The sequence below is a fragment of the Haladaptatus sp. HS23 genome, assembly GCF_056892285.1.
In genome coordinates this window covers 1-57,450 of the sequence record NZ_JBXGLH010000018.1, presented here as the reverse complement: position 1 = coordinate 57,450, position 57,450 = coordinate 1, and the positions used below count along the sequence as shown (strand labels likewise).

The window sequence follows — 57,450 nt, the reverse complement described above, 5'->3', positions numbered from 1 at the left end:
GGAGCGCCGTTTACGGAGCGAATCGGTCTCGCCGCGGCGGCCGGTGCGGACGCGGTGGAGTTCTGGGGATGGCGCGACAAGGACCTCGATGCGGTCGCCAACGCGTGTGACGAACACGACCTGAACGTCGCAGCCATGCTCGGCAGCGACGTCCCGCTGACGGACCCAAATCGAACCACCGAGGCCCGCCGGTCCATGCGCGAGTCCATCGAAACGGCCGCACGCCTCGGCTGTTCGACCCTCATCATCACTGTGGGACAGGAACAGGCGGATATCGACCACTCGACCCAACGGGGTGCTATCGTGGCCGCTCTCGAGGATGTCGCCCCCGACGCCGCCGACGCGGACGTTACGCTCGCCGTCGAACCGTTGAACACGGCTGTGGATCACCCCGGTTACTTCCTCGAATCGTCGACGGAAGGATACGACATCGTCGATGCGGTCGGCGATTCGAACGTCAAACTGCTCTTCGACGTGTACCACCAGCAGATCACGGAAGGAAACGTCATCGCCAACATGACGAGTCACCTCGACCGTATCGGTTACGTCCACATCGCGGACGTTCCCGGTCGGCACGAACCCGGAACGGGGGAACTCGACTACGGGAACATCCTCCCCGCGCTCGCCTCTGCAGGGTACGACGGGTACGTCGGGTGCGAATTCTCCCCCGAAGGTGACGACGCCGCGGCCGTGAGCGACTGTCGTGCTATCCTGAACGGCTAGTACTTCTCCGTTTCCTTCGAAGGGCTATTCGACGAAGATCGAATCATCTCAAGGGAAAAGGTTATTGTCTCCCATAGTAATGATGATCCGTGTCATTATGCCGAAAGCAACCGATTCATCGGTCGGCGACGCTACTGACGAGACGTTAACCAGTACCTCCGACGAGGGCGACTACTCCCGGCGCGGTTTCATGGAGACAGCTGCATCCATGGGTGCAGCCGGTGCCGCAGCCGGATTGGCTGGATGTACTGAACAGTTCGGTGGCGGCAGTGGTAGCAAAACGAAGGGTGAAAAGGACTTCATCTTCTGGACGATGCGCGGATACATCCCGGAAGTGACGAAGAACATCAAGCAGGCCGCCAAGGGCTTCGAAAAGCACTCGGATTCTCCGGTCAACGTCTCGACGAACGTCATCGTGTGGAATCAGGTGTTCCCGAAGTGGAACGCATCCATTCAGGGACAGACGACGCCGAACGTCTCGGAGATGGCGAACGAACACGCCGTGAACTTCGGAAGTCTCGGTGCGACCGCACCCATCACGGACATCTATGATTCGTACGACGACTGGTACGGACCGATGGAATCATGGGCCAGTTGGGACGACAAGAAGTGGGGCGTCCCGTGGTTCGTCGAGACGCGACCGATGTACTATCGGAAGGACCTCCTCGAAAAGGCGGGTCACAGCAAGCCGCCGAAGGACTGGAAAGAACTCGTCAAAATCGGGAAAGACGTGGTCAAGGAAACCGGGAATCCGGGCTACATCGAACCCGGCGCTCGCGACTTCACGACCGGTCAACACACGTTCGCGTATACCGCGAACGCGGGCGGGAAGTTCTACAGCAAGAAGGACGGGAAGTGGCAGGTCGAACTCGATTCGGCCGGATCCCTGTTCGGTCACCTGTTCTACGCCAGCCTGAAGAAGGCGTGGAATCTCACGGCCGATGGTTGGACGAGCCAGGATTCGAGCGCGACGGACAAGTTCTTTCGCGAGCGGGACGCCGGGATGGCGCACCTCGGCGCGGAGGACGCGCGTCTAGCCCGGACGAAGGAACACGCCGGCCTTCGGGACAACGTGGGTATTCAGCCGATGCCCGAGGGACCACTGGGCAAACGGTGGTCGTTCCGCGGCGGGTCCTGTCTCAGCCCGTTCACCGACGACGTCTCCAAACATGATGTCGGGGACCTCTCGAACGAGTTCGTGAAGTACATGATGCAACCGGACAACCAGTCCGACTACTTCGCGGCGTCCGCACCCGTCTTCATGCCGGTGCGGAAGAGTCAGGAACAGATGGACCTCTTCACGAAGAATCCGACGAAGCTCCCCGACGACTGGCTCGATGCGTTCGTCACCCAAGCACAGGAGACTCGGCGCTACGGCGTCTACGGCGGCGGACAGGACACGCCGTTCCTCGGATCGGTCGAAGGTTCGACAACCGGATACAGCCAAGCGATTTCGGCCATCCTGGGCTCGAACAAGGACCCGAAGAAAGCGTTGGTCGGCATGGCCAACAATGTTCGAAACGAGGCGAACAAGAAGCTCGACTACTCGCTCAAAAGCAAGTCCGAAAAACCGAGCCTCGACGACGCCCCGAAGGAGGTACAGGATTGGATTACCGGTTCCAACAACACGCCGAAGATCTGGAATCCCTACGAATGACGCCGAGGTGGGTACACCCGCCGTTCCCGACACCATATCCATGAGTTTCGTAAGGTCCGATCCGGGTCGATAACCTCCGTCATCCGATCCACTGAAACGACGATTGCTCGGTTCGGACAGCCGTATCTGATGGGAAATTACCGTCAATAGCGACGGAATATTTTTATAGACAACTGTTCCCTATTAACATGGAATATGGGACGAATAGTTTTCGATTCCGTTCAAAAGGTCTACGGCAGCAAAACGGTTGCCGTCGATAATTTCGAACTCGAGGTCGCCGACGGAGAGTTCCTGACGCTAGTCGGGCCGAGCGGTTCGGGCAAATCGACGACGCTCCGGATGCTCGCCGGGCTTGAAGAGATAACGGCTGGGGAGATATCCATCGACGACGAAGTCGTGAACTTTCTCCCACCCCGTGACCGGGATATCGCGATGGTGTTCCAGAACTACGCACTGTATCCGCACCTCAGCGTGCGTGAAAACCTCGCGTTCGGGCTCAAGCGCTCGACGACGCTCGACAGGGGGGACATCAACCGACGCGTCGAGGAGACGGCCGACCTGCTTGGCATCCCGGAACTCCTCGACAACAAACCTCGCCAGCTGTCCGGCGGACAGAAACAACGGGTTGCCACAGGACGCGCCATCGTCCGCGAACCGGAGGTGTTCCTCTTCGACGAACCGCTGTCTAATTTAGACGCCAAGCTCCGCAAACACATGCGGACAGAACTCAACCGCATCCAGCAGGAACTCGGGACGACCACCATCTACGTTACGCACGACCAGGAGGAGGCGATGACGATGTCAGACCGAATCGCCATCCTGAATCACGGCGAACTCCAACAGGTGGGTACCCCACGGGAGGTGTACAACGACCCCACGAACCTGTTCGTGGCCCAGTTCATCGGGAGTCCGAGCATGAACATCTTCAACGGAATCGTCGAGGACCGACAGGGTGTCTCCCAGTTCACGGGACAGATCGGCCACGTCTTCTCGGACGATATCGCCGAGAAGGCCGAACGCACCGCCTCGGACCGATTCGTCCTCGGCATTCGACCAGAGGACCTCGAACTGTGCGAATCGTCCCACCGGAACGCGAGCGCGGTCACCGTCGAGCTGGTCGAACCGCTCGGCCGGGACAACCTTCTGTATTTTGAGCCGTCGGCGATGGGGACGGACATGGACGAAGAACGGGAATACGTGATGTTCGTCCCGCCGGACGTGAATCCCGACGTCGACGATGAGGTGTACATCACCTTCGACGATGACGACATTCACCTGTTCGACGAGGAGACGGGCGACAACCTCCTCGTCGCGGAGCGGACGCAGCGGGAAGACCCACCGGTTCGATAGCCGTTTGTGGAAAACGAACAACGCTCACTGCCGACCAGACGGGGACCCTACCACTCGACGGCTACACTCGTATTCGTAATCAACTCCGCTCTCGCACCATCGACCCCTCCTTCGAGTCACGACGACGATGCCCCGTCGATCGGACTGCCGGGGGTCGCGTTGTAGAGGATGCCGTCGATGCGGAGGTAGCTGTTCGCGAACTCGACGCCGCGAACGAATCCGCTGGTCCGAACGAGTTGCGGGTCGAATGCGCCGTGGTCGAGCACGTCGTCGACGACGGCTCCGTTCGCGGTGATCCCCGCCCGTCCATTCCCGCTGGCGTGACGGCTCCGGAGGTCGAGCACGGTACCGAGCGCATCGCGACCGGCGTTCCGCGCTAGCGTGAGCGGAATCGTCTCTATCGCGTCCGCGAACGCTTCGACCGCGAGCTGTGCCCGTCCGGCGACGCCCGGTGCAAAGTCGCGGAGCGCCACCGCCGCGGCGATTTCCGCCGCCCCGCCGCCGGGAAGCGCTTCCGGGCGCATCACCGCCGCGCGAACGGCGTTCAGTCCGTCCTTGACCCGCCGCTCGGCTTCGCGGGCGACGGAGTCGCTGCCGCCGCGGACGATGAACGACAACGCTTCGGGGACATCCTGTCCGGTCGCCGTCACTGCCAACCAGCTCTCGTCCTGCTGGTCGAACCGTTGGTCGACGCGCACGGGTGCCGTCGATTCGGCGTCCACCACGTCAGCCGAAACGAGCGGCGTCGATATCGACGCGCCGATCGCGCGAGCGAGGAACTCGACGCGCGACCCCTTCACGTTCTGTATCGTGAGCACGCCACGGCTACCCAGCTCTTGGGCGATATCGCGGTGAATATCCCCGCTCGCGAGGACGGCGACCGCGCCCGTCGCGCGAATCGCGGTCGCGATGTCGTCGAACCGGCGGGTGTCCATGGTCCGCACACCATCGAATCCGTCCGTATCTGCCGTCATGTTGCCCTGAAACGCCGGGTCCCGGGGTGCCACGTCGCCGCCGACCAGCAGTGCCGGTCCCTCGACCGGCAGTTCGCCGGTTCCCCAGTACGGTTCCTTGGGGAGGAACGCACCGGGCACGAGAGACGAATCGGCGACGCCCCCGCCCGGCATCGCCTCCGTTCGGATGAACGAGAGGTCCACCGAACCGGTTTGCGGGTTCGACACACGGAGGACGGCCTCTACGACGGGGTCGGCGAGGCCGTGCAGCGACCAGGATTTCGTACTCCCGTTTGTCATCCCGGTTATCGCCACGTTCCGAAGGAGATCGCGGTCGAGCGAGGCACCGTCCGACGTCGCCAGTGAGACGCTGGATTCGTCCCAGACTTCGAGCGTCCGCTGTGCGGCGATGGAGAACCCCTCGATGACGGTCGTCGGGGCGACACCCTCGGCGACGAGGTCGAGTCCGGCGATGAGCAGTTCGCTCGTCAGCAGTACCGTCGTCGTCGTCCCGTCCCCGAAGTCATCCTCCTGTGCCTCCGCCGTTTCGATGAAGTGTTGTGCAACCGGATGGTTCGTCTCCCCCTCGAACTCCTCGATGATGGAAATCCCATCGTTGCTCGCGAGCCCGCGAATCTCGTCGTCCTGCTGTCGGCGAACGACGAGTTTGTCGAGGCCGAACGGTCCCAGCGTGCTCTGGACGAGGCTCCCCATCTCATCGGCCGCGGTTTTGATGATTTCGCTCGTTTCGGACCGGTCGAAGCGGGTGTATCCGGAGATCCGACCGGACGGGGAAGTAGGTGGCTGCTCCATAGAAAAGAGAACGGACCCCACCGAACTTTACTTTTGTGAAAATTCGTGTCGTTTTACCCGCAGACGTCCGTTACGACTTGACGGCACCTTCCGCCAGTCCCTCGACGAGGTAGCGTTGCAGGAAGACGAACAGCAGAAGGAGCGGCAAACTGACGGCCGTCGAACCGGCCATGATGAGCCCCCAGTTGACCGTGTTCTGTCCGATCCACGAACCGATTCCCGGCGGCAGTGTCTTCTTGGTCGGGTCGTTGATGAGCACGAGCGCGAAGAGGAACTCGTTCCACGCCAGAATCCACCCAAAGATGAACGTCGTCGCGATGGCGGGCGCGGACAGCGGGAGAATGACACTGATGACCGCCCCGATGCGGGTGCTGCCGTCGACCATCGCCGCCTCTTCTAATTGGGCGGGGAGGTTCTCGTAGAACCCCCGCAACATCCACGTGGTAAACGGTAGCGTGAAGGCGATATACGCGATGACGAGGCCGGTGAGAGTGTTGAACAGCCCGAGGTCACGAAAGACGAGGAACAGCGGGATGACAATAACCACGTACGGGAACATCTGCGTGATGAGGAGGAACGTCGCGACCAACTTTCGACCGCGGAATTGCAACCGTCCGATGCTGTACGCCCCGAAGATACAGACGACGATGCTGATGAGCGTGGACGCCAGCGAGACGATGGCGCTGTTGATGAACCACGTGAGGAACGTCGTCTGGTTCAGCATCGTCATGTAGTTGTTCAGGGTCACCCCATTTAGCCACCCCGTGATACCGATTTGCGTTAGCTCCTCGACGGTCGTCACGTTCAACGACGTGACGACCATCCAGATGATGGGGAACAGGACGATGAGCGTGAGGGTCCACACGAACGCGTGGAATCCAATCGTTTTGAGCCTCGGGTCGTTCAGGAACGACGAGTTCGATTGCGGTGATTTGGTTGCCATATCGTGTTCACCTCACACCTGACCGATGTCCTGCCGGTAGAGCTGTAGGTACACCAGCCCGTACCCGAGCATGATGACCATCATGACCATTCCGATGGCGCTTGCCAACCCGACGGAGTTCGACAGGAACGCGTTGTTGTACACGTACACCGGGAGCACCATCGACGACATCCCCGGACCACCGCTCGTCAGCACGAATATCATGGTGAAGTTGTTGAACGTCCATAGGCTCATCAGCAGCGTCGTCACGATGATAACCGGCTGTAGGTACGGAAGCGTAATGTGGCGGAACAGCTCCCATCGGGTGGAGCCGTCGACGAGCGCAGCCTCGTACAGCGAATCGGGGATCGCCTTCATCGCTGCGAGGAAGCTGATCATGAAGAACGGGAAGTTTCGCCACACCCAGCCGAGCATGGCCGAAAATAGTGCGTACTTCGAACTCCCGATCCACGGAATCGCGCCGAGACCGACCAACCGCAGGAGGCCGTTGAACACCCCGAGATTGTAGTTATACATCCACTGGAAGTTCAGCGCCACGGCGATGTACGGCATCGCCCACGGCAGCAGGAGTAACCCCTGAACCACATTTCGCCCTCGAAATTCGCGGTTGAGAAGGACGGCGAACCCCATCCCGACGACGAGCATAATGATGATCGAGCCGAACGCCCACGAGACGGTGTTGAGCAACACCTGCCAGAACTCCGGCCACCCTGACAGTATCTTCACGTAGTGTGCCGGGCCGACCCACGTCGGCGGGGTGATTCCGTTGTACTCGTTCATGCTCAGGTACGCCGCACGGAAGACGGGATAGACGCTTACCAAACCGAGCGAGACCAGAGTCGGAACGAGAAACAACCAACCCCAGACGCTCTCCTTCGACATGAGGTGGCGATACTTCCGCGGTAACGAAACCCGGTTGAGAAACTGATTCCGTAACTGATAGTATTTCACCATGCTACTTCGTCTCACTACATTCCCCGGATGGTAATAACATTTTGGTCCTGAACGTCTCGATGCTCGGTGCCTAGTCGAAACATCCTTGGCAGTCCGGTGAAATTGAACGTTGCATGGCGTTCGAAACTGCACACAGGAACTGGCGCGCTAGGGTCGATTCGACCACCGACGCGTGGCGGGCCTTCCTCGACGCGAATGACTTCGGCGAGGCGGCCGAATCCGTCGAATATTACGGCTGGACGGCGCCCGCGATCGGCGTGTTCGCCCACGTCCTCTTTCGGAGCGGTTTCACGTACCTCATCGAACCGGGAGTGATGAAAGGTGGGGAACCGTTCCCGTCGCTGTTGTCGGCGTTCGTCCTCAACTTCATCTACACGAGTTTCCAGACCCTGTTGCTGCTGTTCCTTTTCTTCGGAACGATCGGTGCGATCGCCGGGTTGATCGCCTCCAATCGAAGTCTCGACGTAACCACGTTCAAAGTCGGTGGGTACCTTTCCGTTGTGTTCGTCCCAATCTTCGTGGTCGCATCCGTTCTCGCGCTCACGATTTCCGGCACGGACGTCGGCGTTGCCGCCGTTTCCGGCGGTAGTGTCTCACAAGTGGCACCGAAGATCATGGAAGTACGGATGAACATTCGGAGCACACAGCAGATGCAAATCGTGCGCCTGCTCCGGATCAGCGGATGGCTTCTCTGCGCGCTGCTTCTTCGGCCGGTGCTCGCCCGGCGCTATGGTCTCAGTCGGATTCGAAGCACGCTGGCACTGCTTCCGACGACCATCGCCTTCGTCGTATTCACCTCGATGACGTGAGCAGCGAGAATCCTGAGTCGAGAACGAGCGCCGTTCGATGCCACCGATAGTTTGATAATCGTTTCCACGCCACACGAAGGTATGTCGATAGGCGTGTGTTATTTTCCGGAACATTGGCCCCGCGAACGGTGGACCACTGACGTCAAGCAGATGGCCGAAGCGGGAATCGAATACGTCCGCATGGGCGAGTTCTCCTGGTCGAGACTCGAACCCCGACCCGGCGAACTCGACTTCGAATGGCTCGAAACCGCTGTCGGTCTCGTGCACGAGCAGGGAATGAAGGCGGTACTGTGTACGCCCACGGCGACGCCACCTAAATGGTTGGTCGACGAGCATCCGGACATCCTTCAGGAGGAACCGGACGGAGGTGTCCGCCACTTCGGCAGTCGGCGACACTACTGCTTCAACTCGGAGACCTACCGAGAGCACACCGACCGCATCGTCACCGCCCTCGCCGGACACTTCGCCGATCATCCGGCGGTCGTCGGCTGGCAGACCGACAACGAATACGGCTGCCACGACACCATCCGGTGTTACTGCGATGACTGCGCGACGGCGTTCCGGACGTGGCTGCGTGAGAAGTACGGCGGTATCGATACGCTGAACGAGTCATGGGGGACGACGTTCTGGAGCCAGCATCACACCGATTTCGAGGAGATCGACCCGCCGCGTCACACGGTCACCGATCACCATCCGGGACGGTTGCTCGACTACCACCGCTTCGCGAGCGACAGCGTCGTCTCCTACAACCGATTGCAAGCGGATCGACTGCGAGAGGCGGACGACGACTGGTTCGTCACCCACAACTTCATGTTCGATTTCGGCCAGCTAGACCCCTACGACGTCGGCGACGATCTCGATTTCGCCGCTTGGGATTCGTATCCGACAGGATTCCCCCAAGTCGCCGGCGACGGCCCGGCCGATGCGGACGAACTTCGGGTCGGAAATCTGGACCAGATCGGGTTCAATCACGACCGCTATCGCTGCGCCGCGCCCGGGAACTTCTGGGTGATGGAGCAGCAGCCAGGGTCGATCAACTGGCCGCCCGAGACTACCCAACCGGCAGAGGGTGCGATGCGTCTCTGGGCACACCACGCGGTCGCTCACGGCGCCGACGTCGTCTCCTACTTCAGGTGGCGACGGTGTCTGGAGGGACAGGAGCAGTACCACGCCGGGCTTCTGAAGCGGGACGGGACCGCCGACCGCGGATATCACGACGCGACGACGGCGGCGGCGGAACTCGCCGACCTTGACCGGGGTTCGGTCACCGCTCCCGTCGCGCTCGTCCTCGACTACGAAAGCCTCTGGGCGCTCGACGAACAGGCGATGTCGCCCGATTTCGACTACTGGAACCACCTCCACACTTACTACCACGCGCTTCGCGGTCGCGGCGTACAAGTCGACATACTTCCGACTGTTGCCGATTTCGAAGACTACGATGCGGTCCTCGCCCCATCGCTGCACCTCGTCGGCGACGACATCGCATCGACCTTCCGACGATACGTCAAGAGCGGCGGTCACCTTCTGTTCACGATTCGTTCGGGAGAGAAGGACCCGCATAACAAGCTTCACCCCGCGCGACCACCGGGACCGCTCGCCGACCTCGTGGGTGTTCGCGTCGATCAACACGAGAGCGTCCCGGCGGACTCGCCCGACGCCCGCCTCTCGTATCGGGGCGAACAGTACAGATATCGAACGTGGGCGGAGTGGATCGACGCCGACGACGCGAGTATCGTGGGGCAGTACGCGGCCGGGACCGGCGAAGGCCGTACGGCCATCACCGTGCGTGAAACCGAACCCGGGTCGGTCGCCTACGTCGGGATCTGGCCGGACGCCGACCTCGCTGACGCCCTCGTCTCCGATGTGCTCGCGCGGGCCGACGTCACACACGCGGCCGACCCGCTCCCGGACCGCGTTCGGGTTGCCCACCGTGGCGACCTGACGTGGCTGTTCAATTACAGCAGCGAACCGATAGACGTCGATGTCGGTGATGCAGACGTTCGGTTAGGTGAGAGGACCATTCCCGGCTACGACCTGCTCGTGGTCGAGGGGACTCCCGCCGACGTAGCGGTGGAAAAGTAGGACGCCGGTCAGGCGTTCACCCATCGGACAGCGTTTCGAAGGAGGCGTCGGTACTGTGGGTTTTCAAATGCTTCGGCGGTGTGTCCGAGCGAGACGTAGCAAACGTTTCCGTCGCCGACCGTCCGTACCCACGTGACCGGATAGTCGTCGAGGTCGGGGTGGTCCATCCGGGCGAGCACGCGTATCGCGTCCTCGTCGTAATCGACCGTGTACGGTTCGTCGAACACTTCGAAGTCCTCGACCCCCGCGGTAACCGGGTGATCGACGTCGACGATATCGACGCTAAACGTCGATTGGTCCGGATGCCCGATGAAGTGCCCGCCAAGCAACTCCCGGAGTTCCGGGAATGGTTCGTCCCGGTGGTCGATACCGCCGGACCCGTCGTGGGTACTGGTGATGTCCGCGGCGCAGTGAATCCCAAGATAACCGCCACCATCCGCGACGAACGAGGTGAGACCGTCCTGCTGAGCGCTGGCAAGGGTACTGTCGGTGAGGTAGTCAGCGAGGACGTCATAGTCGTCGAGGCTGCGCAGGGCATCTCGGTCCGTCGTTCGAGTCACGGCGACGTGGTCCCCGAGAGCGTTCTCGATGCGTGGTGCCATCTCGTCGAATTCGTGGAAGGGAAACGTGTTCTCCCCGATGAGAAGCACGCTGGTCTGGTCGGCCATGACTCCCCCTACGGAGGGGGGAGCGTAAGGTTCGGTCGATTGCGGCAATCTTCTCGACTGTCCATCGTTGACCGTGGCGTTCTGGATTGTGGAACATGGGGGAACGACACTGAGATGCCAGTTTCCTTCACGTTACGGGACGGATGGCGCTCGTCGACGTGCTCTCCGTTCCGCTTCCGTTCCTTTTACTTATGTGCTTGACGGTACCCTCTAAAATTCTACCGAACGGTCAGTGTATACATTGAATCACGTTTTCCGTTTTGTAATAGAAAACGATTCGATTCCGTCATCGGTGAAATCAAGTCCAGGGACGGAAATCCAGCGACGATGCGCGGTTTCTCGCCCGGATTCCACCAGGGAAACGGTAATTACCGAACCGCACCTTCGACGGCAAACGATAGCCGACATCGGGTGGCGAACGTTTTTCTTTCAGTCCCTAATACAGAACAAACTACGCCGGTCTCGAGCACCAGTCATCTTCCGGAACCGATTCGATGGTCGTTCAGACGGTGACCGTCTTGTTCACGAGTCGGCCGATGCGGTCGATATCGATGGCGACTTCGTCGCCCTCGGAGAGGGTGAATGACTCGGGCGGCACGAGTGCGGTTCCCGTGAGCAGAACCAACGTCTCGGGCAGACGGTTGTGTCGTCCGAGATACGAGACGAGTTCCTCGCAAGTGGTCGCCATCTCGCTCGTCGACGTCGAGTCCTCGTACATAATCTCGCCATCGCGCTCGATAGTCAACGATATTTCGAGGTCGTGGGGGTTCCCGACCGTTTCCTCGGTCGCGACACATGGTCCGATGGAACAACAGCGGTCGTACACCTTCGCCTGCGGGAGAAACAGCGGATTTTCCCCCTCGATGTCGCGGCTGGAGACGTCGTTGCCGATGGTGTATCCGACGATGTCGCCGCGGTGCACGACGACCCCGAGTTCGGGTTCCGGGACGTTCCACTCCGAATCGCCGCGCACGCCGATATCCTCCCACGGGCCAACGGTTCGCGAGGGTGTCGCTTTCAGGAACAGTTCCGGGCGTTCGCTGTCGTACACGTCAATGTATACCTCGGGTTTCCCGCTCTCGGCTTTGCGCGCCTCTTCGCTGATCTGATACGTGACGCCCGCAGCCCACACTTCGTCGGCGATGACCGGTTGGAGGACATTGTCACTGAGGGTGTGAGGGTCGATGTGGTCGGCGTCGTCGAGGCGTTTTCGGGCGATAGCGTCGATGGTTTCGTCACTCGCATTCGCCGTCCGGGCGAGCGCCGTGAACGAACCGAGATCGGGTGAGGCTGAACTCAAGTCGTATGCGGTTCCGTCGGTATCTAGAGCGACGAGCGAACCCGTTGCTGAACGCTCTCCACCGTGGAGTCGGTAATAGCGCATACTGAAAGATTGCCGGATAGTGTTAAAAGCCTACCGCCGCGAAAAATAAGCCGACCGATGGTTCCCTCCCTTTCGATCGGGATACGTCGCGGCAAATGTATCCGATATAATCGGATTGAAAACTCATCGACGTCGCCTGACCATTACAGTATTAGAACTGTAACGACTTCGGCTGGTGCGTGTCCGCCTCCCGCTTCTTTTATTCATCAGTGATGAATTTGTAGACATCCGATATTGTCGAAATCCAACTGTCGATGGTTGCTACGAGGGGCGTGTGAAACGTGGAAATTCATCTCTTCTCATCGTGTGAGCGTGTATCCTCATCGCACATCCACGTTTATCAATATATTCGACGTAGTCACTCCGACTACGTCGGAATAACGTATTCTCTCTACTCGGTTCGCGGATCGTCAGCGTCCGGCCGTTTGCTGTGACAGAGATGGCTGGTAGATCGGGCACCGTTGGTGTTCTTGTGTGAAACAAATAGTTAGTCCCGTATATGAAAACAGGTATTGTATCGGCCAGTTACCGGTTCATTTATGTCCGGGGCGGGAAATATCATCGAAATGTATGACAGACGCTCGCGTCACAGTTCACACTGCAGCGGTTATCGACTGTATCGCACCCGAGTTACACGGGCACTTCTCGGAACATCTCGGACGCTGTATCTACGACGGAATCTGGCACGGCGAAGACGACGAGGAGGTCGGTTTCCGAGATGATGTCGTCTCCCTGCTTTCCAACCTCGAAATACCCGTCCTTCGATGGCCGGGGGGCTGTTTTGCCGACGACTACCACTGGGAGGACGGTATCGGTCCGCGGGAGGACCGTCCCCGCCGTCGAAACCTCTTCTGGGCGCAGGACACGAGCGAGCGCCCCGAGGAGTCCAACGCATTCGGCACCGACGAATTCCTCGAACTCTGTGAACACATCGGGACGGAACCGTATCTCGCCGCGAACGTAGGGTCGGGGGATCCGCAGGAGGCAGCAGATTGGGTCGAATACTGTAACTACGACGGCGATACCGAACTCGCCGACCGGAGACGCGAGAACGGGCACGAAGAACCGTACGGCGTTCGGTACTGGGGACTCGGAAACGAGAACTGGGGCTGTGGCGGGCAGATGACGCCTGAACAGTACGCTCGGGAGTACCGTCGATATGCCACCTACGTCGGCAGCATGGACAAACTGATGCTCGACCACGACCTCGAACTCATCGCGTGTGGGTTCGAGAACCACGACTGGAACCGCCGATTCATGGAGGAGATCGGCAGCAGCAGTTGGGGTGTTGAGTTCCCTCTCGACCATCTCACGCTCCATCATTACTACGGGCGCTCGTTCTCCGTCTCCGAGGCCGACGAGGACCAGTACGACCGGTTCCTCGCCGAAGCCCTCGAAGTAGAGGACCACATCGAGCGCATCGCGGCGGCCATCAACGCGGTTGCGACCACCCGCGACATCGGGGTCATTATCGACGAATGGGGCTCGTGGCATCCCGAATCTGTTCCCGAAAGTGGACTCGAACAGCCCGGGACCGTCCTCGATGCGTTGTCGGCCGCCGCGGTTCTCGACGTGTTCAACGAGCACAGCGACGTCATGACTATGGCGAATATTGCCCAGACGGTCAACGTCCTCCAATGTCTCATCGAAACGGACGGCGACGACGCGTGGGCGCGGCCGACGTACCGTGTCTTCGACCTTTATGCCTCCCACAAGGAGAACGACGCTGTCCGTACGTCCGTCGATGCGCCGTCCCGTGACCTCGATGGAACCGACCTCCCATTGGTCAAAGCGTCCGCGTCGACGGACGACGCCGGAGTCTTCGTCACCGTCACGAACCTCGACTGTCGGGAGGCACGCTCCGTCGAAATCGCCCTCGAAGGGGTCCAAGACCCGGACCGAGTTGACGCCGAAGTCTTGTTCGCGGAACACGACCCGAAAGCGGAGGTCACCGTGGACAACGCCGACGAGTTCGCGGCGACGGACCTCGATGTCTCGGTCGAAGACGGCGTCCTGACTGCGGAACTGGCGGCGTCCACGGTCGCCGGGTTCTCCGTTCGGTAATCCGCTCTCGGCGGGAACGTTCGCTGTCCTGCTCATCATTCGTAGCCTGCTGTTTTCACAGGCCTCGAGCGTATATCTTAGCGAAGAGATCGGTTATTGCTCAGATGATTGATTAAATTGATAGCTTAGGAAAGATATATACATCATAGACGATGATGTTGATAACTATGAGCGGGATACGTCTCGAAGGCGTGAGGAAACAGTACGATGGCGGTATCGTCGCGGTGGACGGATTCGACCTCGATATCCGAGATGGGGAGTTTGTCACCATCGTCGGTCCGTCGGGGTCCGGAAAATCGACCGTCCTCCGAATGATTGCCGGATTGGAAACCATCACGGACGGTTCGATTTCCATCGATGACCGACAGATCAACGACGTGGAACCGCAGGACCGCAACATCGCGATGGTGTTCCAGAACTACGCGCTCTATCCGCACATGAGCGTCGAGAAGAACATGTCCTACGGGTTGAAACTCAACTCCGACAAGGCGGACGAAGCGATAGAAGAACGCGTACGGGAAGCCGCGGAGATGATGGGGATAGAGGACCAGTTGGACAAGAGACCCAGCGAGCTCTCCGGCGGGCAACAACAACGCGTGGCGACCGGTCGTGCTATCGTCCGTGACCCAGCAGCGTTCCTGATGGACGAACCGCTGTCGAACCTCGATGCCAAACTCCGCTCACACATGCGAACCGAACTGCAACGGATACAGGAGGAACTCGACACGACCACCGTCTACGTCACGCACGACCAAGAGGAGGCAATGACGATGAGTGATAGGGTCGTCATCCTGAACCACGGTGAGGTACAACAGGTCGGGACGCCACGGGAAGTGTTCACCGAGCCGAAAAACACGTTTGTCGCCGAGTTTATCGGCAGTCCGTCGATGAACTTCTTCGACGTCCGACTGGAGGATTCGACCCTCGTCGGCCGCGACGTCACTTACTCCGTCTCCCGTCCCTTTGCCGAACGAATTCTCGAACGAAGCACGAGCGACGACCTCATCCTCGGCATCCGTCCCGAACACATGACGTTCGCCGAGACGACCCACGACAACGGAATCGACGCAGTCCTCGAAGTACGCGAACCCGTCGGCGACGACAACTACCTCTACCTGCGAAGCGGTGACACCGAGTTCACGATGCGCGTTTTGGGCCAAGTGGAATACGAGGAGGGCGACAGGTTACAGGTTTCCTTCGACGAATCGGACGTACACGTCTTCGACAGAGCGACGGGCGAGAACGTATTCGTCTATCAGGATGTCGTCAGCACCGCCCCCACTAGCGATACGAAACAGGATGCATAGGTTCAACGGCGATTGCAGGACGGGCCGATTCCCAACCCCATCTCCGAACTGGCCGGTGGAGTCCGTCGCGTCCGATTCGACAGTTGCTTTAGGACATCTATATAATATATAATCAAACAAAATTTTTAAATCAGTTCCCATCGCTACTTGTTATCATGGCATCAACGGAGGGACCGAATAGTGTACTAACGAGACGGCGACTTCTCGGTGGTGTCGGCGCTGCAAGCTCACTGGGACTGGCCGGTTGTAGTTCACGGAACATGGTTCTGGGGAACACGGACAGCACCGCCGAGACGACGATTCAGTTCTGGACGCTCTTCAGCGGCGGCGATGGGGCAACGATGAAATCCATCGTGAACCGGTTCAACGACGAACGACCCTTAGGAGACGTCCGAATAGACCGACAACGGATTCCGTGGGATGATTACTACACGAAGTTGTACACCGCGCTCGTCGCCGACAAAGGGCCGGACATCGCGATAATGCATCAGGCGTTGATGGGTCGATTTCAGCGGATGCTCGTCCCGTACAACCGATACCTGAGTGACTCCGCCGCGGACAAGTACGTACCGACGCTGTGGGAACGCATGCGTTTCGACGGCGACCAGTTATCCCTCCCGCTTGATGCGCATCCGGTCGGAATCTACTGCAACCGCTCACTGTTCGAGAAGGCGGGCTTGAATCCCGACTCGCCACCCTCAAACTTTCGAGAGTTCAAACGCGCCTGCGACACGATAACGAAGAAGACCGACGCACACGCGTTCGCGCCGACTCCCTATCTGGACCCCATCGGTATGCTTCGAACGTTCATCGCCTTCGACAAACAGCGCGGCGGTGAACTGTTCAACAACGCCATGACGAAAGTGACGTTCGACGACGAGGCCGGGATGGGAACCGCACGACTGCTCTACGACATCACCGGAAAGTACGGGTGGGACATTCCGAACGCCTCGGAAAACAGGGCCGATATCGCGTTTCAGGACGATAAACTGGCGATGACGATGAACGGGACGTGGTACGCGTCCGTTTTGGAATCCATCGACGGATTCGACTGGAGCATGTTCAAACCGTTCGTCGCACCGGAAAAGCAACGGAACTTCACACAATCGGGGAGCCACACGGTCGTTCTTCCTCGAAACCCCCGTCGAGACGAGAAGAAGACGCGCGTCTCGGTTAAGGCCGCCGAGTGGATAACGCAGAAGAACCCGATATGGGGAACACGGGCCGGGCACTTACCGGCCGCGACCGACGCTTTGAACTCGGACGCGCTTCGAAACTCGCCGTTGTGGCCGAAATCGCTGTCCACGTTCTTCGAGATGGCCAGCGATAATCAGTTTGCCTACCTGCCCCGAACGCCGTTCAACGTCAACAACTCGTCGACGTGGAACTTCTTCCCGGACATTTACGCGCACAACTCCTCGCCAAAGCGAGGGATGCAACGGGGCGTGAACTCCATCCAACGACTGATCAACGATGTCAATTAAAGACAAATTCGGACGCGAACGGCGGAACAGATTGCGAGAAAATCTCGGACGGCGGGAGACAGTCGACGGTATCCTGTTTTCCCTCCCGTACCTCGCCTTCTTCTGTCTGTTCCTTCTGTACCCGTTATTGGAAGGGTTGTACATGAGCCTCTTCGCGTGGGACCCGCTCTTTCCATCCCAGTCGCGCTTCATCGGCCTCGGGAACTACGTCTCGATGTTTCAGGACCCCGCGTTCTGGAATGCCCTGTGGAACACGGTGTACTTCGTCGTCCTCACCGTTCCGACCATGGTACTCCTGAGTCTGGCGCTGGCACTCGGCGTGAACAGGAAGGTGTTCGGACGGCGATACCTACGGACGATTTACTTCAGTCCGTACATCCTCACCGTCTCCATCGTCGGAATCGTGTGGTCGCTGTTCCTCGCGACCGGATTCGGTCCCGTCAACTACTACCTCGGTTTCGTCATGGACAGCCCCCCGGATTGGCTCGGTTCCCCGACGTTGGCGATGCCGATACTCGCCCTCGTCACCGACTGGTGGCTCCTCGGGTTCAACTTCGTCATTCTGCTGGCCGCGCGGCAGAACGTCCCGGAGCGACTGTACGAGGCGGCCAAACTCGACGGAGCGGGAACGTGGCGCGCTTTTCGGGACATCACACTCCCCCAGATGCGTAACGCCATCGCGTTCGTCGTTATCATCCAATTCATCCAGCAATTCCAGGTATTCGGTCAACCTTACGTAATGACCAACGGCGGACCCAATAACGTGACGACGACGCTGGTGTTCTACCTCTACAACGCGGCCTTCAGCCAACAGCGGTTCGGGTACGCCGCGGCGATCGGTTACCTCCTCTTCGCCATCCTCGTCGGCGTCTCGTACATCAACTATCGGTACATCGGGAGTGATTCAGCATGAGCAACTCGAACGTCGGTCTGACGAGTCGTATCGGTTCCAACAGCACGTTGCGTACGGTCGCGGTACATGCCGGGCTGTACGGTGTCGCGTTCCTGTTCCTGTTGCCGTACATCTACATGATCTCGCTGTCTATTCAGCCCGAGCGATTTGCCCTCAGTTCGACGCCTCATCTTATCCCGCCGGAAATCACGTTCGCGAACTACACCGAACTGCTCGATAGTTCGTTGATAGTCCCGTGGGTTATCAACACCTTCATCGTCGCCACCGTCGCGACGATACTTGTCCTCATCGTCGATTCGATGATTGCATTCTCGCTCACGCGGTTGGACTGGCCGGGCCAATCGATACTATTGAGCGTCATCGTCGCCAGCTTCCTCGTCCCGTTCTACGTGAATCTGGTTCCCCTGTTCACCATCGTGGCGGATTTGGGACTGGTCAGTAGCCTCCTCGGCGTGATTCTTCCCGCGGTGGCGAACCCGCTCGGGGTCTTTCTCCTCTATCAGTTCTTCCGGGACATCCCCGACGAGTACGACGAGGCCGCTCGGCTGGATGGGTTCTCGAACTTCCAGATTTACACCCGCATCATCCTCCCAATTTCGAAGCCGATTCTGTCCGCGCTGGCCATCTTCGTCTTCGTGTTTAACTGGAACCAGTTCGTCTGGCCGGTGGTCGTGCTTCAGAGCCAGCGTTCGTTCACCCTCCCGCTCGGGTTGGTCGTACTCAGGGACACCTTCACGTTCCAACCGGGGCTCACCATGGCCTCGGGGGTCATCGCTGCATTTCCCCTGTTCATCCTGTTCCTGCTGTTGCAGGACCGAATCATCGAGGCGGTACAGTTCCAAGGGACGACCGGATGACTGCACCGCGAGAAAGCGCCGGGCGATATCGACGCTCCCTCCGGCGGACGGCCGGGTTCGTCTACCGACACAGCACGTGGCTCGTCGTGATCAGCGTTTGTTGGGTCATCGCCTCGCTCCCCGTCGTCACATCTGGGATCGCCACGCTCGGTGCGTTCTCGGCGATACGGTCACTACAAAACGACGACAGACCGCAGTGGGATCCCGTCAACGAATCGCTCCGTCGTTACGGATTCAACGTGACGGTGATGAGCTTTGTCCCGATGCTCCTCGCCGTGATGACGGTGCTATATGGCGTGCAGTACGTCGAAACAGGAGGGATTCAGTACCTCCTCCTGTCGATTTCGGGTGTGTATCTGGTCACCTTCCTCCTGCTCGTATCGTTGACGACCGTCGCCCGCCTCTCCGACGGCGACGGGTTCGTTGAGGCGGTCAGTGCAGGCTACGGGTGGGTCGTCCGCAACCCGATGCTCTCGGCGGCGAGTGCGTTGACGATGGCCGGTATCGTCCTCGTCGGTGTCGTCTCCGTCGTTGGACTCGTCATCATCGTCCCAGCCGTGGTGTTCAGCTTGCATCTCGAAGTCACCGACGGTCCCACACCGTCCGTTCGTGATGACAGCCGCACAGCCGACGTAACGTTCACCGCCGGGAACAAGGATTAAATCCCGAAACTGCGTGTATAGATATTGATGACCGATTCAACACCACGTCCGAAGTATCCGCGCCCACAACTGCGACGCGATTCGTGGCACAACCTGAACGGCGAATGGGAATTCGAAATCGACCACGGAGCCAGCGGTCGTGCTCGAGGCCTTCCGGATGCCGAATCGCTAGCCGAAACGATTACAGTCCCGTTCGCACCCGAAAGCGAGCTCTCGGGCGTCGAACACACCGACTTCATGGATGCCGTGTGGTACCGACGGGAACTCGACGTCCCCCAGAGATTCCTCGACGGACGATTGTACCTGCGGTTCGGTGCGGTCGATTATGAGACGGAGGTTTGGGTCAACGGAACGTCCGTCGGGACACACCGTGGCGGCTACACTCCCTTCGCGTTCGACGTCACCGATGCCATCGAACCGGGGACGAACGCCGTGACGGTCTGTGCCGAGGACGACGTTCGGTCGACACTCCAACCGGCCGGCAAACAAAGCCAAGAGTACGATTCACACGGGCCGAAGTACACGCGCGTAACGGGAATCTGGCAGACGGTGTGGCTGGAACCCGTCCCCGAGACGTACGTAGAGACCCTGCGATTTCAACCTGATCCGGAGAACGGTACGCTTCACGCGGAAGTCGAACTGGGGGGTGTGGCTCGAAGGGGAACACTCACCGCCACCGCGACGCTCGACGACGACCCCGTCGGCGAGACGACGGTGGTGACTGACGGCACCTACGCTGCGTTCTCGCTCCCGGTCGACGAGACGCACCTCTGGACCCCCGAGAATCCGAACCTCTACGACTTGGATGTCGAACTCGCGGTGGGCGGTGAACCCATCGATGCTGTCGAGAGCTACTTCGGCCTTCGGTCGGTGACGCTTGGAGATAACTGCGTCTACCTCAACGGGAAACCGGTGTTCCAACGACTGGTACTCGACCAGGGATACTACCCCGACGGGGTCTACACCGCGCCCTCGGACGATGCACTTCGGGAGGATATCGAGCGTTCACTGGAACTCGGGTTCAACGGTGCTCGGCTTCACGAGAAGGTGTTCGAACCCCGCTACCTCTACCACGCCGACCGGTTGGGATATCTGGTCTGGGACGAACACGCGAACTGGGGGATGGACCACGGCCGCACCGAAACGCTGGGACCGTTCCTCCAAGAGTGGCTGGAGGTGATCCAACGCGATTACAACCACCCGGCGCTCGTCGGCTGGACACCCTTCAACGAAACCCAACCGCACCAAGACAGCGACCTCATTCGGACGGTGTACCGAACGACGAAGCGATTGGACCCGACGCGGCCGGTTATCGACACGAGCGGATGGTATCACGTCGAAACCGACCTCGTGGACGCTCACGACTACGAACAGGACCCCGAAACCTTCCGTAAAACCTACGGGAAAATCGAGGGTCCGGTCGAGCCAACCGGCCACAGTCACACCGAGTGGAGCAAGGAGTTGAGTTATGTGAGCGAGTACGGCGGTATCTGGTGGAACCCCGACGCCGAGGACGGGTGGGGATACGGCGACCGTCCCGAGGACGAGGCGGAGTTCTTCGACCGCTATCGGGGAATGACGGAGACGTTGCTTGAAAACGAGGCCATGTGGGCGTTCTGTTACACGCAGCTCTATGACGTGGAACAGGAGACGAACGGGCTGTACACCTACGACCGAGAAACGAAGTTCGACCCCGAACGACTTCGTGAAATTAACGAGCAGGTCGCGGCGTTCGAACGTAAACCGTAGCTCCACCTGACTTTCATCCGCGGTCGGAGCGTCGCTCTCCCCCGATTTGACGGGAGTGTGCCCGAGACCTGGTTGGACGTTCGTCAATCACATATGCCGCATGTTCACCTCGATAACGTTCGCCGTTCCGAGAATCTTTCTCGGAATCATCTCCCTGAACAGTTCGCCCTCCATTCTGTTTTTCGGTGCCGAAACGCTGACCGCCCCGGCGACGGTCCCCGAATCTGTCGTCACCGGCGCGGCGACACATCGGATGCCGTTGAGGCGCTCCTCGTCATCGGTCGCGTATCCCCGCTCACGAATCCGTTCCAACTCTCGCTCCAAGGCCTCCCGACTGCTGACGGAGTTCTCGGTTATCTGTGGCAACCCGTGTTGTGCGAGTATCTTTTCGACCATCGGTTCGTCCATGAAGGCTAATATCGCCTTTCCCATCGCGGTCGTGTGGAGATACACGCGCATTCCCTCGTACGTGTCTATCTTGATGGCCTCGTTCCCCTTCTGTTTCATCAGAAAGACGCCCATTCCTTTCTCTTCGACCATCAGGTTAGCGTGTTCGCCCGTTTCCACGGCTAAGTTCTGCAGCTCCGATTCTGACACCTGAAATATACGGGAGTTGATTCGCGCGTATCCACCGAGTTCGAGAAATCGGGTTCCGATTCTGTATGTCCCGTCCTCGTTCAGAACGTACCCGAGTTTCGACATCGTCTGAAGATGGTCGTGTACCGTACTCGTCGGCATTTCGAAATGATCGACCGTCTCTCCCAGCGTCGCTCCTCCCGACTCTTTGAGGTACTCGACGATTCCGAAAGCTATCGCCGTCGATTTGATTTTTGCCTCTGATTCGATTCCCATATTCTATACTCCTTGCGAGATATTAAATAATTTTCCGACAATGACGGATGTATGCCGGAAGTGGTTCCAAGCGACAGGGGCTGCCAGAGACGTCGGTAGAGTCAGGAAAAGTCAAGGACGGCGTCCGCCCGCTCGACCGAACATAGCGAGTAGAGAGGTCCATCTGGGGTAGCGTGTACCATTAGTCTTGAAAACGTTAGAATACTACTCGAAAATCGACTTTCCTGATCGCTTGTGAAGAAGTTAGAGATCGGCGAACCAGTCAAAATCGTGCATTACGACGCTCTGTTGCTCTTGTGGTCTCGGCGTCACGCACCATAATTTGAGACATCGCATATGATATATAATTGTCCGATTGGCTGCTATCTGCCGATACGGGGTCTAATGTGCGTGATTATAACCACACTATCGCACGATATCGGCACTTTGGAAAAGTGTAAACTATATATCGCTACATCAAATCACTAGGGCCGGGAAGATCACAGCTTCGGAGGATGGGATTGATGCTTGCCTTTCTTTCAACATGAATCGATGTGATTCATCTGCTACAGACAGAGCATTTCTCCTGCAGATGAGGTACACTGTTGGTAAGAACCCGCTTAGCTAATTTTGCATATCGTTTGAGGGATTCTGCATGAAAAATGAAATTCAGTTATTCTCGTTCATATTGCTCTAAGGACCTCTGAAACCGGTTTCTAAGATTTGAATCGAAACGCCGATAAGAAGCATTACAGATCCACCTCTATGCCGACCGGCTCGACCGGTTCGTAGGGTTCTTCGAGATATTCGATATCACTTTCGGGGAGATCGAGTTCGACTGCTTCAACGGCATCTTCCAGATGTTCAACACTTGTAGTGCCATAGATCGGTGCGGTCACGCCCTCCCTCGAAAGCTGCCACATGAGACCAATCTGTGCCATCGACACACCGTGGTCGTCGGCGAGTTCCTGCACTCGTTCGTTGATTTCGCGGCTCGTGTCGGAGTTGTGCAGGGCTGCAGCAGGCCCTTCGTCGCGCACTTGATCTTGTTCCTCGTGAAGTCGGGCAAGATAGCCACCACCGAGCGGACTCCACGAGAGGCGTCCGATATTCTTGCTCTCACACAAGGGGTTCATTTCACGCTCTTCCTCCCAGTAGATGAGACTATATGGGTTTTGCATCGTAACGAAGCGTTCGAGGCCCAGTTGATCGCTGGTATAAAGCGCCTCAGCGAACTGGTGAGCCCACATCGAACTCGCACCAACATATCAGGTTTTGCCACGTCGCACTGGGTCGTCGAGCGCTCGAAGGGTTTGCTCGATGGACGTGTTCTGATCCCAGCGCGCGATCTGGAACAGATCGACAGTTTCCATTCCGAGTCTGTCGAGGCTGTGATCGAGCTCCTGCTCGATGGTTTTGCGCGAGAGACCACCCGAATTGGGATCGTCGTTCATCGGGATGAAAGTCTCCGTGGCGACAACCTGCTCATCACGGTCGTACTCGGAGAGAGCATTGCCGAGGATCTCCTCGGATCCGCCCACCGAGTAGAAGTTCGCGGTGTCGAAGAAGTTGATGCCGAGTTCGATCGCACGGGAGAGGACAAACCTCATCTAGTGTTATGCTGGAATATGAGACTACAGTAGGTATAGAGACCCCAGAATGCACGATTTTAGCCAATCTATTTTCTACAAGTGTCTCCAATTAAACTTCCAATACGTTTCTAGTTACTAATCTATCCCGTTCGCGAATTAACGATGGTTCGAACCAGATCTACCGCTGGCCACTAAGAGCTCACTGCCTCAAAACACGGGTTTAACCGTTTCCAGTCTGCTTTTTACCGGTAATGAACTATGCGCATTTGTCGCAACTTCTATCCTAACACGACAGCATAAATGGGTCAGCGATTCCAAGGGGCATATTCTCGGTCAATAATGCGTCGTTCGCGATCGATTCCTTCTATTTGAGTGAGGTCATCTTCGTCCAAGTCGACATTTTGAGCAGCAAGATTAGCACGGAGATGTGCAAGACTTGATGCTTTCGGAATGGCAGCGACGTTGTCCTTCGAGTGGAGCCATGCGAGACTCACCTGCGCTGGCGACACCCCATGGCGTTCTGCAACGTCCCGGACTTCAGGTACATCGAATACCGCTCCCTGTGCAAGCGGGCAGAACGCGACAAGCCAGTGATCGTGTTTCTGTGCATATGCGACGAGATCCTCCTGCTGGAGGAGGGGATGCATTTCGACCTGGTTGGCGAACAGCGGCGCATTGAGGACCTCGCGTGCGCGCTCAAGCTGATCGGGCTCGAAGTTACATACCCCAACGTGGTGAACCTTTCCCGTTTCGTGGAGTTCGTTGAAGGCGCCAAGAGTCGTCTCCGGATCGTAAAGATCGGCTGGCCAATGGACGTACAATAGATCGACGTAGCTAGTTCCGAGTCGATCAAAACTCCCCTCGACACCCGCCAGAATATCTTCGCGTTCTGGACCGGGTTTTACCTCATGAACCGTCTTTGTAGCGAGAAAAACGTCCTCACGGGAGACATCAGACTGGTCGATTCCTCTCCCCACGTATGTCTCGTTTTCGTACACCTGTGCTGTATCGATGTGCCGATAACCGACATCGAGAGCCTCAGAAACATTCTCTGTCCATTGCTCTCGGTTCTCATCAGAGTATGTGCCAAGCCCAATCCGCTGGAAGTCTGCAGGCATAGCTGGAATTCCTTCGGATCACTTATTAGAGTACTGAATGGCTCAGACGATACATTTAATACACCGATTGATTGAATGAACGGAGAAGATACGTGAGTAACAGACGCAATGATGTTATGGATTATACACTATCCAGCAATAAACGCTGCAGCATCTCATTGAACGGATCGGCAATGACGACGATACTTCCGCGCTCATACACTACTGTCGGCGAATCCGATGACGACGAGTGGCCTGAGCGGTCGTGACCGCTCTTTATTCTAGGGTTCTCCGGTGCGGGTGCGCTACTCGCTCGATTCGACTTCGCCGGCCTCGATCAGAGCCTCGACCGCCTCGCGGGTCGCTTCGAGCGAGGTATATCGCGGTTCATATCCGAGTTTTTTGCGCGCCTTCTCGATACTCGCGTTTGGGCTGTAGCGGATGTGTTCCTCGGTCATCTCGACGTCCTCTTCGTCGTATTCGGGTCGATCGGTCCACTCGTCGAACGGCAGGTATGTGAGGTCGGCGTCTCGTCCGAACCACCCGGCGACGGCCTCGGCGTAGCCGCGGAGGGTGAGCGCCCGCGGTGAGACGACGTGAAAGCTCTCGCCAACGGCCGCTGACCAGTTCTCTAGCGCACGCTGGAAGCCCTGTGCTACGTCGTCGGCGTGGACGTGATGGACGGTTTCAAGCCCGAAGTTGGGGAGCGCGACTTCTTCACCTCGTGCAAGTCGTGAGAACACGTCGGTGTCAAAGTTGCCCGCCGGATTGACGGGTTCCCAGCCGGGACCCACGATGTGTCCGGGATGGAGGACGGTCGCCGGGAAGTCGTTCCGTCGCGCCTCGTCAAGCAGGTACGCCTCAATCTCGGCTTTCTTTCGTCCATACTTGTCGAGCGGCCGACGCGTGCGCGGGGCGTCCTCGGTCGTGGGGACGACGTCGCTGGGACCGTGGACCCAAATCGTTCCACAGTGCAGTAGGTGTTGGACCTCCCCGCGTAGCGACGCGATGAGCGCTTCGGCACTCTCCGGCTCAAAGCAGATCAGGTCGACAACGGCGTCCGGATCGGTGGCCACGATCGCCTCGCCGAACTCGCCACGTTCCTCGGCGGTGTCGCGGTCAAGCTCGACTGACTCGACGTCAGTCCATACGCTATCGTCTTGGTAGGGATCACGCTCTCCCCGGCTGACTGCGACGACCTCGTGGCCTGCCCGCACCAATCGCGGCACCAGGTAGGTGCCAATGTGTCCGGTGGCTCCGATGACGGTGACTCGCATGGGTAGCGCTATGACTAGTCTTCACGAAAAGGGTATGGATACCGGACTGATTCGACTCTTGTCCGGGCGACCCGCATATCGCACAGGGTGGTCGACAGCGCAGTCGGTGCGCTCATTGCCATGACTTGCACGAGTTCACCGTGGATGCCATCAGCCGGATCCTCGACATCGTGGGCGAGCGTGAACACCGGCTGGTCCAGATGAGTCATATTGTCCGGCTTGAGGGGTCTGCTGGCACATCTCCTTGGACGATAAACCCACAGTGATTCCATTCAAATGGACGATGCGCATCGAAGACCACGGCGAAACCACCCAAACCCCCAATTGTTGTTCTCACCAATGCACACCCCCAACCAAGATTACACTGTCGTAATTAACGTCCGAACGTGAAGCGTAATCCCGCCAGACCTGTTCTCCCGAATTTTTCCACCTCGCAAGCGCGGTGGGAAAAGTGAGAGCAATTACACCCCACAGTAGCCGACCGTTCGTTCCGCATCGAAGGAGGGCGCAATTTGCGCCCTCCTTGTCATCTGTGGAGGAATACTCCGGAACCGCTTCGGGGCAAGATTACGCCCCGCGTTTGAGGGATAATTACGACAGTGTAATCTTCGCTACTCGTCACCTCCCTGTTCGAGCACGGCCCGTGACTGTTCGGCAGCGAACTCATGGAACTCTTCCGCGTCAGCAACCAAGCGGGCAGCCTGTCCGCCGCGCTCGCCGGGTTCGAAGCGAACGAGGTTGTCTTCGTCGTCCCATTCACCCGACTCACTCACGCCACCATCGTGCCGTGTGTGACGCGCCAGCATTTTCATCGACCGCTGCACGGTGTTCGTATTCGGATTGTGAATCCCTGCGCGGTGTTCCAACCGACGACGGCACGCCGACGAATCAAGTTCCAGCTTCCCGCCTTTCGTCTTCTGTGCTGATTCGATGAACTCGCGCCAGAGGAACGTCATGCGATGCTTGTTCCCCGACAGAGGCGAGTCGGTGTCCTCCCGTTCAGCGGCTAGTCGTGCGGCCGTCTTCCGTTGTATTTCGAGGTCGTGAGTCGTGTCCGAGTTGATGAGGTCGCTTACGTCCACTCGGTCGTGTTCGATGTCCTGGAGCCGTTGTTCGTGATTCTCGAATACGCGCGTCGTCACGTTGTCGACCCGTGTTTCGAGCAGGTCCGTGGAATACGTCCATTGTTGGCGGATATGCGCAATCGCGGCGTCGGCCACAGCCTCGGCGCGGTTGGCCCGGTCGTGTGCGTCGGCCAGGTCTTCCTTGACTTTCTTATGATCTTGCTCGAGCGTCTCGATGTGTTGCTGAAGCGATTTGGTCTGCTCGGCCTGCTGCTGGAGTACCGCCCACATCGTTTCTCGGCTTGGGGGCTCCTGCTCTGCCGTGACCGCGTTTGATGTGCTCAGCTCTGGTACGTCTATCCCCATCGAAGCGGCAAAGTCGTCGTCTGATACCGCATTCTCATCAACTTCGTCGGGCGACAGTCCGATCGACATCAGTACTCGCCCCCGAAATTCGGTGTCTTCATCGACGCTCACCCAGTGGGGGAAGTCCGAGATCCTCGGGCGATAGCTCTTCCAGCCGGTCAGCAACGTTGGAAAGCCCCTCAGTCTCAGGATCATATATCTCGTGGTAAATCAACCACATACGGGCTGCCGTTTCTGAGACGTCGAAGTAGGCGGCCGTGCCAGCGATTGTTCCAGCTTGCTCGTAGGCCGTTTGCAATCGATCTGGATCCCGGTACGGATGCCGCTTGAGTTCGTCAGCTGTCGTCAGCGACGAGAATGCAGTTGAAAAGCCAATGCTGCAATAGCATTCCCTGGCCGGGTGAGTTCTAAGAGTCCTTGAACGCGTTCGGCATGGGACACACCTGCGATTTGCTGTGACCTTCCAATAAAGAGTACGAATTATGTATCGTCAAAATCGGAATAGAACGGTGTTTTAGCACGATTCGGTCGATGTGTGAGAAAGGCCTATTAGCAATCACTAGTCCTCTCACGTATGAAGACAGAAGACAATGAGTTAGCAGAGGAGAGAGTACTCCTAAATGAACGTGTAGCGAGATTCGAGCAACTACTAGATGAAAAATCCGAGTTGGAACTCACAGAGACGATGGCCACAGTCTGTGGAGTGTATATAGCAGCATTCCGTGTATATCTCACTGTTCTCGATTATCCCCACAACACCATCGGTGAAATCGCCGAAATTCTCAACCGTGATTCGAGCACAGTTGGGAAGCAGATGCAATCGCTGTATGAACAGGAGTTGGTCACTCGGGATCCACGCATCGTCTCCAGTGGTGGCGTCAAATATCTCCACGTCGCGCAATCACTCCCAGAAACTACGGAGTGGCTACGCCAGGAACTTAACACCTGGACAGAGACAGTGATGACCCAATTTCTCATCTTTCCTCCGAGTGAGCAATTGTATACAATATTCAGATACAGCATACAAATATCGTATTTGGACACAGAGTAAGTATTCCAGCATTAGAATTGTACGGTAAGAATCCCCAGTGAACCAGCACTAACAAATAGCACACGTATTCTGAATATATATTCGGCATTCGTATGCGGCATACATATCCAGTATACACATTCAATATACGGATGTAGAATGTGCACTCAGAAAGCAGAAACAGACAACGTGCTCAGAATTCGTCCTCTTTAGACAGGAGATACTCTTTCTTCGCCTTCATTGCCTGGTCAACCGTCTCAGGTGCCACCTCTTGCAACCCAACTCGAATGAGATCCCCAATAGTCTGGCTCCGATTTACATTGGAATTGTCTTCGCGGTCTATTGCTGAGCGGGCAGTGACTGCAACGTGTGCAAGATCACCAGATTCCTCGAGCCCGTGAAACAGCGCTGCGAGATTCGTATCTCGAACAGTGATATTCGAACTGGCATCACCGTTATCAATTGCTTCATAGGCTTGTTGAATCGTCTGCGTGAGCTCAACTGTCTCGTCACTTGGTGACGGTTCAGACGTTGAGCGTTTCTGGTTCTTACTGTTTTGGAGGAGTTTTTCGGCTTTGTCTTGGCTCATTGGTCTCTGTGAGTCGGTTAAGGAGTTCAGTGGTGTTCTCTCGATACGCGTTTAGCACTCGCTGCCCTGTATTGTACAGCTCATCTTCAGGGACAGCAAAGAGTGTGCATCCTTTGTTTTGCTTCTTCGAAATGTCCTGTGAATTCGGGACAGGAACTGGAGCCGCCTGATCAGGATATGCCTCTTGGAGCTCAGCAACAAATTCCTTTGATAGGTTCGTCGAGCTCTTCACCATCGTCGGAATGACCATCACAAGCTGTGGATCAATTGGATGTTCTTTGCGAAGGTCATCGAGATCGTCGCGAAGATTATCTAGCTGGTTTCGTTCGAACGCACCAGGTTTGAGTGGCGCAATGACGTTTCTGGCGGCGAACAACCCGTTCAATGCAATGTTGTCCTCTTTGCCCGGCAGATCGAGCAAAACGAAATCGTAACGATCGTTCAGGTCTTCGGTGATGAACTCATCTAGCTTCGAAAAACGCTCCTCGACAGGAACGTTTGCGAGATTATTATCTGCACCACCGAGTCCAGGATCTGCGGGAATAAGGTCAATGCCTTCTCCCGTATCATAGACCATGCGATCGACGACCTCTGGAATATTGTCTCGGATGAATTCCCAATCTTCGCCAAAAATAGCGGAGATAGGAGCATCGAGATCCTCAACCTTATCGTTCATCCCAAAGTGAGTGGACAAGTCGTTTTGCTTCCCGGCTAAGTCTATGAGGAGCACGTCAAGATCATGCTCCCGTGCAGCTGCAACAGCCACGTGTGCGGACGTAGTCGTTTTTCCGACCCCGCCTTTTTCAACGTAGGTTGCAGCACGTAGTATCCGGTTGCTCGATACAGTGACCATATGCATTTGCTGTATACATATACAACATACAAAAAGGTGCGTCAGACAATAGGAAAGAGAAATCCAAACTCATGCATCGACTTGGATGGGAGCGATCTGTGTGGCTTCAGAAGATGGTCAATAGGTGACGATCACAGGCCCGTATCTCTACAGAGTATACAGATACAATATACATATTCTGAATGCAGATATTGTTTGAGAATATCCGAGGGTAGAAGAGTTTCAATCGAATACTTAGGCAATACTGATGACTGTCGAACTTAATCAGTTTTAGGGATATCTGACTCACCCGGTCTGTAGAGTTGGTTGAAGCGCCCAAACCGGAGTTAGTATTGGATACCAACAGTCAGACACACGGGAAAAAGATCTGCCCCTACTGTTGATCTACTACATGATAGAAGACAACCCCATCAAGCTCAATCTTCCTTCACACCCCATTATGTCCAGTGTCTTCTTTAGCAAACACCCCATTATGTCCAGTGTCTTCTTTAGCAAACACCCCACTACGTCCAGTGTCTGACGAACGCAAGACAGTGGACAGAGTGGGGTGACTATATCAGACTTGATCACCGAACCGTTGTTGAATTGATTCGGTTTTACCTACGATGTCCACTGTCTCTTCGAGTGCTTCTAAAAGAAGCTCTGGGCTAGTATCGAGGCTATACTCGTAGTACCGTCCGCCTGCTTCTCCTTTGTTCCGCTCCGTACGGCTCGCGATTCCAAGCATAGCTAACTCACCAAGATGGTCACGCATTCGACGCGGGACAAGCGGATCAACAGCGGCGCGCTCGCAAACCAGCTCATATTGTGGTTGAACATCTCGAGCGCGCGTAGGAGTTTTCCCTTCCTCATTTAGGATCAAAAGTGCGTAGAGAACAAGTTGGCCTTGATGAGTAAGTCCGTTAACTCCCTCAACAACGCGGCTCTTCTCAAGTGAGTCACGTGCCTCATCAACGTGCGCTTCAGTGAGTTGTTCAGCCTGGTGTTCAACGGCGATATCACCCGTTTCCATCAGAAGGTCTAGGCTCTGCCGAGCGTCACCTGCGTCCTTTGCACCATATGCTGCGCATTTCGCGATGACAGCATCAGGAACAACGTCTTCATGAAACGCAATATCAGCCCGCTGTCGAAGGATGTCACGGAGTTCAGCTGCCTCATACGCTGGAAATTGAAGTTCCTTTTCACAGAGACTTGATTGAACCTTTGACGAGAGTCCTTCGCGGAATTTGAAATCGTTTGAAATCCCGATGATACCGACCTTTGCTTCTGTAAGGTTCTTGTTGGCTCTTGCGCGAGGAATTTGATAGAGGATAGAATCGTCATCAATGTGGTCAACCTCATCAAGAACGATGATCACGGTATTGCCTACATTGTCGAGCTCCGCCCAGAGCATTTCGTATATCTGGCGCTTTGAGTACCCAGTCGTGACATGTTCTTCCGGGGGACGGATTTCGTTAATCAGTTGAATCGCCACTTGGTAGCTCGTGGAAAGGTCTTCGCAGTTTGTTCGAATCGTTCTGATATCGACATCGTACTCTTCTGCGTCCGACTGAAGTTCTGAAAGAAGATATCCAGTACAGGCCGTCTTACCCACGCCTGCTTTTCCGTAGAGAAAGATGTTCGATGGCTGGTCACCATTAATCACGGGCTGGAGAGCAGAAATATACTGTTGCAGTTCCTCATCACGACCCACGATTTTCTCGGGTTGATAATCCTCACGGAGGATATCCCGGTCACGATAGATGTTCGTATCTGGCTCGAACAGCCCCATTGAACCAAGTCTCGTTAGATAGGGTAATAAAACCACCGCGTCTACTGTGTCTCGTGTGTCCGGTGTCCTATTTTTCGTGGGACCCACACACCCCACCGCGTCCAGTGTCTCGGTAGAAAAGATACTCGGGGGTTTCACACGGGAACTCTAAACAACGGGGAAGTTTATATCCCTCTGTATTCAATTACTCCGAATGATAGCCAGAGCTAGAGAGAAAAAGGGTGTCTCTAGAAATAATCTAGCGAATTGCTGTATTTGGCCGTTCTATGTTCGCGAAGACACTGGACAAAGTGGGGTGTGGGGGCTATGATCAATCTTCTGTGTCTGTATACCGAGTCTTAGCGTCCGTTTGTGTGCGATGAAACGATGTGCTTCTTTAGTTTGTTCTCGTTCACTCACAGAGACAGTTGAAGTGCTCTCATGGATGATCCCGCAAGAACTCATGTATCGTTAATGCAAGTTCAAGCATGGCATCCGCCTGCTCGGCAGTAACCGCCCGCCCGGAATAGTACGACGCCGCTCGGTTCTCGTTGTACAGTGCTTGGAAGTCTTCTTTCAAATCGTCGCTAATCACTCCCAGTTCAAACGCGCGTTGATACGCATACTCATGGTCCATAAAATCGTGGACTGCATCGTCGCTCATCGCGATAGCATAAAACTCGAATGAACGTTCGATTGCTCCAAACGCGAGTTCGACGACCGCTGTGTGGTAGCCATTTTGATCTTGAAGGGTTTGGGCGGCAGCAATCAGGCGACATGCCTTCTTGAGTTGTGCTTCTTCTTCGGTCAGTTCGGCAAGCCCTTCTTCTGGCGTTCCACCTCGCTCAAAGGATCAATGTGCCGTATCAAGTGCATCTGTGACCACCTTCGGATCGTCACTCATCGACTAGGCCCTCCATTATCGATTGGAATTTCTCGAACTCTTCGGTCTCGGCAAGCGTGATTCCAGAGACGACTGTTTCAGCGATATCTTCCGTGTGTGCGGGCACAGACGCGGGAGATTCAACAACGATATGAAAGTCGTATCGTTCACCATTGATCTGCTCCGACGCGAGTTCTTTCCCGATTTGCGCTGCGCGTCGTTGGTTGCGGCCTCGGTGTTCGCGAACGAGCACCCAGAGATCAATGTCACTTTGTCGATCTGCTTGACCACGTGCGACACTTCCGTAGACGAGAATTCCGAGCACATCATCGAGGTCACTATTGAGTGTCTCGACAGCAGTTCGTACCGGTGCGTGGAATTCTGCTTGTTGGATACGGAGCAACGGATTATCTGGAATCATCACCCGCTCACGATTGATACTGACGAATTTCTTGTTTCCTTCGTGTCGAATGTGGACAAGGTCATTTGATGCAAGCACGTCGACTGCTTTTCCGACAGTCCGATGTGTTACGTCAACTATGGACGCAAGTGCTCGGATGGTATACTCCTCGAAAGGACGGTCTATTAAAAACTGGAGTAATTCATCCGTTGCTTTGTGACGATAGAGATTTGGGTTGTTTGCTGGCACTGGTACCTGTATCGTCGCTGTAGATGGTTCTTCACCTCCTGTTGATACCGCTTGTTGGCTACTTTCACTCTCCATGGATACCCTTTGTAACCACTACTATAAAAACTTTATACGTATATGTTCTGAATAGGCGTATGAGAATTGGTCTGGAGGTGGTCGCAATCAGCACGCATGGTCGCGAGAGTTAGTATTCGATACTAACATACGAAAACTACTTTCAAACTTGCTCACGTCGAATCGTCACGATATCCGCTGCCACTCGTTCCGAGTCCTCTGCCGCAATCACGAGCAGATTTGGCGCTGGTGTGCAGGACGCTTGATCACCGACGTGAAAGCCAGCATCTGCAGCACCCGGCAGTTGGACTTGATAGCCATTTCCTGCGATTTGGAGTGAAGCATCTGTGACTCGGTGGATCGAGACAGTATCGAGCGCGGCTGACGTTGCGAGTTCGACCATATTCTCGTCGGTGATGCGATCGATGTCGACGACGAGAAGGAGGCCGTCGAATGCAAACACACGGATGTCTGCAAGACGAGTGGGTTCGTCGTCGGTCTCTTCGACGAGTCCAGCGGCTCGGGCAGGCTTTGTGACCTGGAGAGCGAGGCCATCGCCGGACCGTTTAATTGTGTTGGGCATTATCGATTAGTATTCCATACTAACTAATGAGTGTTTGCCTTGTCGGTCCTGTTCTCGGCGCAGTAGTGATGGTGAGAATGGTAGAAATGAGTCTACAGCGGGTACGTTCAGTTTCACTTCCGCTGTGGTTGGCTGAAGACTTTATCCGTCGGGTACCAAGCGTTGAGTGCAGTTAGCGTAACCCAGCAGACGATGTGGATTCTCGTACTCATCCCAACCCATACATCCACATCGGCTGCTTATCCCCCCTTACTACACCGCACTAAGTAGTGGCACGAACAGACCTTGACCGAGGGTTTACCTGTGAGGTCGGTAAATTGGTGAGTACGAATGGTTCCGAATGGGAAATCGCCACTCTCCCCACTTGCCCAAGACGCGCTTGACGCGCTTGCGAGAAATCTCCCCGAAGAGCGTGAACTCACCTACGAGCACGCCTATTCGATTTTGAACGAAGAAGAGGATCTAGATCAACCCGCTGCCGAGGATATCATCGAACGACTCTACATGAACGGCCATCTCTACGAGGTTGAGGGGAAGCTCCGGCTCACGGATTACGGGTCTGAAGCATGAGACTGCATTCAAGAAGAAGGTGATCTGTACCCTGGAATTGATCCTTCGTACCCCCATCCTTGCCTTTCTCAAGGAGCTGGGCCGAGTTGCCGATCCGCTTCGTGTTGCTTTTCTAGTGGTTTGTAGATCCGAATCGTATCGTTACTTCGGACGGCAATCAGATGGTCTTCGAAGGTAAATCGAACTTCGACATCGCTCTTCTTGGTTGCACTTGTGTCGATAATCTCCTTGAGTGCATCGGGATTCACGTGTTCATACAGATTAAGCGATGTCTGTTCTCTCTGTGGCTCTATTGTTTCAACAATTGCATTAATGACCTCCACGGCCACAGATTGATTTGGAGTAATAGAGACAGTGTGGGACAACGCATATTCTGTTGAAGTACGTGAATTCGGTGATTCGGCAGTGCTTTCAAACCAACTAGTAGTTTCTGGGCCCATTGTGACGCTCGAGATGAATTCAACGTTACCTACAATCCATTAAGTACTTGCTGATGTTTATTTCTCTCAATATACTGCGCACTAGTGTGTTTTACGCTCGTTTCTGTTGTTGTTCGACGCCTTTCAGTGGCGCTTGTGGAGTGTTGCTATCATCAAATATAAACTAAAATCAAATTTTGTGCTTACGGTACCTCCTTTATCACCCTACCCGTTGGTCTACATGCACTCACACAGTCCATAACAGAGCCACACTGTCTGGCGTCATCACCCAGAGACATCCTTCATGAGGGGATGTCTGTGAGTTGCCTCCCGAACTGCCACCATCCTCCCTTTCGTGGATTAAATAGCCCTTGGTTCATTCGACTCTGATTGTGATGAGTCCTTGGCTTTCGGAAGCATGAATCGGAAACGGACAAATCGAGGATTTGGAAGAGCGACTCAATCACATAGAGGACGATTTGAACGGGTAGGGATGAGGCGATGGTGTACAAAATCGACTCCGTCGACGGCGACGTACTCACTTAGTTAGTGACTGCGCCAGGTGTAGAGTATGAAGGCGATGAAGCGTATAATAAATCTGCTGTTCACTCGGAAGCCGGAGTGGTCACCACTAATGGTCCGAGTTTTCACTCGATGCTTCCATTGATTGAATTCTGAGAATGAGGATATTGTTGGTCTCGTCCTTGTTGTCGAGTTGGCCTTCGATAATCAGGTTCGAGAGTGGTGTTGGTCCTACACGTACTGTATCATCGGTATGGAAATCAGTCAGTGATCCCTGAATATGGATTTCGGCACGACAGAGTTCTGGATGATGCACACTACTCAAGGAAATCTGTTCGACAGTTGTGTCCTCTACTGAGTCACCGTTGCGGAGGAGTGGTACTTCGGCTGCCTCGTCGAGGGTTTGTATATCGAGGGCGTTGTACGCAGTTGCAGTTGGCTTGTATCCACCTTTGGGTCCCGGAACACCTTCAACGAGTTGGAGTGCTTTCAGCGATTGCATCTGGTTACGAATTGTCCCTGCATTCCGATCGACTTCTTCTGCAATGTCTTCGCCTTTGATCGCGCCTTCACTCTCACCCTGGAGGTTGACGAGTGCAGTCAAGATCGTTTTCTGACTTGGGGTCAGCTCTATTGATGACATAGTGTGGTGTCCAAGTTACTGAAGGATAAACCCGTCCTTTCTACAAACCACTTTCAGATGTCATTTTTCACTCTGCCTGTTTTCTACACATTCTGGTTGGACAGCACTTGTTTCACTTCGTGCCAAGTGCAACTGGTGCCGAAATCGGCTTGGTCTGAGAACTAGTGATCTAGAATATGTCTCGGATCCAGTCAGTCCTATTTGATATGGATGGCGTCCTCGTCGATTCGGAATCGTTTTGGCAGCAGTTCTGGCGTGATCAGGTTTTTCCTCATGCCGAAACTGGTGATCCTAGTCTCGAAGACGTAAATGGCCGCAATTTCCGTGGGTGTCTCGAAGACCTTGCAGCGACCTATGGGCTTCCGGCTGCTCCCGAACGCTACGCACGACAGTTCCCTTTACTGGCTATCTCTCGGTTGGAACTCTGGTGTTGATGGTCATTTTGGGAGGGTTGATTGGTTTGAACGTTGCCGTTGTAGTTCAGCAATGGAGTACAGCTGGCTCTGTGGCTGGCAAACAGCTCTTTTCAGGGTCACTTGCTGCATCTGGTGCGACCGCGTGTTGTTGCTGTGCGCCAGCCTTCTATGGCGCTCTCAGTGTACTGTTTGGCACAGCCGTCACGCAGGTCTACTGGTCGTTCATGATTCCGTCGTCACCCGTTGGAAGCACCTTCTTCGCGGCGAGTGTCCTTCTTCTCGGGAGCTTTCTCCAATCGACTGGAGCATCTCCAGGCATGGTGAGTTCGTCGATTACTCCCGCAAATTGAGTAAATCTCCCGGAGAATCATCTCCACGACGGGGGCAAAACCACAGTTGTATTTCCACGTGAATTCTTCAGACAATTCTAATATCGGATATTTACGTCATATCTATAATTAATATCTGCATATGACTGGCCGAAACTTATCTTACAATCGGTACGCCATTGGCATATCCAGCAATGTCCAACACAAGTCGTCGGTCCCGACGAGCCGTGCTGCTCTCCAGCGGTACCATCGCGATGGCTGCCCTCGCAGGCTGTACCGGTGGATCGAAGGAGAACAAGAACGAGGATTCGGGAAAGAATGGCGGCGGTGGGAGTCAAAAGGAAATTCGACTTGGTGCGAAGAAAGAGGGCTGGATGGGTCGTGCACCAGATTCGATCAAGGGCAAGAAGAACCCAACCCTCTCCCTGAAACCGGGTCAAAAGTACAAACTCACTTGGAAAAACCGTGACGGTCTTGAACACGAACTTCTGCTCTTGGACAAGAACGGCGAAGAACTCGAAAAGAGTGAGGAGGGCGAAGAGAAAGGCAAGACAGTCACGATGACGTTTACTGCGTCTGAAAAGATGGCGAAATACAAGTGTGAGTATCATCCGAAAACGATGCGCGGCCAGATCAAACTCACAAACAGCAAGTAGCCGCCTGGAAATCTTTTGAATTCAGTAGGGGTCTCTTTTCTACGCGATCCAAACAGAAGCACTCGTTTCCTCCCACTAAGAACCTCTCAGCGATCATCAGAACGGGAGATATATCGTTGCGGACTATCTACTGGGGGACGATGGAGAGCGTCCTCTGGTACCTGCTCGCAGGCGCGCGAGGTGGGCCAAATCGCATCCGTATGTTGCGGGCGCTCGAGAACCATCCGCAGAATGCGAACCAACTTGCAGACGGTCTTGACCTTGATTACACGACTGTTCGGTATCACTTAGAGTTGTTACTAGACCATGGCCTCGTGGACAACAGCGGCGACAAATACGGATCGATCTATCACCACTCGGAGAAAACGAAGCAAAACTGGGAGACGATCGAGACAGTCATTCGGCGAATCCAGGCCGAACAGGAGACAGATACAAGCGACCGGAATCCTAATCGGAGTGATAGCAAATGAGCATCTGGTTTGATGTAACACGTCTTGTTACGCTTCTCAACATCGCCCTCCTCCTCGGTCTGCTCTACGTGTGGGGCAAAAACCATCTCTCGCTTCGAACACGACTCACGTTCGGCTTTCTGGTCTTTGGCGCGTTTTTGCTCGTCGAGAATAGCTATGCCTTCTATATCTTTGTCATTGATCCGACGACAAGCGGGTGGTTTGCAGAAATCCCTGCCCGATATAATTTCGCGCTGATGGTCTTAGCGATCCTCCAAGCGGGTGCGCTTGGAACACTGTCGTGGGTCACTCGAGCCTGATTGGTTCATAGCGTGAGTTATTATCGGTCTTCATCGATGTGGGACGAATACCTCATCGCACAGAGTTTGGAAAGAGTTTGGAGAGTGTTTGGAAAGAGTTCGGAAAATCGTTTTTGCCGTCATCTGAGTACAGTCGGTGATGGTACATCGACGCACCTACCTCCGGATGATAGCAAGTACAGGGGCCCTGGGAGCAATCGCTGGTTGCACGTCAACGAATGATAATTCGGCATCCAGTACGACAACGTCAACGACTACTTCAGAGGCGAACACATCGACGACCAGCTCGAAGGAAAATACCTCCACAACTACGACCGCTATGAATGGGGGTGGTAAAGCAACTGTCTCGGTCTCAAGCCACGATGAGTACGGGAAGTTGCTGGTCGGACCAGATCAGATGACGTTGTACCTCTTCACGAATGACAAGAAGAGTATGAGCACGTGTTACGACTCCTGTGCGCAAACGTGGCCACCGCTTACAGTGAAGGGATCACCGTCAGCAGGTGATGGCGTGACGGCGTCGCTCGGTACGACGAAACGCAAAGACGGGTCGATGCAAGTAACGGTTGCTGGGCATCCACTCTATTACTATACTCCCGACAAAAAGCCGGGAGACGCGAAGGGACAGGAAGTCGGTGATGTTTGGTACGTTGTTGCACCAGACGGCTCGAAAATCGAGGAAGAAGACGAGAAAAAGACTGAGAAGACAACCACAAGCACCTACTAATGGCACCTCGAAATCAGAGGACGTCCATGAGAGCAGCTGTTGGTGTCGGGATTGTACTCATCCTGCTCTCGGGGCTTATCCACTTGTGGTTAGCGCCGGAGCATTTCGAGGAAGCCACCTATCTGGGAGGATCGTTCGTCGCCGAATTTGTCGGTACCGTCGTGGCTACAATGGGGATCTATCGTGACCAAGAGTGGGGCTGGATCCTTGGTGCGCTCATTGCAATCAGTGCGATTGTCGCGTACGTCGTGCACGGGACGATTGGCTTGCCAGTCGTCGGAACCGAAGAGTTGTTCGAACCGATTGGTGTTCTGACCAAGATCATCGAACTGCTCTTCTTGGGGATTGTCGTGTATCGGGGCGTTACAATCAAGAGCGAATCAACTGGAACTGCGCCTGAATAGTAGCGACCGATTTCATTGAAAGGGCCGAAAGCGAGCGTCTGACTCGCTCTACTGTTTGACCTTCCCCCGCATCGATGTTGGATGATACTTACAGCGGTATTGCTTCATTTGCCGCGTTGCGGTGAACGTGACCGATTTCGTCTCCCCGCGTTCCTCACCATCCTTCGTCTGTTCGAGGACCTTGTCATTGGCATCGAGGATTTGTAGTCGGTGTTCAACTCCATCGAGATCGGTCCACGAAATTTTGTACGTTGTTTCTGGTTTCAGCGTTAGCGTGGGATTCGTCTCGCCTTGTATCGAACCAGGCGATTACTGGATTTTATCGGGAGTTGTTGATTCGTGCAGCAGTAAGTGTGTTGTCGCCACTTGGATGGCGTGAATCGGATATTGAGGGAGAGTTAGGCCAGTATACCGAGTCTAGTTTAGCGTCGTTCGGTTGAAAAACACTGAGCAACGGCCGTGTTGAAACTCCCCAATCGGTGATGTGTTTCAGTAACGCTGCTGAATCGAAAGCGTATATGTTGCACGGCCGATGCTCGCGGATTGGCCGGTAGATAGCCCCGCGTAGTTTACAGGTGAAGGTGATCAGTTCCGTTGATCTGACTGGTGGTCTATCCAGCTGCCTGTTTAGGGAGTCGATTTGGTTATCGGAGGCTGTAGTCGATTAGGACGGAGCCGTCGTCGAAACGACGTGTCGTGTTGAGCGCGAGGTCGACCCGCGCTGCGTCGGGGAGGGCTCGGGTTCCCCCACCGACGATCGTCGGGACCAAGCGCAGTACATACCGGTCGACTAGACCTGCCCGGATGGCCTCGGCGGCGAGGCTGGCGCCACCGATGGACAGGTCGCGGTCGGCTTGGTCTTTCATGGCCTGTACCACTTCGGGGTCGAACGTCCGCTCCAGGCGGGTCCGCGGTTCCGGCACGGTGTCCAGGGTGGTTGAGTAGACGACCTTGTTGGTATCCCGCCACGCCTCGGCGAACTCGCGTTCTACCTCGGAGAGGTCGTCGAGGAGAAAGGTGTCCCACACCCTCATCATCTCATACATGCGACGGCCGATAAGGGAAGTGTCGACCGATCGTTGGAAGTCGTTGAAGAAGGCATGCGCGTCCTCAGATGGCTCTGTCCAGTCGAAGTTGCCGTTCTCGTCGGCGATGTAGCCGTCGAGTGATGAGTTGATGAAGTAGATGAGGTTGGTCATGGAATCCTCTTGAACGTCGCGTCTATTCAATATGGCGACAAAAGGGCTGGAAACTGATTAGACGGTCTGTATCTACGTTGCGCACCTTCTCGAAGGCAGCTACGACCCGGATGGAATCGCCACCTATGTGAACCCGGTCTATTTCACAGAAAATACAGCGCGGATGCCCCGAGGCTTGACCTCGGGGAGGAATCACGAGTGATGAGTGTGTGTCGTCTTCGCTCCGGTGTGTTAGCCACGAATATAGCCGTCGAATCGTACGATGATTACGCCGGAGCAATCGAATCGAGTCCATGCCAATTCTTGGAGGAACCTACCAAGTAATAAGGCAATTCAAGCTCTGTTGAAACCCCTTCCATCTGCCAAGAGGAGCATGCTGCAAACAGAAGTTGTATTCCGCAGGCAGATCTCGTTTGTACCAGCCAGTGGCAAATCGTCGTTCAGTAAGTGTGCGGACTTCGTACTCAAATTTGAATTCCAGGTCCAAATATCGCGAGAAGAGTGTTACCAAGATAGAGCCCTAAACCGAGGATAATAGTCTGCTCAATGATGCCTTGCAAGGTCGTGATTCCGACTAGATGGAAAACCAGCATGTCAGAGAGAACGACGAGAAATGCGAGGCTGAACGTGAATACTGCCCGTGGAAGGTTAAATAACAATCCTGAGCGGTTCTTAGTAGCCATATTCCGATAAATGGCAGACATCGTTAAGTTCTTTTTCTATACCGAACAAACTCTGTCTCCCTCGTACCTGATACGCACTCTCTATTCAGCACGGTTTCAAAAACTGTCATCGACAGAGTTAGTGAATCTGAGTGCGTCGTCACTCTCTTAGGTGTCCTCTTTCGTCGTCTCGATGCCAAACGTACCAGCGATCCGCCGAGCGGTGACTGCCGGAAACGCGGACTAACGAATCACCCGAGAGATTTCGTCACCAGCGATCCGAATTAGTCGTCTTTTCTCAACTATTCTGCCACTGGTCTTTTGTAGTATTATACCGTCAGAACGCTTGTATGGCTGATTTGATTGTCAAAGCAGCAGTGAAAGGACAGCTCGAAGGACACAATGTGGCGAGTGACTTCTACGATGCACTCGACGACGAAGTCGCTTCAGTCCTCGAAGACGCCGCCCGACGGGCTGAAGAAAACGATCGTAAAACCGTCCAAGCACGCGATTTGTAGCTGCTCATTGCCTCTCTTAATCCCTGGTATTGAACCTGTTACCGACAGGGCTTGTTGAACGCCAGCTTCCAATGAGTCACCTCGCTCCGATTCTTACTCATTAGTTGCTTGATGATATTCACGTAGTTTTGTTTATGGTGATTGATGGCTCACACAAATTCTACATAATAATACCATATAATTATTAGGGTTGCTGTTGTACTACTCCTTTGAGTACAAATCCATGCCCATCCCATATTACCCATCCGACGAGCCCGAGGAGGTGCCTGACCCAGACATTGATGGAATCATCCAGCGCATCCTTCATCCGAAGGGACGACGATCGCCGCCTCCGGCCAGTATCTGACTCCATACGATCCATGATAGATCCACAAGCAGCATTACGTAGTGGTGTGTGTTGATTTTCGGCTGTCCAGTTTTGTAGCTAACCAACGATACGCACGCGCACAGAGGCTTAGGCGGGGCTATCGAGGCCATCGAGTTGCAGCCCCTGGCAATTCCTGACAATCTCGGTAGGAAAAAAGTCCCTTGGGTCAGTCTCTTTCGAGCAAAAACAACGTTCGCAGATGGCGGCTTTGTGTTCTGGTCCGTCCGGGGTCGTCAGGGTGACTTCAAGGTCGGCTGGCTGCTTGCAGCGGACACATTCAGGCATCGTTCGCGGTGTCACACCTGTCCGCCTTAACTCTGCGGGCGGCCATCCGAAAGTTAGTATACTAACCAATGTCGGGGAGTGAGGTTATCCGTGGGAATACTCGCACCAGGTCTGATGATATCTTAGATGTCAGCAGCGTCGATCTGGTAAATATCATGTAGAAGTCACAGTTGAATAGGTGATAAGATACCCGAAGATAAGAGCAGAAGCACACTCCACTACCACGGACGTCCTGCAGGACACTCTCGGAGACGAAACTGGGCGCGAACTCGACTCTTACAGCTACCGCATCGAAACCGATGGTGAGGAAATCGATATCTGATTCCAGCATCGCGACTTGGTACCTGCAACACAGTAACCAATTATCGATACCCCACTGCAATGGGCAATAACGAACGCAAACCAACGTGGCCACAAATCCGAGATGCACTCGAAGTCAACGAGGGTCGCCTTTGCAGTGCGTGGCTCACGGGACGTTTTGTGAACCCGATGAAGGAAGTCACACGAGAGAGCGACGTTGATGTTGTCCTCGCATTCGAGACCGGCGAGGAATAAAATGAATTCCGCCTTGTTGGTACTATTGGGCAATGATCGGTTTCAGGTGTCGTGCTGAATAGAGAGTGCGTTTCTCGCACTGGGAGCAGTGGTAATCGCTCATACCTCTATTAACTGTGTGAATACTTAACGTGGGTCCCCCCGTAATAGGACAGAGCGTTCATGACGTAGTGGGTCGGGGCGGTAGCAGAAGAAGTGCGATTAACGCGAGGGGAAAAACAATGCCAACGTACATCATCCTGTTTAATTACACCGAACAAGGAATAGAAAACATAAAGGATAGTCCAGACCGCTACGACGCGTTCATTGAACTCGTCGAATCAGTGGGTGGCGAAGAACAAGGGGTCTACCTCACGATGGGTGCATACGACCTCGTGTCCATCTGTGAGTTCCCAGACGACGACGCCGCAGGGAAGGCGGTACTTAAAGTAGGTCAGCTTGGAAATGTTACCTCAGAAACATTGAAAGCGTGGCCAGATGACGACTATCGTGAGTTGATCGCGAACCTCCCCTGACTCCACGCTTCATCGACCCTACTCTTTCTGTCGAATAGACCGTGGCCTTCGTGCTGCGTTCATCCGCTGTATTAAGCACGCGCTTCGTATCCTCTGTCGAGAGTTTCAACAGAGCCATGAATTCGGACATGATGGATGCTCTCCGAAGACAATCAAGGTCGGGGGTATTACCCGCGAATTAGATCTCATCATCGGTGGTCCTGAGAGTGATTATGATGATGGTGAGAGTGAATTGCTCTACGTCCCAACGAGGAATACAAATGATTCACTTAATCGAGACCGTATGTAGATCACGCTCTGAATGGCTTCTTTTGTTTGAGAGTGCTACCCTCCCACTATATTGCGACCACCCATACCAACGAACGATTGCTATTCTATTCGAACCTAGATGACCCGACGCGCCTTGGGTCTCTTCTTTCGAATCTCTCCTTCCTCTGCAAGCCCATTCAACACCTCATACGCCGTCCGACGTGGCCACCCAAGCCCCTCCACAATCTTACTTGTCATGTAGAATTCAAACGATTTCATGACTTCGAGTACATTTGCGCACTAAAGATTTTTCACCTGACGTTTGTATTGGTCTGCTGTGGGTAGTTTCAGGACGAAGCGAGGGAGGTGTTACATCTCCGAAAGTGAGCTGCGACTCGAGGAGAGCTACATTGACCAATTGAAACACTACTATGAGGAAGCGAAGTCCTCGACCCGTGGACTCGTTCTCACCGGTTTGATGATCGTCTACGTGGTTTGGATGGCCAATTACATCCTATTCGATAGACGAGAGCTCTTCCCGTACTTTTTGGGGTTCTTTGTGCTTATCGCCGTTCTCGCCTATGTCGTGGATCACCTCCGAGGATTCCGACGAGTTGACACCCTCCCCCTCGATTCGATTATTGCTATTGAGGTCATTGAAGGCTCATGGTGGACACATGCTCGATTCATCATAGAGTACCAGAACGGCGGTCATATCAATAAACGACGTATCCGACTCCCCTCCAGATACTTTGCATTCACTGAACAAGAGTTCGAACACGCAAAGGAGCTGTTTCGTTCACACGATATTCCCCTTACTGGCGATGTCGATCAGTCCGATGACACTCAGCCGTCTCCGGTAAAACAATAACGAAGATGAAGCTGTCTTGCTGAAAACGCTAGTCTTCGAGGTTGGCAACGTGCGCTGCAACAGCCGTAAGGCTCTCGGCTGCAACACCATTTTCTCGCGCTTCAACCCGCTCACGGGCACTCTGGATGTACTCCCGAGCGTCGACGTGTGCGGATTCGTTCTTACTAATACTACTAACTCGGAACTGAGGAACCATAACGATTGGGTCACAATCGACTTGCGAAGACGCGCTTCCCGTCGGAGGACGAAGCCGATGCCGAACCCGACAACTGCGACTGTGACGGTCTCGGTGGCTTCCCGTGCTGGCCGTGTGTAAGAACGGGACGGACAGAACTGCCGAACTATCCACCGCTTCAGCCCTATCCATGGCACGCCAATTGACGTTTTCAGAGATCACCGACCAGCGAACGCTCAGGGCAGATCCTGGGATAGTTGTGGGTCGTATTTGAAATACTGAGTGGCTGTTTGAGGAGATGAGATACCTCATGGTTGAGAGATAAAGGTAATGTCTATACTCACGTGTGTAGTGGCTGCCTTTTGGGCGTCGAATATTTACTATCACTTCACAAGCACCCGCATCCAACGGATTTAAGGGATAGTGTCCCATAGTATTGGGCACAGTGAGCAATACCAAATTCGACCCATCCGAGATTGCGCGGCGTGTACAGGACGATGACGCCGAAGAGCTGTTCGTTCTCGACGTCCGTCGCGAAGAGGACTTCGAAGAATGGAAGATTCCGGGAAGTGCGAACGTGCCAGTCTACGACGAACTTCTCGAGTACGATTACTCCACGCTCGAAGATCACCTCGACGAACTTCCTGAGGACGAAGAGATAGCAGTCGTCTGCGTTGCTGGCATTACGTCCGCTCGCGCGGCCGAGTTCCTCCGCGAACATGGGTACGACGCCGAATCCATCGACAATGGAATGAACGGCTGGGGGCGCGTCCACCGCCAGTATGACCTGGGAGCAGCTGATGGCGTTATTCAGACCATTCGTCCTGGGACGGGATGTGTCTCCTATCTCGTTCACGATGATGACGAAGCGGTCGTCGTCGATCCAACCCAATACATGGAGGAGTATCTGGCCATCGCTGACGAAAACGACCTTGAGATCGTCGGCGTTGCAGACACACACGCACACGCCGACCACGTCTCCGGCGCTCGTCGCCTCGCTGGCGAACTCGACGTTCCGTACTACCTCCACGGTGAGGATACAGGAGAACTCGATGGTGTAACCAAACTCACAGACGATGACACGATCTCTGTCGGTGACCGAACACTCGATGTCATCTATACACCTGGCCACACGCCCGGTAGCGTCTCTTTCGAGTACGGAGACGTGCTTCTCTCCGGGGACACCCTGTTCCTCCGAAGCGTTGGTCGCCCCGACCTCGAAGATAGCTCCGAAGATGCCGTCCGTGAAGCTGCGAGCAAGCTATTCGACAGCCTCGACCGTCTCACCAACTATAACGATGGAACGCTCGTCCTCCCCGGGCACTTCAGTGACGAGATGGTTCGTCCACTTGCCACCGATCTTGGTGAGCTCCAAGAAGAAACGACGAACGAACTCCTAAGCTACGTTGAGGTAGACGACGAGACCGCGTTCGTCGAAACTATCGTCGACAGTCTGGCCGACGAACCTGCGAACTATAACGAGATCAAGCAGATCAATTGGGGGAAAGAACAGCCCGGTGGCGACGTTGAATCCCTCGAACTCGGCCCGAACAACTGCGCGGCAAACTAATCACTAAGCCTTTTTCTATGACTTATAGGCAAGGTATTCGACGAAATTGGCCGCAATTTGCACTCCAACTCCTCATCGTGTTTGCTGTCGGATTGACGATCGGTACCGAGCGGAACATTGTCCCCGTCCTTGGACGGGATATTTTAGGTGTCGAATCGATACTCGTCATCGGATCGTTCGTAGTGAGTTTTGGCTTCGTCAAAGCGTTGCTTAACCTCTACGGTGGGAAGTGGTCGGAATCGTATGGTCGCAAGCCGATTCTCATCGGTGGGTGGCTCGTTGCACTACCCATTCCTGTTATCCTGATCTATGCTCCAAACTGGTGGTGGATCACGCTCGGGAACGTTCTCCTCGGTGTTAATCAGGGACTTACTTGGAGTATGAGCGTCAATGCGAAGATCGATCTCGCCGGAAGCGATGCCCGTGGGCTGGCCGTCGGGCTTGACGAAGCATTTGGGTACGGCGGGGTCGCCATCGGTGCATGGGTCACGGGCATCATCGCTGCACAATACGGACTTCGACCCGCTCCCTTCTACTTCCTTGCAGGTGTTATCGTATTCGCGCTCATTATCTCGGTTCTGTCTGTGAAGGAGACGCTTCCCTATGCAGAAGCCGAAGCTGAGAATCAGACTAGCGAGACGGACGCTGAGCTTCCGTTTCGATCGATACTGAAACGTGCTACATGGGGTGATAAGACATTGTTCGCAGCATCGCAGGCGGGAAGCGTCGAGAAATTCGTCGATGCGCTGGTCTGGATCGCATATCCCCTCTACCTGACGACTGCTGGATTGTCGGTTGTGGAAGTTGGAACCGTTATCGGTGTCTACGGAGGTGTCTGGGGCGTTCTTCAATTATACACTGGGAAGCTCGCAGATGACATTGGTCGGCGTCCACCCGTCGTGACTGGAATGTTCATTGCCGGAATCGGTGTGCTCGCGACAGTAGTCGTCGACGGCTATTGGTTCTGGCTCATAACCGCCAGTGTGACCGGTGTCGGAATGGCGCTTCTCTATCCCAACCTGATTACTGTCGTGGGTGACGCTGCTCACCCATCGTGGCGAGCGACTGGCCTTGGCGTGTATCGGATGTGGCGTGACGCGGGGTATGGATTCGGAGCCATCGTAATCGGCCTAACAGCTGATCTTGTCTCAATGGAGGCTGCGTTCTATCTCGTGGCGATCGCGATGTTCGTCTCAGGAGGTATTACACTCGGGTGGATGCGAGAGACACATCCTGAACAGGATGCGGATGTGGGCTCAAAAACCCAGATACCTGAATCCTCTATCGACAATTGATGGCCTGCACGTGTCCTCACAACGTCCACCGCACCGCCTTCTGCAAGCACATGGCCGCCGTCAAGAATGTGACCGACGACGGGACGCTCAAAGTCTTCTCATCGGAGGACAAAGCTGATGCCGAACCCGAAGACTGCGACTGTGACGGCCTGAATGGATTCCCGTGTTGGCCATGCGTGAGAAAAGGCGGACGGAACTGCCGAACGAACCACCGCTTCAGTCTTATTTCTAGGTGACTCAAGACGGGAAAGCGCAGTTAGACTTGTTGTAGTACCCGTCAAAGCAATCAACAAGTCCATAATTAATCTGTGGAATGTCTATTACGATGAAGAACAGGGGATTGATAATCGTATACCTGTAAACTATTCCTGAATGAATCTTGGCGATCTACACGCTGACTTACAGTATTCTGACTATTATCAGATCTTATTCATTTCACTGACTGTCGGATTGGGCGGCATTCTACGGGTTCATACGATCGGCTTCGACAGCTTCTGGTTGGATGAGGCGATTACAATGTACTTCATCCACACCATGACGTTCCCGGAACTCGTTACTGAACTCCCAAAAGCTCAACCTCACCTTCCGCTGTACTATATACTGCTGAAAGCGTGGATTTCCGTTAGTGGAACCGAAGAGGGGGCGGTGCGGATGTTGTCCGCAGCGTTTAGCATCGCTTCGATTCCAGTTCTCTATGCGCTCGGAAAGCGCCTGTATGGGTTTCAAGTAGGTGCAATTGCGGCGCTGATGCTGACGGTAAGCCCTTTCCAGATCTATTTTGCGCAGGAAGCGCGAATGTATTCGCTTCTCGCTTTTCTCACCGTCGCATCGTATTACTGCTTACTCCGCTATTTGACCTCGAAGCAAAACAAGGAGATGGCTCTCTACATCATTTCGGCTATCCTTCTCGCATACACCCACGTGTTTGGATTCTTCGTTATTGGGTCGCAAATCCTCTACCTCCTCTGGGGTGAGTGGACGGGCACCGCAAACTGGCGGTCTTATATCCGAGAAGTGGGAAGAATAGCCATCCCGGTGGGAATCGGAGCTGCACCAGCTGTTGGAATGATTGCCGCGAAAGTGTTCATCCCGCATTCCTATGGGAGTGGGAGTCAGGTACAGCATATTCCTGCGCCACCAAATTGGCATGATATCATCTCCGCATACACCCATTTCACGGTGCGACATCCTCACCCACCGATGAGTATTGCTGTTCAGGTCGGGCTTCTCATCGGCATTGGTGGCGCGTTGTTCGTCCCGTCTTCCCTTCTCTCGCGGAAAAAATCAGTATTCCTTTGGAGTTGGTTGTTGGTCCCTACTTGCTTGGCAATCGTTCTCTCCTATCTCATCCAACCGATATTCTTTCCCAAATATTTGATCGGATGTTCTATTGCGCTATATCTGCTCTTTGCTCGTGGTGCTGCACTCATCCCACGACCCAACGTACGGACAGTACTGCTCGCGATTATCCTGCTCAACGCCGTCGCTTTGAATAGTTTTCAGTTTACAAATCACCAGAAACGGGAATTTGAATCCGCTGCCAAGTTCGTCGATCAAGGCTATTCGCCTGATGATCTGATTATCGTTGACAAACGAAAGTCGTCGTCACCGTTCGGATATTACTTCGATCGAGCCGGGATGCCGACAGTTGGTGATATTACAGGATCGCTCCGTCCCGCGATTCGGAAGCAAGTCAGGAGTGTCGACACGGTATGGGTCGTATTTTCGTCCTCAAAACGATCACATCGACGGAAAGTTCTCCGAATGGTACGTCGGACACATAACCGCGCAGCCATCAAACACTTCGCTGGTATCACAGCGTATCGTTTCGCCGAAGAGCCGAGTCATATGGTATAATAGAAGGGTCAGCTTCGAGTCGGGCAGACACCTTCAAGACGTATACACACGCTTTCCCTTCCGTGGCTTCAACAGGGACCTATGGTTCACCGAAGCGGGGGAATCGTGAACGCTGAACGCCTCTCATCAGAACTCTCACTGAACGACGTACTGGACGTGCTCGCGAACAGGTATCGACGCTGGCTCCTTCTTGCCTTGATCGACCAGAATGCTCAGGACGACGATACACGGGTTCCCGACGACGTCACCATCGAGGACGAGGATTTAAATCTCCCCAAAATTCAGATGGTTCACGCCCACTTACCGAAGCTCGAGGACATGGGGTTGATTGAATGGAACCGGGATAGCAACGAGGTGAAGAAAGGTCCCCAGTTCGAGGACATCCGGCCGCTGCTTGAGTCGATGCCCGACCACGCCGACGAACTCCCCGACGACTAGCTCTGGGTCCTGTCAGCGAGTTCGACTGGAACTCCGGATCGTGCTGTCACGTGGCCGCATCCGTGACAGACCGACCCGCCAGTTCAGCCATACCGGACAGGGAGAGGTGATGTCGCCGTCCGTGCTGAATCCATCCTCTTCATCTAGCACACCGTTTCTAACCAGTGATTGGACGGTGTCTCCCAACTGCTGACTGGTTACTCTGGAACACGTCAGCACGTTCTCACTCATCCCGTTCTCGACTGTCGTTATTGAGAGTAATCAATTATAACGTTGTAATAGAGGAGGATCGCGAGAGCGACCCCCTCTGTTTCGCAGAAATAGACGCACTCCACCATACCCAACACACTACTACCACTATGTGTCACCGGCAATGCGGTGTGACTCTCGTGTGGTGGCGTAGTTCGAAAGGGGGTTCTGCGAACCCCCGTGAGTACAACGCTCTAATCAGCGCCCTCCGTTCCCTCCCGCGTTAGCTTCGTGGGCGCGCATCCACCCAGCGAGGTCGGGGTGGGCGAACGTGATCTCGATGTGATGACCACCAACGCCCATCGCATCGTCGACTGACACCGTCCGCGATTCCTTGTAGCTCACACCGGGCACACGTTCGGCTATCTCCTCCATCACCCGATAGCCGTCGTTCTTTGCGTTGACGAAGTCTTCTGGGAAGACTGCTGATGAAGACGAGTACAAGTATCGGGGGCAAGATATCGTCGTTAGTTAGCTAGAGGAAACTCATGAAGACGCCGATATTCAGAACCAAAAAATTGCGATCAATCTTGGATTGACCATTTGATGCTTGTTATCGACCCGCACATTTAATATGGATCTTTTCGATAGTCCGGGTACACCATGGTTAACAATGGTAATCAAAAGTCATCAAAACGTACCCACAATAAAGATAAAAAGGGGTTAATAGAAACAAGTACTATTCCCAACTCGGCAACACGACGGTCATTGTTGAAGGCGACGAGCGCCGCAGGTATTGCCGGCCTTGCAGGATGTTTGGGAAGCAGCGGTGGTGGCCCGACGGGGACAGTGAAGATTGGCGTACTTGCTCCTGAACCGACGAAAAACCCTATCGGTAAGTCCATTGCAGGGGGAGCCAAGCTGGCCGAAACACAACTCAACGAGGACGGTGGTGTGAGCGGGAAGGACGTAGAGGTCATAATCAAGGACACCAAGGAAGATCCATCAACGGGGAAATCGAAATATCAGGAGCTTACCGTGGGCGAAAGCGTCGATTTCACGACTGGAGTATTCACCAGCGAGGTTCTCTTGAATATCATGGACTCGATCGCAGAGCAAAAGACCGTCCATATGGGGTCCGGTGCGGCTACACCTGAGGCGACCACGATGGTCAAGGACGATTATGAAAAGTACAAATATTTCTTTCGAACTGGCCCAGTAAATTCACACTACCTCGGCGTGAACATGGTCGACTTCGCGAAAGCGCAGTTCGGCTCGATGGGATGGAAATCCGTGGCTATACTCGCGGAGGATTATGCGTGGACCAAACCCGTTACGAAGGTTCTCACCGAACAACTTTCGGGGACTGGCGTTGACGTTCCGGTCAGTAAACGGTACGCAAGCGGAACAAAGGATTTCTCACCCATCTACGATGACATCGAGAATTCCGGTGCCGACGCCGCATTTGTCGTCATGGCCCATACAGGGACGGCCGCAGTTGTTCAATGGGCGAAGCAACAACGTCCGTTTGAGTTCGGCGGTATCCACGTCCCCATGCAGTTTCCCTCTTATTACGGCTCGGTAAATGGTGCCTGTCAGTATGCAATCACCCAGAACTCGGCTACTCCACAATCGAAAATCACCAAGAAGACGGTCCCGTTCTCGGAAAGTTACAAGGAAGCGAACGGCAAGTATCCCGTGTATACGGGATATATCACATTTGATGCGATCAAGCAATATGCAGCAGCCGTCGAAGCTGCTGATTCGCGGAAAGCCACAGACGTCATCCCCGAGATCGAATCATCGACGTTCACGGGAACGACAGGCACGCTGAAGTACTACGGAAAGAACGAAACGTATCCTCACGATGTGGTGTATGGGAAAGACACCGTATGGCCAGTTTGGCTTCAGTGGCAGAAAAAGAGCGGCAACGGTACCCAGCAAGCGATCTGGCCATCCGACATCGCCACGGGGACGTACAAAAAACCGCCATGGATGTGATTTGTCGCCATGTCCGGACTACTCAACACCGTCGTCAACGCGACACTCATCAGCGCGCTCTATGCCCTCGTCGCCATTGGGTTCACGCTCATCTTCGGCGTCGGCGGCGTTCTCAACCTCAGTCACGGTGCGATAATCACTATTGGCGCGTTCATGGCGTACTTCGTCACAGGGGTACTCGGCGCCAACATTTGGGTCGCTACGCTCGCCGCTCTGGTCGTCTCAGGTACGTTCGCAGCCATGCTGTACCTCGTGTTGATCCGACGTGTACAACACGACCCCATCACAGTGATGATACTCACGCTCGTGACCGCTATCATCGTCGAAGAAGCCGTCAAGATACTCGTCGGAACGCAACCGCGGGCCATTCCATCCCTTCTCGGCGGTCATCTCGCGGTTCTGGGCGGTATTCAATTGAACCGAGTGTTGGCGTTCACACTCTCGTGGGTCGTCATCGGCGCCCTTTTCCTGACCGTAAACTACTCCCGAACAGGCAAAGCGATAATCGCGACCAGCATGTCGACGCGTGGGGCATCGCTCGTCGGGATCGAAACCAACCGGATGTACCTCTTTACCTGGGCAATCGCTGGCGCGCTCGCTGGACTTGCGGGAGTGTTCCTCGGATCGATCCAGACCGCCGGATGGGCGATGGGCAGAGGACCGCTCGTCCTCTCGTTCTCCATCGTCGTTCTCGGGGGTATCGGTTCCATTCGGGGGAGTCTCATCGGTGCGTACATCATCGGTTTCTTAGAGGTGTTCACGGTTTCGTACGTGGATTCGAGTCTCAGTGGGTTGGCATCGCTAGTCGTTCTCGTCGTCATCCTACTCGTGAAACCCGAGGGCCTGTTCGGCCGGGAGTTGGTGGAGTGATACCATGAGTGAAGACGTTCAACGCTCAAACGGATTCGATATCGTGTCGCTCGCTCCTCGATACAAACTTGGAATCGCCGCACTCGTCTTATTGGCCCTCGCACCGTTCTGGCTCCGGAGTCTCCTCGGCGAGGGACGTGGCCTTCTTGGGGTCGTCACGCTGACGACTGCGATCTTCTTTGCCATGTTTGCCATGAGTTGGGACGTTGTTTCAGGTTACACGGGACAGATCAGCTTCGGTCATGCTCTTTTCTTTGGAGTTGGCGGCTATGGCTCCGCTCTATTGAACCTCGAATTGGGTGTCCCACCGATTGCGGCGGTTCTGTTAGGAACCGCACTCGCAGCACTGGCAGGAATTCTCATTGGCGTCCCTGCACTCCGTCTCGAAGGGCCATATCTTTCGCTCGTCACACTCGTTGCTCCGCTTATCCTCCTCCAGCTGTTCATAGTGTTCAGCGGTACATTCGGTGGCGAGCTCGGGCTTCCAAGTCCGGACCCACTGCTGCCGGTGTCGGGATTTACTGGCCAAACTATCGTGGACTTCTACATTGCATTTGGTGTGTTCGTTCTCATTCTCGGTATTCTACTCTCTGTAACGCGCTCGGATGCTGGTGCGGTTTTCACCGCTATTCGAGAGGACGAGGATGCGGTGGCGGCTGCTGGAATCAATCCATCGAAGTTCAAGATCTTCGCGTTCGTACTCTCCGCGGCAGTTGGTGGGCTTGCCGGCGGCGTCTTCGTCCACACTGTAGGAAAACCTCAACCGAGTCAATTGCTCGTGATGAGCGTCAGCGTCGAAGTCATCATTGCGAGTATCATCGGCGGAATGGGTACTATCACGGGTGCAGCTATTGGCGGACTGTTCTTCAGTCTCTTTCGTGAGTGGCTTTCCGGTGTCACCGCAACCGTTCCCGTGGCAAACGTTCAGATCGCGTCGCTGGATCTCCTGTTGTTTTCGCTCATCACACTCGGCCTCTTGTTCTTCCTCCCTGGTGGCGTCCTTCGCTGGGGGCTTGAACAGGGACGTGACATCGTGAGAGACGAACCGGAACCGGTCGCTGACGGCGGGAAAACCCCGCTCGAACGGACCCTTGATACCTATAGGGACACATTTGACGCTATCGGGGGTGAAGGCGATGAACGCTAAGCATGCACCCTCGGATGGTATCCTTGTCCTCGAAAACCTTCGGAAGGAGTTCGGCGGCCTCACTGCTGTCGACAACCTCTCCATTACCGTAGAGGAAGGCGAGATACTGGGGTTCATCGGGCCGAATGGTGCCGGGAAGTCTACGACGTTCGACTGTGTCACTGGGACGCACACGCCGACGAGCGGGACTGTCTGGTATCGCGGCGAAGATGTAACAGGTGAACCGGCCTACGAAATGGTAAAGCGAGGCTTGGCACGCACGTTCCAATCGTTCCGGCCGCTCAATGACCGGACAGTTCGGGAGAATATCGCCCTCGCACTGGCTCCCAACCGAATATTCTCACTTTCGGGGCTCCGTGGCCAGACACGCACCCGTGCAACCGAAATCTGCAACCGCGTCGGACTCGGCGATCGAGTCGAACAGTTTCCCGACGAACTTCCACACGCCGGGCTGCTCCGACTCGAACTCGCGCGAGCGCTTGCGACCGAACCGGACCTACTCCTCGTGGACGAACCTTTTGCGGGCCTCTCGAGTGGAGAAGTTACCGACCTGTCCCGCCTTCTCCGTTCTCTTCAGGAGGAAGGGATGACACTCGTGATCGTCGACCACAACATGCGTGGCCTCCTCTCGCTTATCGACCGAGCGGTAGTCATCCAGTTCGGTTCGAAGATAGCAGAGGGGACTCCCGACGAGATTCGTGAAAACGAAACCGTTCAGGAAGCGTATCTTGGGAGGACAGCGGTATGAGTGACCTCATTTCTGTCGAGAATACGCACGTCTCCTACGGTGAGGTTGCCGCACTTCGCGGCATCTCCGCAACTGTTTCCGAAGGAGAAATCGTTGGTGTCATTGGACCAAACGGGGCCGGAAAAACCACCCTCGTCGAGACTATTTCCGGGTTTCACGACTACCGAGGACACGTTACCTACCGCGGACAGGAGGTCAAGGACACGTCTTCGTCCGACCTCGTCGCAGCCGGTCTTGTTCACTGCACCGAGAGTCGCGACCTCTTCGGGTATCTATCGGTCGAGGATAATCTTGAACTGGGCGCGTATCGGCGTCGAGACGACGTTGAAAGCCGGCTCGATTTCGTCTATGATCTCTTCCCGACGTTGGCTGACCGCGCTGACCAGAACGCGCGGACAATGAGTGGTGGCGAACAACAAATGCTCGCTATCGGTCGAGCACTCATGGGTAACCCTGATGTACTCATCCTTGATGAGCCGACACTCGGCCTCGCCCCTGTTATTCTCCAAGATATCAGTTCGGGACTCGACTCAATACAGGACTCTGGCGTGACCGTATTGCTCGCCGAACAGAACGTGACGTTCACTATGAACCACGCTGACCGTGTCTACTTGCTGGAAAACGGTACGATAGAGCGCGAAGGTGACCCGGGAGTGCTCCAGGGAGACGAGTACATTCGAACGGCATACCTCGGCGAGTGAGCGATGACGTAAGTCTCGTTCTCGACTCTTTCGTATTCATCATCGAATCGGCGAACTAGAAACCGGTGCCCGATCTTCTCCCGGATCGAACCGGTCGGCTCCACTGCGACTATCCTGGCACAACTGTATGCTGATGTAGGCAAGACGACAGACACCCAAATTGCCGGGCTGCTCCTCAGTAGGCTACTGAGTGACACGGTGGTGCTTCGCTCTCCGCCAACAACCGGGATCGAACCGTGGCCGACCGACTCGCGGAAACGCACAGCTATAGTGTGTTGCGACTTCACGATAGCCTAACTGTGCGCCCATCACATCGTTCGTTTTGGCGACGTTCTTCGCGTGCTCGAGGACGTCGAGATACTTGTATTCGACTTGCTGGCTCTCGGCGCGCTTCTCGCGGAAGTTCACGAGTTCGGTGTTCTGTTCCGAGCGCTGGACCGTCTCGAATATTCTTGGAGTGGTATCGTGAGCCGGTGAAGATCAGTATTGGTTCGGATCGATGTTGAAGATCAAATCTCCATTTTTGAAACCCCGGACACGACTATCTCCCTCACTCAAAACAATCGTGACCGCCTTTGTTTCATCTGTAATCGCGGCTGCTGCGTTGTGCCGTGTCCCCAGTCCTTTTGGAATATCGAGGTTATCAATCGACGGTTCGAGATACTGATAGGCGCTCACGATTTTCCCTGCACCAGAAATAACAAACGCACCGTCAAGGCGTGAGAATTCCTTTAACATCACACTGACGATTGGGTCACCAGCATGAACGTGGGACTGATCAAAGGGATTGAATGAGAGTGAGCGAGATGAGTTCATCACAGTGCCTGCATCGCCGATCGAAAATAGGGCTCCGACTGGTTTTCCTTTCTGTCCACTTTTCCCTAATCCAATCGCTAACTCAAGTATGGCCTTGATCTCCGATTGTTCTGCCCGCGAATGATAAAAGAAATCATAGAGGTTGCTTGTCTTGCTTCGATCAGCGTCAATTCGTGTATATAAATCAGTGCTATCACTAAAGAGCTGTGCAGCACACATTACGGTTTCACTGTCAGCAATATAATCGTGTTCTAGTGCCCCAGCCAATCCAAAACGAAAGAGTTTGGCTGTGTCTTGAAATTCTATGGGTAGTTCAATAAACTGTTCTTCGTCAACGTTGTTCTCTACCCCTACAACGACAGTATTGACGTCGCTTTTCCATTTGTTATATTGTGACTTACTTGGATTAAACAAAAGAGTAGTCTCAACATCTGCTATGAAGTCCTTGCCCGAGTCTTGTAACTGGTTCATTGTGTAACGGTGTGTCTCTGTGTCCAATTAGTGTTCATTCCCTTAGACTCCTCCGACTGTCAAATTAATGTCTTCTCATCTGTGTCGACCTTGTATTTCATGTGGGGTTTTCACCTCATCCAATGCCAACAATCAAGTCTTGGCTCCTTGTAATCGACTCGCGTACGCACGCCAATCGTGAGAACCTGTTCACAGGGATGTTCTATACAAACAAACACTAATGACAGGAAACGACCAGGAGACGAGTGACACCCTATGCTTGAACGCAACTAACCATTGGATTATTTCCAATCCAACTAGTGGCACAGCGAATCACCGCGATACAATTCGACAACGGGGAACACAATATGGGTATACAATCCGCGAGACAAAACATGAAGGTCATGCGGTTTCTCTCACAAAAGAAGCTGTTCGAAACGGTGTTGAGGTGCTATAGTAGACATTAGAAGTAGTTGCTCACTGTTGGAAGAGATAGCTGGTCGAGAGCGGTATCAATCGCCGTGGTT

General features: G+C 54.9%; 56 protein-coding genes and 2 pseudogenes (1 of these 58 only partly in view). 34 read left to right on the top strand and 24 right to left on the bottom strand.

Translation table 11 applies throughout. From position 1 onward, the window contains the following. The 3 genes from AC1XDK_RS27225 to AC1XDK_RS27215 form a co-directional block, all read left to right on the top strand. Positions 1–723, top strand: the 3' portion of a protein-coding gene (locus tag AC1XDK_RS27225; RefSeq protein WP_483353156.1) for a hydroxypyruvate isomerase family protein. Its footprint begins 39 nt before the window's first position; only the last 723 of its 762 coding nucleotides appear in the window; the start codon falls outside the window, past its left edge; its stop codon occupies positions 721–723. 97 nt (positions 724–820) lie between these two features. Then, positions 821–2,380, top strand: a complete 1,560-nt coding sequence (locus tag AC1XDK_RS27220) for an extracellular solute-binding protein (protein ID WP_483353155.1) — start codon at positions 821–823, stop codon at positions 2,378–2,380. A 195-nt stretch (positions 2,381–2,575) separates the two neighbouring features. Beyond that, positions 2,576–3,730 carry an ABC transporter ATP-binding protein gene (locus AC1XDK_RS27215; RefSeq protein ID WP_483353154.1) on the top strand — a complete coding sequence of 385 codons (1,155 nt, stop codon included), beginning with the start codon at positions 2,576–2,578 and terminating at the stop codon, positions 3,728–3,730. 116 nt (positions 3,731–3,846) lie between these two features. Here the strand turns inward: AC1XDK_RS27215 and AC1XDK_RS27210 are convergent, their stop codons facing one another. The 3 genes from AC1XDK_RS27210 to AC1XDK_RS27200 all read right to left on the bottom strand — a co-directional run bounded on the left by AC1XDK_RS27210 (position 3,847) and on the right by AC1XDK_RS27200 (position 7,321). Beyond that, complete coding sequence (locus tag AC1XDK_RS27210) at positions 3,847–5,496, bottom strand: TCP-1/cpn60 chaperonin family protein (protein WP_483353153.1); 1,650 nt, start codon at positions 5,494–5,496, stop codon at positions 3,847–3,849. A 70-nt stretch (positions 5,497–5,566) separates the two neighbouring features. Further along, positions 5,567–6,439 carry a carbohydrate ABC transporter permease gene (locus tag AC1XDK_RS27205; RefSeq protein ID WP_483353152.1) on the bottom strand — a complete coding sequence of 291 codons (873 nt, stop codon included), beginning with the start codon at positions 6,437–6,439 and terminating at the stop codon, positions 5,567–5,569. 12 nt (positions 6,440–6,451) lie between these two features. Next, positions 6,452–7,321: a carbohydrate ABC transporter permease gene (locus tag AC1XDK_RS27200; protein WP_483353151.1), complete on the bottom strand. Its 870-nt coding sequence runs from the start codon at positions 7,319–7,321 to the stop codon at positions 6,452–6,454. A 185-nt stretch (positions 7,322–7,506) separates the two neighbouring features. Here AC1XDK_RS27200 and AC1XDK_RS27195 point away from each other — a divergent pair, with 185 nt between their 5' ends. Then, positions 7,507–8,202, top strand: coding sequence for a hypothetical protein (locus AC1XDK_RS27195; RefSeq protein WP_483353150.1), 696 nt, complete (start codon positions 7,507–7,509; stop codon positions 8,200–8,202). Between the two features lie 81 nt (positions 8,203–8,283). Continuing rightward, positions 8,284–10,284: a beta-galactosidase gene (locus AC1XDK_RS27190; protein WP_483353149.1), complete on the top strand. Its 2,001-nt coding sequence runs from the start codon at positions 8,284–8,286 to the stop codon at positions 10,282–10,284. 8 nt (positions 10,285–10,292) lie between these two features. On the opposite strand, the gene AC1XDK_RS27185 is transcribed toward AC1XDK_RS27190, so the two are convergent. Then, entirely contained in the window at positions 10,293–10,952 is a 660-nt protein-coding gene (locus tag AC1XDK_RS27185; RefSeq protein WP_483353148.1) for a ThuA domain-containing protein, read from the bottom strand. Positions 10,953–11,454: 502 nt separating this feature from the next. After that, positions 11,455–12,336, bottom strand: coding sequence for a fumarylacetoacetate hydrolase family protein (locus AC1XDK_RS27180; RefSeq protein WP_483353147.1), 882 nt, complete (start codon positions 12,334–12,336; stop codon positions 11,455–11,457). A gap of 570 nt (positions 12,337–12,906) precedes the next feature. Between AC1XDK_RS27180 and AC1XDK_RS27175 the strand changes: the two genes are divergently transcribed. From AC1XDK_RS27175 to AC1XDK_RS27145, 7 genes are all read left to right on the top strand, one after another. Beyond that, complete coding sequence (locus tag AC1XDK_RS27175) at positions 12,907–14,400, top strand: alpha-N-arabinofuranosidase (protein WP_483353146.1); 1,494 nt, start codon at positions 12,907–12,909, stop codon at positions 14,398–14,400. A 167-nt stretch (positions 14,401–14,567) separates the two neighbouring features. Continuing rightward, positions 14,568–15,707 (top strand): ABC transporter ATP-binding protein, encoded by a 1,140-nt coding sequence (locus AC1XDK_RS27170; RefSeq protein WP_483353145.1) that lies wholly within the window; start codon positions 14,568–14,570, stop codon positions 15,705–15,707. 155 nt (positions 15,708–15,862) lie between these two features. Next, positions 15,863–17,191 (top strand): extracellular solute-binding protein, encoded by a 1,329-nt coding sequence (locus AC1XDK_RS27165; RefSeq protein ID WP_483353144.1) that lies wholly within the window; start codon positions 15,863–15,865, stop codon positions 17,189–17,191. Then, positions 17,181–18,104: a carbohydrate ABC transporter permease gene (locus AC1XDK_RS27160; RefSeq protein WP_483353143.1), complete on the top strand. Its 924-nt coding sequence runs from the start codon at positions 17,181–17,183 to the stop codon at positions 18,102–18,104. Before AC1XDK_RS27165 ends, AC1XDK_RS27160 begins: the two co-directional genes overlap by 11 nt. Then, the gene (locus tag AC1XDK_RS27155; protein ID WP_483353142.1) at positions 18,101–18,961 is read left to right on the top strand and encodes a carbohydrate ABC transporter permease; all 861 of its coding nucleotides are present in this window, start codon (positions 18,101–18,103) and stop codon (positions 18,959–18,961) included. Before AC1XDK_RS27160 ends, AC1XDK_RS27155 begins: the two co-directional genes overlap by 4 nt. Then, complete coding sequence (locus AC1XDK_RS27150) at positions 18,958–19,623, top strand: hypothetical protein (RefSeq protein ID WP_483353141.1); 666 nt, start codon at positions 18,958–18,960, stop codon at positions 19,621–19,623. Before AC1XDK_RS27155 ends, AC1XDK_RS27150 begins: the two co-directional genes overlap by 4 nt. Before the next feature lie 27 nt (positions 19,624–19,650). Continuing rightward, positions 19,651–21,372: a glycoside hydrolase family 2 protein gene (locus AC1XDK_RS27145; protein WP_483353140.1), complete on the top strand. Its 1,722-nt coding sequence runs from the start codon at positions 19,651–19,653 to the stop codon at positions 21,370–21,372. An 87-nt stretch (positions 21,373–21,459) separates the two neighbouring features. Here AC1XDK_RS27145 and AC1XDK_RS27140 read toward each other — a convergent pair whose 3' ends face one another. The 5 genes and pseudogenes from AC1XDK_RS27140 to AC1XDK_RS27120 all read right to left on the bottom strand — a co-directional run bounded on the left by AC1XDK_RS27140 (position 21,460) and on the right by AC1XDK_RS27120 (position 27,668). Beyond that, positions 21,460–22,224, bottom strand: coding sequence for an IclR family transcriptional regulator (locus AC1XDK_RS27140; protein WP_483353139.1), 765 nt, complete (start codon positions 22,222–22,224; stop codon positions 21,460–21,462). Between the two features lie 728 nt (positions 22,225–22,952). After that, positions 22,953–23,804 (bottom strand): annotated as a pseudogene (locus AC1XDK_RS27135) (aldo/keto reductase); the annotation flags it as partial. 296 nt (positions 23,805–24,100) lie between these two features. Then, a complete protein-coding gene (locus tag AC1XDK_RS27130) occupies positions 24,101–24,913 on the bottom strand; it encodes an aldo/keto reductase (RefSeq protein ID WP_483353138.1) in 813 nt (270 codons plus the stop codon). 284 nt (positions 24,914–25,197) lie between these two features. Further along, positions 25,198–26,169, bottom strand: coding sequence for an NAD-dependent epimerase/dehydratase family protein (locus AC1XDK_RS27125; RefSeq protein ID WP_483353137.1), 972 nt, complete (start codon positions 26,167–26,169; stop codon positions 25,198–25,200). A 611-nt stretch (positions 26,170–26,780) separates the two neighbouring features. Further along, positions 26,781–27,668, bottom strand: a complete 888-nt coding sequence (locus tag AC1XDK_RS27120) for a hypothetical protein (RefSeq protein WP_483353136.1) — start codon at positions 27,666–27,668, stop codon at positions 26,781–26,783. A 505-nt stretch (positions 27,669–28,173) separates the two neighbouring features. Here AC1XDK_RS27120 and AC1XDK_RS27115 point away from each other — a divergent pair. Further along, positions 28,174–28,650, top strand: a complete 477-nt coding sequence (locus AC1XDK_RS27115) for a helix-turn-helix domain-containing protein (protein WP_483353135.1) — start codon at positions 28,174–28,176, stop codon at positions 28,648–28,650. A 172-nt stretch (positions 28,651–28,822) separates the two neighbouring features. Here the strand turns inward: AC1XDK_RS27115 and AC1XDK_RS27110 are convergent, their stop codons facing one another. From AC1XDK_RS27110 to AC1XDK_RS27085, 6 genes and pseudogenes are all read right to left on the bottom strand, one after another. Continuing rightward, positions 28,823–29,218, bottom strand: a complete 396-nt coding sequence (locus tag AC1XDK_RS27110; protein WP_483353134.1) for a DUF8115 family protein — start codon at positions 29,216–29,218, stop codon at positions 28,823–28,825. After that, complete coding sequence (locus AC1XDK_RS27105; protein ID WP_483353133.1) at positions 29,178–30,071, bottom strand: ParA family protein; 894 nt, start codon at positions 30,069–30,071, stop codon at positions 29,178–29,180. Before AC1XDK_RS27105 ends, AC1XDK_RS27110 begins: the two co-directional genes overlap by 41 nt. A gap of 556 nt (positions 30,072–30,627) precedes the next feature. Beyond that, the gene (locus AC1XDK_RS27100; protein ID WP_483353132.1) at positions 30,628–31,842 is read right to left on the bottom strand and encodes an orc1/cdc6 family replication initiation protein; all 1,215 of its coding nucleotides are present in this window, start codon (positions 31,840–31,842) and stop codon (positions 30,628–30,630) included. Between the two features lie 418 nt (positions 31,843–32,260). Further along, a pseudogene (locus tag AC1XDK_RS27095) lies at positions 32,261–32,656 on the bottom strand (DUF8154 family protein); the annotation flags it as partial. 61 nt (positions 32,657–32,717) lie between these two features. Then, complete coding sequence (locus AC1XDK_RS27090; RefSeq protein WP_483353131.1) at positions 32,718–33,428, bottom strand: nucleotidyltransferase domain-containing protein; 711 nt, start codon at positions 33,426–33,428, stop codon at positions 32,718–32,720. A gap of 142 nt (positions 33,429–33,570) precedes the next feature. Continuing rightward, positions 33,571–33,990 carry a hypothetical protein gene (locus AC1XDK_RS27085; protein ID WP_483353130.1) on the bottom strand — a complete coding sequence of 140 codons (420 nt, stop codon included), beginning with the start codon at positions 33,988–33,990 and terminating at the stop codon, positions 33,571–33,573. A gap of 330 nt (positions 33,991–34,320) precedes the next feature. On the opposite strand from AC1XDK_RS27085, the gene AC1XDK_RS27080 reads away from it, so the two are divergent. After that, positions 34,321–34,560 (top strand): hypothetical protein, encoded by a 240-nt coding sequence (locus tag AC1XDK_RS27080; RefSeq protein WP_483353129.1) that lies wholly within the window; start codon positions 34,321–34,323, stop codon positions 34,558–34,560. A gap of 68 nt (positions 34,561–34,628) precedes the next feature. Here AC1XDK_RS27080 and AC1XDK_RS27075 read toward each other — a convergent pair whose 3' ends face one another. Next, a complete protein-coding gene (locus AC1XDK_RS27075; RefSeq protein WP_483353128.1) occupies positions 34,629–35,000 on the bottom strand; it encodes a HalOD1 output domain-containing protein in 372 nt (123 codons plus the stop codon). Between the two features lie 610 nt (positions 35,001–35,610). Further along, entirely contained in the window at positions 35,611–36,144 is a 534-nt protein-coding gene (locus tag AC1XDK_RS27070; protein ID WP_483353127.1) for an Rrf2 family transcriptional regulator, read from the bottom strand. 972 nt (positions 36,145–37,116) lie between these two features. Between AC1XDK_RS27070 and AC1XDK_RS27065 the strand changes: the two genes are divergently transcribed. From AC1XDK_RS27065 to AC1XDK_RS27045, 5 genes are all read left to right on the top strand, one after another. Next, complete coding sequence (locus tag AC1XDK_RS27065) at positions 37,117–37,545, top strand: cupredoxin domain-containing protein (protein WP_483353126.1); 429 nt, start codon at positions 37,117–37,119, stop codon at positions 37,543–37,545. Between the two features lie 140 nt (positions 37,546–37,685). After that, on the top strand, positions 37,686–38,015 hold the full coding sequence (locus AC1XDK_RS27060) for an ArsR/SmtB family transcription factor (RefSeq protein ID WP_483353168.1): 330 nt from the start codon (positions 37,686–37,688) through the stop codon (positions 38,013–38,015). Next, the gene (locus tag AC1XDK_RS27055; protein WP_483353125.1) at positions 38,012–38,314 is read left to right on the top strand and encodes a DUF8036 family membrane protein; all 303 of its coding nucleotides are present in this window, start codon (positions 38,012–38,014) and stop codon (positions 38,312–38,314) included. Before AC1XDK_RS27060 ends, AC1XDK_RS27055 begins: the two co-directional genes overlap by 4 nt. Before the next feature lie 139 nt (positions 38,315–38,453). Further along, positions 38,454–39,041 (top strand): COG4315 family predicted lipoprotein, encoded by a 588-nt coding sequence (locus AC1XDK_RS27050; RefSeq protein WP_483353124.1) that lies wholly within the window; start codon positions 38,454–38,456, stop codon positions 39,039–39,041. A gap of 26 nt (positions 39,042–39,067) precedes the next feature. Continuing rightward, positions 39,068–39,445: a DUF7475 family protein gene (locus AC1XDK_RS27045; protein WP_483353123.1), complete on the top strand. Its 378-nt coding sequence runs from the start codon at positions 39,068–39,070 to the stop codon at positions 39,443–39,445. 48 nt (positions 39,446–39,493) lie between these two features. Here the strand turns inward: AC1XDK_RS27045 and AC1XDK_RS27040 are convergent, their stop codons facing one another. The 3 genes from AC1XDK_RS27040 to AC1XDK_RS27030 form a co-directional block, all read right to left on the bottom strand. Further along, positions 39,494–39,688, bottom strand: a complete 195-nt coding sequence (locus AC1XDK_RS27040; protein WP_483353167.1) for a cupredoxin domain-containing protein — start codon at positions 39,686–39,688, stop codon at positions 39,494–39,496. A gap of 401 nt (positions 39,689–40,089) precedes the next feature. Continuing rightward, the gene (locus tag AC1XDK_RS27035; RefSeq protein ID WP_483353122.1) at positions 40,090–40,674 is read right to left on the bottom strand and encodes a dihydrofolate reductase family protein; all 585 of its coding nucleotides are present in this window, start codon (positions 40,672–40,674) and stop codon (positions 40,090–40,092) included. Between the two features lie 434 nt (positions 40,675–41,108). After that, on the bottom strand, positions 41,109–41,327 hold the full coding sequence (locus AC1XDK_RS27030) for a hypothetical protein (protein ID WP_483353121.1): 219 nt from the start codon (positions 41,325–41,327) through the stop codon (positions 41,109–41,111). A gap of 329 nt (positions 41,328–41,656) precedes the next feature. On the opposite strand from AC1XDK_RS27030, the gene AC1XDK_RS27025 reads away from it, so the two are divergent. The 10 genes from AC1XDK_RS27025 (at position 41,657) to AC1XDK_RS26980 (ending at position 50,001) form a co-directional block, all read left to right on the top strand. Then, on the top strand, positions 41,657–41,824 hold the full coding sequence (locus tag AC1XDK_RS27025; protein WP_483353120.1) for a DUF1931 domain-containing protein: 168 nt from the start codon (positions 41,657–41,659) through the stop codon (positions 41,822–41,824). A gap of 830 nt (positions 41,825–42,654) precedes the next feature. Continuing rightward, positions 42,655–42,798 (top strand): DUF8139 family protein, encoded by a 144-nt coding sequence (locus tag AC1XDK_RS27020; protein ID WP_483353119.1) that lies wholly within the window; start codon positions 42,655–42,657, stop codon positions 42,796–42,798. A 59-nt stretch (positions 42,799–42,857) separates the two neighbouring features. Further along, entirely contained in the window at positions 42,858–43,031 is a 174-nt protein-coding gene (locus tag AC1XDK_RS27015; protein ID WP_483353118.1) for a hypothetical protein, read from the top strand. Between the two features lie 221 nt (positions 43,032–43,252). Next, positions 43,253–43,546, top strand: a complete 294-nt coding sequence (locus AC1XDK_RS27010; protein WP_483353117.1) for a GYD domain-containing protein — start codon at positions 43,253–43,255, stop codon at positions 43,544–43,546. Positions 43,547–44,132: 586 nt separating this feature from the next. Continuing rightward, the gene (locus tag AC1XDK_RS27005; RefSeq protein ID WP_483353116.1) at positions 44,133–44,666 is read left to right on the top strand and encodes a hypothetical protein; all 534 of its coding nucleotides are present in this window, start codon (positions 44,133–44,135) and stop codon (positions 44,664–44,666) included. 620 nt (positions 44,667–45,286) lie between these two features. Then, positions 45,287–46,411 carry an MBL fold metallo-hydrolase gene (locus AC1XDK_RS27000; protein ID WP_483353115.1) on the top strand — a complete coding sequence of 375 codons (1,125 nt, stop codon included), beginning with the start codon at positions 45,287–45,289 and terminating at the stop codon, positions 46,409–46,411. A 17-nt stretch (positions 46,412–46,428) separates the two neighbouring features. Beyond that, entirely contained in the window at positions 46,429–47,706 is a 1,278-nt protein-coding gene (locus AC1XDK_RS26995) for an MFS transporter (protein ID WP_483353114.1), read from the top strand. Next, positions 47,706–47,942 carry an SWIM zinc finger family protein gene (locus AC1XDK_RS26990; protein ID WP_483353113.1) on the top strand — a complete coding sequence of 79 codons (237 nt, stop codon included), beginning with the start codon at positions 47,706–47,708 and terminating at the stop codon, positions 47,940–47,942. The genes AC1XDK_RS26995 and AC1XDK_RS26990 overlap by 1 nt, the downstream gene beginning before the upstream one ends. 136 nt (positions 47,943–48,078) lie before the next feature. Continuing rightward, entirely contained in the window at positions 48,079–49,563 is a 1,485-nt protein-coding gene (locus AC1XDK_RS26985; protein WP_483353112.1) for a glycosyltransferase family 39 protein, read from the top strand. Between the two features lie 81 nt (positions 49,564–49,644). After that, positions 49,645–50,001 (top strand): ArsR family transcriptional regulator, encoded by a 357-nt coding sequence (locus AC1XDK_RS26980; protein ID WP_483353111.1) that lies wholly within the window; start codon positions 49,645–49,647, stop codon positions 49,999–50,001. A 447-nt stretch (positions 50,002–50,448) separates the two neighbouring features. Here the strand turns inward: AC1XDK_RS26980 and AC1XDK_RS26975 are convergent, their stop codons facing one another. After that, positions 50,449–50,694, bottom strand: a complete 246-nt coding sequence (locus tag AC1XDK_RS26975; RefSeq protein ID WP_483353110.1) for a hypothetical protein — start codon at positions 50,692–50,694, stop codon at positions 50,449–50,451. A gap of 267 nt (positions 50,695–50,961) precedes the next feature. On the opposite strand from AC1XDK_RS26975, the gene AC1XDK_RS26970 reads away from it, so the two are divergent. From AC1XDK_RS26970 to AC1XDK_RS26950, 5 genes are read left to right on the top strand one after another with little or no spacing between them, the layout of a single operon-like run. Continuing rightward, complete coding sequence (locus tag AC1XDK_RS26970; RefSeq protein WP_483353109.1) at positions 50,962–52,191, top strand: ABC transporter substrate-binding protein; 1,230 nt, start codon at positions 50,962–50,964, stop codon at positions 52,189–52,191. 9 nt (positions 52,192–52,200) lie between these two features. Further along, positions 52,201–53,061, top strand: coding sequence for a branched-chain amino acid ABC transporter permease (locus AC1XDK_RS26965; protein ID WP_483353108.1), 861 nt, complete (start codon positions 52,201–52,203; stop codon positions 53,059–53,061). A 4-nt stretch (positions 53,062–53,065) separates the two neighbouring features. Further along, positions 53,066–54,208: a branched-chain amino acid ABC transporter permease gene (locus AC1XDK_RS26960; protein ID WP_483353107.1), complete on the top strand. Its 1,143-nt coding sequence runs from the start codon at positions 53,066–53,068 to the stop codon at positions 54,206–54,208. Continuing rightward, positions 54,198–54,956: an ABC transporter ATP-binding protein gene (locus AC1XDK_RS26955; RefSeq protein WP_483353106.1), complete on the top strand. Its 759-nt coding sequence runs from the start codon at positions 54,198–54,200 to the stop codon at positions 54,954–54,956. The genes AC1XDK_RS26960 and AC1XDK_RS26955 overlap by 11 nt, the downstream gene beginning before the upstream one ends. Then, positions 54,953–55,657 (top strand): ABC transporter ATP-binding protein, encoded by a 705-nt coding sequence (locus tag AC1XDK_RS26950; protein ID WP_483353105.1) that lies wholly within the window; start codon positions 54,953–54,955, stop codon positions 55,655–55,657. The genes AC1XDK_RS26955 and AC1XDK_RS26950 overlap by 4 nt, the downstream gene beginning before the upstream one ends. A 183-nt stretch (positions 55,658–55,840) precedes the next feature. Here AC1XDK_RS26950 and AC1XDK_RS26945 read toward each other — a convergent pair whose 3' ends face one another. Then, positions 55,841–56,065, bottom strand: coding sequence for a hypothetical protein (locus AC1XDK_RS26945; RefSeq protein ID WP_483353104.1), 225 nt, complete (start codon positions 56,063–56,065; stop codon positions 55,841–55,843). A gap of 72 nt (positions 56,066–56,137) precedes the next feature. Beyond that, positions 56,138–56,944, bottom strand: coding sequence for a diadenylate cyclase domain-containing protein (locus tag AC1XDK_RS26940; RefSeq protein ID WP_483353103.1), 807 nt, complete (start codon positions 56,942–56,944; stop codon positions 56,138–56,140). Positions 56,945–57,450 lie beyond the last annotated feature (506 nt).

Coding starts and splice junctions, on each gene's coding strand:
- AC1XDK_RS27220 (WP_483353155.1), top strand. CDS start 821: ATGCCGAAAGCAACCGATTCATCGGTCGGCGACGCTACTGACGAGACG.
- AC1XDK_RS27170 (WP_483353145.1), top strand. CDS start 14,568: ATGAGCGGGATACGTCTCGAAGGCGTGAGGAAACAGTACGATGGCGGT.
- AC1XDK_RS27050 (WP_483353124.1), top strand. CDS start 38,454: ATGGTACATCGACGCACCTACCTCCGGATGATAGCAAGTACAGGGGCC.
- AC1XDK_RS27030 (WP_483353121.1), bottom strand. CDS start 41,327: ATGGCTACTAAGAACCGCTCAGGATTGTTATTTAACCTTCCACGGGCA.
- AC1XDK_RS27175 (WP_483353146.1), top strand. CDS start 12,907: ATGACAGACGCTCGCGTCACAGTTCACACTGCAGCGGTTATCGACTGT.
- AC1XDK_RS27200 (WP_483353151.1), bottom strand. CDS start 7,321: ATGTCGAAGGAGAGCGTCTGGGGTTGGTTGTTTCTCGTTCCGACTCTG.
- AC1XDK_RS27150 (WP_483353141.1), top strand. CDS start 18,958: ATGACTGCACCGCGAGAAAGCGCCGGGCGATATCGACGCTCCCTCCGG.
- AC1XDK_RS27185 (WP_483353148.1), bottom strand. CDS start 10,952: ATGGCCGACCAGACCAGCGTGCTTCTCATCGGGGAGAACACGTTTCCC.
- AC1XDK_RS27140 (WP_483353139.1), bottom strand. CDS start 22,224: ATGGGAATCGAATCAGAGGCAAAAATCAAATCGACGGCGATAGCTTTC.
- AC1XDK_RS27190 (WP_483353149.1), top strand. CDS start 8,284: ATGTCGATAGGCGTGTGTTATTTTCCGGAACATTGGCCCCGCGAACGG.
- AC1XDK_RS27100 (WP_483353132.1), bottom strand. CDS start 31,842: ATGGGGCTGTTCGAGCCAGATACGAACATCTATCGTGACCGGGATATC.
- AC1XDK_RS27215 (WP_483353154.1), top strand. CDS start 2,576: ATGGGACGAATAGTTTTCGATTCCGTTCAAAAGGTCTACGGCAGCAAA.
- AC1XDK_RS27160 (WP_483353143.1), top strand. CDS start 17,181: ATGTCAATTAAAGACAAATTCGGACGCGAACGGCGGAACAGATTGCGA.
- AC1XDK_RS27205 (WP_483353152.1), bottom strand. CDS start 6,439: ATGGCAACCAAATCACCGCAATCGAACTCGTCGTTCCTGAACGACCCG.
- AC1XDK_RS27110 (WP_483353134.1), bottom strand. CDS start 29,218: ATGAGCCAAGACAAAGCCGAAAAACTCCTCCAAAACAGTAAGAACCAG.
- AC1XDK_RS27010 (WP_483353117.1), top strand. CDS start 43,253: ATGCCAACGTACATCATCCTGTTTAATTACACCGAACAAGGAATAGAA.
- AC1XDK_RS26940 (WP_483353103.1), bottom strand. CDS start 56,944: ATGAACCAGTTACAAGACTCGGGCAAGGACTTCATAGCAGATGTTGAG.
- AC1XDK_RS27060 (WP_483353168.1), top strand. CDS start 37,686: ATGGAGAGCGTCCTCTGGTACCTGCTCGCAGGCGCGCGAGGTGGGCCA.
- AC1XDK_RS27165 (WP_483353144.1), top strand. CDS start 15,863: ATGGCATCAACGGAGGGACCGAATAGTGTACTAACGAGACGGCGACTT.
- AC1XDK_RS27210 (WP_483353153.1), bottom strand. CDS start 5,496: ATGGAGCAGCCACCTACTTCCCCGTCCGGTCGGATCTCCGGATACACC.
- AC1XDK_RS26950 (WP_483353105.1), top strand. CDS start 54,953: ATGAGTGACCTCATTTCTGTCGAGAATACGCACGTCTCCTACGGTGAG.
- AC1XDK_RS26990 (WP_483353113.1), top strand. CDS start 47,706: ATGGCCTGCACGTGTCCTCACAACGTCCACCGCACCGCCTTCTGCAAG.
- AC1XDK_RS27125 (WP_483353137.1), bottom strand. CDS start 26,169: ATGCGAGTCACCGTCATCGGAGCCACCGGACACATTGGCACCTACCTG.
- AC1XDK_RS27080 (WP_483353129.1), top strand. CDS start 34,321: ATGGTTCCGAATGGGAAATCGCCACTCTCCCCACTTGCCCAAGACGCG.
- AC1XDK_RS27105 (WP_483353133.1), bottom strand. CDS start 30,071: ATGGTCACTGTATCGAGCAACCGGATACTACGTGCTGCAACCTACGTT.
- AC1XDK_RS26965 (WP_483353108.1), top strand. CDS start 52,201: ATGTCCGGACTACTCAACACCGTCGTCAACGCGACACTCATCAGCGCG.
- AC1XDK_RS26980 (WP_483353111.1), top strand. CDS start 49,645: ATGGTTCACCGAAGCGGGGGAATCGTGAACGCTGAACGCCTCTCATCA.
- AC1XDK_RS27055 (WP_483353125.1), top strand. CDS start 38,012: ATGAGCATCTGGTTTGATGTAACACGTCTTGTTACGCTTCTCAACATC.
- AC1XDK_RS27130 (WP_483353138.1), bottom strand. CDS start 24,913: ATGCCTGCAGACTTCCAGCGGATTGGGCTTGGCACATACTCTGATGAG.
- AC1XDK_RS27085 (WP_483353130.1), bottom strand. CDS start 33,990: ATGCCCAACACAATTAAACGGTCCGGCGATGGCCTCGCTCTCCAGGTC.
- AC1XDK_RS27025 (WP_483353120.1), top strand. CDS start 41,657: ATGGCTGATTTGATTGTCAAAGCAGCAGTGAAAGGACAGCTCGAAGGA.
- AC1XDK_RS27015 (WP_483353118.1), top strand. CDS start 42,858: ATGGGCAATAACGAACGCAAACCAACGTGGCCACAAATCCGAGATGCA.
- AC1XDK_RS27075 (WP_483353128.1), bottom strand. CDS start 35,000: ATGGGCCCAGAAACTACTAGTTGGTTTGAAAGCACTGCCGAATCACCG.
- AC1XDK_RS26985 (WP_483353112.1), top strand. CDS start 48,079: ATGAATCTTGGCGATCTACACGCTGACTTACAGTATTCTGACTATTAT.
- AC1XDK_RS27145 (WP_483353140.1), top strand. CDS start 19,651: ATGACCGATTCAACACCACGTCCGAAGTATCCGCGCCCACAACTGCGA.
- AC1XDK_RS26995 (WP_483353114.1), top strand. CDS start 46,429: ATGACTTATAGGCAAGGTATTCGACGAAATTGGCCGCAATTTGCACTC.
- AC1XDK_RS27155 (WP_483353142.1), top strand. CDS start 18,101: ATGAGCAACTCGAACGTCGGTCTGACGAGTCGTATCGGTTCCAACAGC.
- AC1XDK_RS27195 (WP_483353150.1), top strand. CDS start 7,507: ATGGCGTTCGAAACTGCACACAGGAACTGGCGCGCTAGGGTCGATTCG.
- AC1XDK_RS27180 (WP_483353147.1), bottom strand. CDS start 12,336: ATGCGCTATTACCGACTCCACGGTGGAGAGCGTTCAGCAACGGGTTCG.
- AC1XDK_RS27045 (WP_483353123.1), top strand. CDS start 39,068: ATGAGAGCAGCTGTTGGTGTCGGGATTGTACTCATCCTGCTCTCGGGG.
- AC1XDK_RS27070 (WP_483353127.1), bottom strand. CDS start 36,144: ATGTCATCAATAGAGCTGACCCCAAGTCAGAAAACGATCTTGACTGCA.
- AC1XDK_RS27120 (WP_483353136.1), bottom strand. CDS start 27,668: ATGTCGATCGGACTGTCGCCCGACGAAGTTGATGAGAATGCGGTATCA.
- AC1XDK_RS26955 (WP_483353106.1), top strand. CDS start 54,198: ATGAACGCTAAGCATGCACCCTCGGATGGTATCCTTGTCCTCGAAAAC.
- AC1XDK_RS26960 (WP_483353107.1), top strand. CDS start 53,066: ATGAGTGAAGACGTTCAACGCTCAAACGGATTCGATATCGTGTCGCTC.
- AC1XDK_RS27090 (WP_483353131.1), bottom strand. CDS start 33,428: ATGGAGAGTGAAAGTAGCCAACAAGCGGTATCAACAGGAGGTGAAGAA.
- AC1XDK_RS27115 (WP_483353135.1), top strand. CDS start 28,174: ATGAAGACAGAAGACAATGAGTTAGCAGAGGAGAGAGTACTCCTAAAT.